Consider the following 57,671-nt stretch of genomic DNA (forward strand, 5'->3'; position numbering starts at 1 on the left):
TTCATCAGGTTAAAGGGGGCACAGGTTTCGCTGATATCGCCGAGCTGCTTGTTAAAGAATTCCCGGGCGGCATCATCTTGCTGTTGCTCCTGGTGTTTGGCAAAAGCGACAAATTCCCGGTATTGTACCGGCTCAGGCAACAGTTCTTGCTGTCCGGTAAAGATAAGCGACAATTCTTGTTGGATGATATCAATGGTGACATGATCTGAGATCACATGGTGATCCAGCAGGCGGATTATATATTCATCACTGTTGCTATTATGGGCAACTGTCAGGCTAAGCAGTGGTCCCTGTTCGATATTAACCGCCAGCGTCTGATCCTTATCATAGGCCTTGAAGCGGCTGAGCAGGTCGTCATTGTCATCGCCCGGCAGGCTGACACGGTTAACCGGCAGCTCGGCGCTGCGGTAAACCACCTGCACCGGCTGTGGCATGTCGCGCCAGAGCACGGCAGTGCGCAGAGTGTCGTGACGGGCAATAACCTGGTTCAGTCCAAAAATAAAGCGGTTAAAACTATCTGTGCCGGTTATTTTCAGGTAGGTGGGCATTACATAAGGATCGTTTTTCGGGTCCATCATATGATGGAATAAGATCCCCTGTTGCAGCGGCGCCAGCGGATAGATATCCTGGATATTGGCAGTACCCCCGGGTACTTTAGCGATGATTTTTTCTATGTCTTCCTGGCTCAGGTCTATCAGCGGCAGCATATCCGGAGTGATCACAGAGGCATTATCCGGAATAATATTATCGGCTGCTTTAAAGGCTGGTACCTTCTCTTGTGCCCTGTTATCCAGTTCATATGCCAGCTCGGCCAGCGAAGGGGCACTGAATAACTGGCGGGCCTCCATTGCTAAGCCAGCTTTTTGCAATTGAGACATCACCTGCATCACCAGCAGGGAATGTCCGCCCAGTTCAAAGAAGTTATCCCGGACACCGACCCGGGGAACGCCCAGGACTTGCTGCCATACCTGGCACAAGAGTTTTTCGGTTGCCGTGCTGGGGGCAAGATACTGCTCCGGCGCCGATGACAGCTCGGGCTCGGGCAAGCCCTTGCGGTCAACTTTTCCGTTAGCAGTCAGCGGCAGCTTGTCCAGCAGCATAAAGGACGATGGCATCATGTAGTCGGGCAAATCCTGGGCAAGGGTTTGGCGCAGGGAGGTAATAAAATGGTGCTCCTCTGTGACGGGGCTGCTACTGACCACATAAGCCACCAGCTGTTTATCGCCGCTGTCGTTGGCTTTTGCGACAACAACCGCATCGTTAATATCAGCACATTTGCCTAATGCCTGTTCTATTTCCCCTAGCTCGACTCGAAAGCCACGGATTTTGAGTTGATCATCGATGCGACCGATAAATTCCAGTTGGTTATCGGTATTGCAACGTACCAGGTCGCCGCTGCGGTAGAGGCGATCTGCCGATAAAGGTGTCTGAATAAAGCGCTCCCTGGTCATTTCCTCCTGATTTAAATAACCGCGGGCAACACTTGCGCCGCCGATATAAAGTTCGCCGCAGCTTCCCGGCGCCACCGGCTGTAACTTGTCGTTTAAAATATAGAGGCGGGTATTGGCATTGGCCATGCCTATGGGTTGTTCGCTGCTATCAGCGTTCTTTGCGTTGATAACATAACCGCAAGCGGTAACAGTGGTTTCCGTCGGACCATAGGTATTGATGAGCTCCGCCTGCTGATAACGGTTAAACCAGCTTTTGACTCGTTCGCTTTGCAGGGCTTCGCCGCCGACGATAATAAGGCGCAGCGATGCGGGCAATTGCTCGATCGGGTAAACAGATAGCTGGTGCCAGAAGGCGGTAGGTAAACTGACTACGGAAATCTCGTGCTGCCCACAGAAACGATAAAAGTGACCGGGATCTGAGATGCAGCGTTCATCCCTGAGTACCAGGGCGGCGCCGAAACAGAGGGCGCCAAAACATTCTTCCACGGAGATATCGAAATTGATGGTGGAAAACTGCATTACCCTGTCTTGTGCCGAAATCCGGTAGCGCTCCCGGACATTGACCAGGAAGTGGCTCAGTTGTCCGTGCTCTACCATGACGCCTTTAGGCTTGCCCGTGGTGCCTGAAGTGTAAATGACATAAGCGAGATCCTGGGGACTGATGTCCAGGGGAAGCGGCGGCAGGTCCCGGTATTGTGCCAGCGTTTGCTCAAAAGCCTGTGTATCCAGGGCAATGCCGCTGTGATGTTCGAACAGGGCATGGCCGCTTAAATGCGCCTGGGTCAGCAGGATGTCAAGTCCGGCATCTTTGGCCATATAGTCCAGTCTGGTGACGGGAAAAGACGGATCCAACGGCACATAGGCGCCGCCGGCTTTAAGGATTGCCAGCATGGCCACCACCATGTCGATAGAGCGGTCGACAAAAAGCCCCACTAAGGTGTCGGCACCGACTTTATGCTCGGCTTTGAGGTAGTGGGCCAGGGCATTGCTGCGGTTGTCGAGCTGGGCATAACTGAGGCGGCCGTGTTCACAGATCACGGCATCGGCATCCGGTTGTTGTGTGGCCAGTTCGGCAAAGCGCTGGCAGGCGTTAAGCTTAGCCGGGATGTCCTTCCCGGCCAGGCATAAGGCGGCCGGTTCAGGTATCACAGCGGCCAGGTTTGCTTGTTTCGGCTGTTCCAGCGCTATGATATTGAGCAGTAAAGACTTGAAGTAAGCCAGCATTTTTTCGACATCGCCGGCAGCGAAATCGGCGGTGGCATAGGTCAGTTCCAGCTGTATCTCTTCTGCCGGTAGTACCGTTACCGTCAGCGGGTAATTGAGGTTGGAGCGGTTTTCGGCGCTTTCCACTTCAAATTCAAGAGCTTCCTGGCTCAGGGATTTGTACATATTGGCATTTTCATAGACAAAAATGCTCTCGAACAGATCCTGGCGCTTAACCTCGCTCCATTGCTGTATCTGGGAGAGAGGTACCTGTTCGTTTTCACGCATCAAGAGGTTGTCCTGCTGCAGTCCCTTAAGCCATTGTCCCAGGTTTTTCTCCGGATCAGGGTGGCAGCGCAGCGGCAGGGTATTGATAAACAGGCCGACGATGGACTCTATGCCCGGCAGCGCCAGTGAGCGTCCTGCGACCGTGACCCCGAAAACGACATCCTGCTGGTTGCTGTAATAAGCCAAGGTTTGTGCCCAGGCCGCCTGCAGTAAGGTATTAAGGGTGATCTCGAATTCACCGGCGATTTGCACCAGGGCGCTGCTTTGCGTTTTGTTCAACCGGGTAATGATATCCCGGCTCAGATCCGCTTGCGGGTCTTTAAACTTGCCTTTCTGGCTGATCCCCAAGGAAGTTGGGGCAGTGAATCCTGCCAGGTTTTTTTGCCAGAAATCTTGCTGCGCCAGCGGATCTTGCTGTTCCAGATAAGCAATATAGTCCTCATAAAGGGCGGGTTGTGTCAGTTCCAGCGTTGTGCCTTTGGTGTAGTGGCGGTAAAAGCTGAGGTAATCGGACATGACGATGCCGAAGCACCAGGCATCCATCAGGATATGGTGGTAGCTGCGGATAAAATGATAGCGATTGTCCGATAATTTGATCAGGCGTATCAGCATCATTGGCGCCCGGTTAAAGGGCAGGCCGCTTTGACGCTCATCGGCGAGCATGCGCTCGATTTTTTCTTTTTGCTCCGTTGCCTCTAAGTGGCCCAAATCCAGGTATTCAAACGGCAGCTTGGCGGATTTAAATACTACCTGCAACGGGCGTTCCTGGGTTTCGTGAACGAAAGCGGTACGCAGCAAAGGATGGCGGTCGACCACCGCTTGCCAGGCTTTTTCAAAGGCGGCAACGTCCAGGTCGTCCATGACCATAGTATGCTGATATTGCTGCAGGTACATACCTGTGCCCGGGTGCATCAGGGTATGGAATAACATGCCTTGCTGAACCGGAGCCAGGGGGTAAATACTTTCGATATTTTTCGATAATTGCTTTAGTTGCTTATCTGACGGCGTTGTCAGTTGTCTAGTCGATGGATTAGTCATGGGAATTCGGTTAACTCATTAGCTCAGATAAAAGATCGATGAACTGGTTGTCATTGATCCCGGCATTGGGGAAGTCGGCAGCCGTTGCCCGGCCAATTGCCGGCGTGGCGCAATGGCGGATAAGGTCGATCACTTGTTGCTTAAAGGCTTGTGCCAGCTGCGGGATGTCGGCAAATGCCGGATCGCTGCCCGGGTAACACCAGTCAAAGTGCAGCATGCCCTGGTTGATCACGGCGTTGATATCCAGCAGGTGCGGGCGCTGGTTTTCTGCGGCGCGCATGCCGGGGCAGAGCATCTGGTTTAAGCTAAAGCCCAGTTTATCTGATGTATTTTGCTGGCCTAAATAGTTGAAGGATACCAGCGATGACTGGCCCCAGCTTTTATCTGTTAACGGCTTGTTTGTCAGGTAACGCAGCAGGCCGTAGCTCAGTCCCTTGTCGGGAATATTGCGCAGCTGTTCTTTCACCTGGATGATGGCCTGCTCCGGCTCGTTTACCGCGGTAAATTTTTGCGGATAACGGCTGGTGAACCAACCGCTGGTGGCGGAAAGATCTAAGTCAGCATCTGCGCCGAGAATATCGCTCTCCCGGCCATGGCCTTCGAGCTCTATGGTGATCTTATCCTGCCCCAGGTAGGAGCTTAGTACCTGCACCAATGCGGTGAGCAGCAACTCCTGGATTTGGCTGTTATAACTGTGACAGGCGGTAGTTAATAAAGCCGAGGTCAGGGATTCGTCCAGGGATAAACTGCAATGGCGGCTGTTGCCATAGGTGTTATCACTGTGCTGCTCCCGCTGATAAGCTTGATCGCTGCTGAGCTGATCTTGCCAATAGCGCACTAAGGTGTCTTGCTGATAAATCTGGACCTGTTTTTCCAGTGCCTGTTGCCATAAAGAAAAATCACCGCTTTTACCCGAAATTTTAGCTGTTTTCCCCGCAATTAGCTGCTGATACAGGCTAAATAACTCTTCCAGTATGATTTGCCAGGAGACGGCATCGACAATCAGGTGATGGGCGCTGAGCAGCAGCTGTTTGCTGGTTGGGAAGTAAACGATACGCAGTAAGGGGGCAGAGTGCAGCTCAAATTCCCCCTGGTAGCGGTTTAATACTTCTGCTGAAGGGGCCTCGGATGCCTGTTTCACTACCTGTTCCGCCCAAGCTGGCTGATAGGCCTGATATTGTTGTTGCCAGCTGTCGCCTTCTTGTTTAAAAGCCAGGCTCAGGCTGGGATGGCGCTGTAATACCTGGGCAGTGGCCCGGCGTAAGGCATCAAGCTCCATGGCTTGTTGGCAGTCGAGCAATAACGCCTGGTTCCAGTGCTGGGGTTTTGCCAGTTGTTGCTCAAAGAACCAATGTTGGATCGGGGTTAAGGCAAAGGCCGTTTGCTGTCTTGCTGAAGCGGATGCCTGGTTGCTGCTTTGTTCCTGCTCCGGCAGCTGGGCGGCCAGGGCGGCAATGGTTTTATGCTTAAAAATATCTTTGGGCAGGATATTGATACCGGCCTTTCTGGCACCGGCTACCACTTGCAGGCTTAAGATTGAATCGCCGCCGCGGGCGAAGAAGTCGTCGTCAACGCTGAAGTCTTCTTTGCCCAGTATCTGCCTGACTATAGTCAGTAAGGCTTGTTCGCTTTGTTTAAGTCCTTGCTGCGCTTTGGCCCTTGGTGCCGTTATTTGTGCCAGTCTGGCAATGGTTTTATGCTGGAAGATTTGCTGCGGCGTCAGGGTAAGCCCCTGCTTGCGGGCTTTGGCTATCACCTGTAATCCCAGGATAGAGTCTCCCCCCAGGCTAAAGAAGTCATCGTTGATGCCTATCTGTTCTTGTCCCAGCAATTCCTGCCAGATGGCCAGCAAGGCTTGTTCTGTCTCGCTTTCTGCAGTACTTGTTTGCTTTTCTGCTTCGGCGTCTGCCTGCTTGTCTGCTGCTTCCGGCTCAGGCAACTGCTGGCGGTTAACCTTGCCGTTGGCCAGGCGCGGCAGCTCGGGCAGCGCCTGCCATAGGGCCGGCATCATATGGGGCGGCAACTCGCTGGCCATCTGTTCGCGCACGGCCGAGATTTGCTCCGGTGTCGCCACCACATAGGCCACTAAACGGTTTTTGCCGTTTGTTTCAGGTTTATTGACCACTACGGCGTTTTGGATATCTTGCTGCAGCCTGTGCTCTATTTCGCCCGGCTCAACCCTGTGGCCGCGGATTTTTACCTGGAAATCTGTCCGTCCCAGGTAATAAATGGCTTGCCCGCGCTGCACCACGGCATCGCCGGTGCGGTACCAGGTTTGTCCCTGTCCTTGATAAAAGCTGGCGGCGGTTTGCTCCGGGCGGTTGAGGTAACCCTGGCTTACCGTGGGACCGGCAATATGCAGCTCTCCCGGCAGGCCTTGGGCAACAAGATGGCCGCAGCTGTCGACCACTTTGGTTTGGACATTGGCCAAAGGCTGACCCAGGGCGATCGGCTGATCATTTTCCCGGCTGATTTTATTGACCAGCACACCGACCGTGGTTTCCGTCGGGCCGTAATGGTTGTATAGCGCCAGCTCGGGTTGCTGCTGGTGAATTTTCTCTACCAGCTGGGAGGGCAAGGCTTCGCCGCCGAAAATCAGCGCCTGGCGCGGCAGCAGGGCGTTATTTTCTGCAGCCAGCAGCAAGCCGTTGAGGTGGGACGGCACGATTTTTAAGCAATCCAGCGGCCGTACCGTCAGTTCCAATACCAGGGCCTGGGTATCCAGTGCCAGGGATTCCCCCAGCAGCCTTAAGGTGCGGCCGGTGAGCAAGGCACCGAACAGGGCGGTGTAACCGAGGTCGGCGCTGTGGGCGGATAGGCTGGCCATGCTGGCATCCGGGCTTAACTCCAGCTGCTGCATCAGGCCATGGACATAATACATCAGGTTTTGCTGGCTTACGGAAACGCCTTTGGGCTGGCCGGTAGAGCCCGAGGTGTAGATGACATAGGCTTCATCGTCTGCTTTAAGCGGGCAGGGTGAAAGGGTCTCATTCACCGGCTCGTTTATTCTGTCCAGATCTAAGGTGGCTGTGGCATCGGCTAAAGCTGTGGTTTGCTGTGCGATCACTAGCTTAAGGCGGGCGTCTGCGACTATGTAGCTTAGGCGTTTTTGTGGCCACTGGGGATCGAGGACGACAAAACTTGCGCCAAGGCGCCAGCAGGCAAACATTAGGCTGACCTGGCTGATGGAGCGCTCTAGGCACAGGCCAACACGGTCACCGGGGCGGATACCTTGCTGTTGCAGTACCTTGGCCTGCTGCTCTATGTCGCCGGCCATCTCATAATAACTTTGGCTGATAGGGCCGGATTGCAGCGCTTTGCCCTGCGGCTTTAAGGTCAGTTGCTGCTCAAAAGCCTGCCAGGCAGTGTCGGCGCCTGGCTGCTGGCTTTTTCCGCTCAGGGCAGAAGCCAGTGCCTGCGGGCTGATGTTGAAGTCTTTTAGTGGCTGATGCTTATGTTCAACCAGCCCGGCGGCAAAGTGTTCAAACATGGCCAGGATAGTTTCAACCGTTTCCCTGCGGTACAGGCTGTTGTTGTAACGCCATTTGCAGTTAAAGTTTGTTTTATCGTCGACCACCACCAGGTTAAGTTCATGGGCGGCACCCCTTTGTTCGGTGAGCAGTTCCTGCTCGATCACTTTCGCTGTTAATTCGTCCTGATGCAGCTGATTCAGGGTAAACATATGCTGGAATACCGGGCTGCGTCCTTCGCTGCGGGCAAAATCCAGTTTGTCTACCAGGTTGGCAAAAGGATAGGCCTGGTGCTTCATCGCCGCCTGCATTTGCGCTTTGACCTGCTCGAGCCATAACGGGAAGCTGGTGTTATTGTCTATCTGGCAGCGCAGTGCCAGCGGGTTGACCAGGTAACCTACCAGTTCGTTATGCTCAGGTTTTAAACGGCCGGCACTCGGGGTGCCGATAATAAAATCGTTCTGTCCCGATAACCGCGCCATAAACCACTGGAAAGAAGCCAGCCACCACAGGTAAGGGGTGACTTTTAATTCGCGGCAGGCCTGGCGGATTTTTCCGGCAAGGTCTTCCCCGATCCGGTGCTGTATTTCTTCACCGGCAGACTGGCGTTCGAGACCATGGGCAAAGTCTGTGGGCAGCTGGAGCTGGGGCACATCCGCCAATGACTCCAGCCAATAGGCTTCGTCCTCCGGCCGGTTTTTTTGTTCGTATAACCAGTCCTGGTAGTCATACTGCTCAAACTGGCGCCTGGCAACATCCTGCTTGTTGAGCAGGCGCAGCAGATCCCGGCGCAAGATCTCAAAGGAAATAAAGTCGGCGGCAATATGGTGTACCACTAAGATCAGGTAGTGATCTGTACCTTGTTGGTGATGGTTACACAGCAGGGCGCTGTGGCAGGTTTTACCCTGGTCCGGCGCCAGCGGTTCATCTGCCTGACGGCTCAGCCAGGCATCAATTTCTTCCTGTTCTCCCTGGTGCATTTCGCTGACGGATAGCGGCTTGATGCCTCCCGGGGTCAACCACTGCAGGGCAATACCGTCTCTCTCGCCATAATGGCAGCCGAGGATTGGGTGTGCCAGGATCAAGCTGTCCAGAGCCTGCTGGATGCCTTCGGCATCAAAACCCGGGCGCAATTTGACCGCATAGGCCATGTTGTAGGCAACACTGTCCGGCTGCATGCGGTACAGGAACCACAGCGAGCGCTCGTTGGCGCTTAGCGGCCTGGCATTGAAGTAATCCGGCGTCTGTTTAAGTTGCTTTATTAATGCGCCTTTGTTTGCTTTGATTTTCGCCATGATTTCTGGCGTCATGGCGCCGGGAGCGGCTTTAAAGCCGAGGTTTTCACCGTTCAAAGATAAGCGGATGCCTTGCTGCCAGCAGAGCTGTAATAACTGCTTTGACATTAGATCACTCCCTCTAACGGCTCTGAGTAGCCGGAGTTTTGGCTGTCATGATCTTTGTTGGCGAGGAAATCGGCCAGGGCTTCGATGCTGGGGTAAGTCCAGGATAAATCAGCGGTTAATGCTTTACCCAGGCGTACCGATAACTCATGGGTCAGGGTCATGGCGTCGATCGAGTCCAGTCCCAGCTGGCTTAATTCCTGTGTTTGCGTCACCTCTTCAGCAGGCAGGCCAAATCTCTGGGCGACCCAGGCACTGATCCAGGCGGCAATCGATTTGGCGCAACCGGCTTCTATTTCGGGTAATTGCTGTGAGCTGTGATTATCTGCTTTTGGCTGTTGCCAGCTGTCGACTATGGTCAGCTGGTTGTTTAAATAGGCCTCGCGGCAGCCGACTCGCTGAATTTTTCCCGAGGTGGTTTTGGGCAATGCCATCGGGCGCAGCAGCACGATATCGGTGAGCTTGACTTCGTGCACCTCAGCCACCTGGGATAAGATGTTTTTGAGCAATTCACTGTGATCTTTCAGGGCCAGGCCTTTACGGGAAAGCTCCTGTACCAGTACCAGGCGGTTTTCGCTCGGATCCTGGCCCGGGATTTCAAAAACGGCGCCGCCGTGGATCATCACCTCGGGACCTACCCGGGTGACGGTTTTTTCCAGATCCTGAGGATAAAAGTTGCGGCCGTTGATAATAAACATTTCTTTGCGCCGTCCGGTGACAAACAGCTGGTTGTTTTTGATAAAGCCGAGATCGCCGCTGCACATATAGCCGGTTTCGCCGTCGATCACCTGGTTGAAGGTTTTTTCGTTTAATTCCGGCTTCTGCCAGTAGCCCCGACAGACGCTGTCGCCGCGGAACATGATTTCACCGATATAGGTATCCGGTAGCGATACCCGGGTGTCCGGGTGAATAATTTTTACCTCGAGTCCCTCAATCATGCTGCCGGAAGCGGCAAGTTCCTGGGTATTTTGTGTTGCGCTGATGGCTTTATCCAGCTGCAGCTGGTCCTTATCCACAGACACGAGGTGATAGCTTTGCTCCTGGCCGGTGCAGGTGACCATAAGGCAGGCTTCTGCCATACCATAGCTAGGTTTGACCGCATTTGCTGCCAGGCCGGCATCGGCAAAGTAGTCGGTAAAAGACTTGATGGTTTGGGCATTGATGGGCTCGGCACCGTTGACAAAGGCCTTTAACGGGCTTAAGTCCAAGCGGGCTTTTTCTTCGGCTGAAATCCGGGCGCTAGCCAGATCGAAAATAAAGTTGGGTCCGGCGGTGATTGTGGCCTTATGTTGTGAAATAGCGGTTAATAATTTTAACGGCTGTTGTGCCACCGAGGCGGATTGCATCAGTAAAATTTCTGCTCCCGCCAGTACCGGTGAAAGTATGCAGCCCACGAGACCCATGTCATGGAACAGCGGCAGCCAGTTAATGAGCTTGTCATCCGCGGTCATGCCGTAGTGGCCGGCGATCAACCGGGTATTGCTGAGCAGGTTGGCATGGCTGAGCATCACTCCTTTCGGGCTGCCGGTAGAGCCTGAGCTGTATTGCAGATAGACCAGGTCGTTTTCGTCAATGTTTCCCTGACGCCATAACGCGGCATTGCGGATATCCTGCTCACCGACGATCATTTTTTTCATGGCGAAATCTGAGTTTTGCAGCCAGTTGTCTACCTGGGTGCTTTGCTGTTGTGAATACAGCACTATCGCGGGCTGGCAGTCGGCGGCAATGGCATTGAGGCGGTACCAGTCGCGCTTTTTCAGGTGCGGCGGATAGGCGGTAACCGCTATTACCCCGGCATAGACGCAGGCAAAAAAGCCCACGATATAATCGACGCTGCTGGGCATTACCAGCAGCACGCGGTCGCCAAAGCTGGTTTGCCGGGAGAGTTCAACGGCCAGGGCTTTGGCCTGCTGTGTCAGTTCCAGATAACTCAGTTGATTGCTTTGCTCCAGCTCTGAGGACAACTCACTGATAGCTTTATGGTTTGCCGCAGTACGGGCCTGATGTTCTAATACTTGAACCCAGTTGGTGGCTGAGGGTAAAACAGATGTATTATTCATGCGAAATTACCTATAGGTTTCGGTAATAGGAAAATAAGGAGGGGTGGCCCTCCTTAGCCTGATGTTTGTTTGCAATATTCGGCGGATTGCCGGGTTTCTTAATTAGCTATGGGGCTCGGCCATGGCGACGATGACTTTGCGCTCTCCCTTAAAGGGACTGCGGGCATGGGCGCTGAGCATGTTATCGAGCATCATGATATCGCCCACTTGCCAGGGAAAGCTGATCTGGCAGCGTTCGAGTACCTGGCGGATATGGTCAAGTTCATGGTCGGCTATGCGCTCGCCGTTGCCGTAATAAACATTTCGCGGCAGATCCTGTTCGCCGACAATGGACAGCAGGGTTTCACGGATGGCAGGGTCGAGGTTAGAGACATGGAACAAGTGCGCCTGGTTAAACCAGACCATCTCTTGGGTGAACGGATGCTGGGCTACCGCCTGGCAGATCTGCCGGGTTTGTAATTCACCGTCTTCTTTCCAGATAAAGTCAATGTTATTGCTGCGGCAGAAGGTTTCGACATCGCCTTTGTTCTCGGTGTTGAAGGCTTTTTGCCAGGGCAGATCCAGGCCGTTGCCGTAATTGCGGACATAGAGCAGGCCGTGCCTGATAAATTTGTCTTTGATAACGCTATCAAGTTCCTGATAGACAAGACGGCTGTCGGCAATCGGCGTTTCCCCGCCTTCTTCTGATGCAATGACGCAGTTAAACCAGATTTTCATCGGCCAGCTGGTGGTATAAGCCTGCTCATTATGTAAGGGAATACTTTGGTGGGCAGGATATTCGGTTGAAGTATATACGCCTTTATTGACCTGGCTGCGTGGAGTGGAGGCATAGTCATAGTTAAGTAAATCATAACCGAAAGACTGGCAAAAATGGGTAAACTCCATTTCTGCGTCCAGCTCAAAGCCGTGAAATAACAGGCCGCCGCTAAGATAAAGCTCCTTGCTTACCAATAGCTGGATGTCACTGAGACAGTGCTTTAAGGAAGCGTTACCGGCAGGGGTAACCAGTAAAGGTAAACGACTGCCTTCAAACAGTGGGCTGATGGCAATGGATGGGTAGAGTACTTCTGGATTTGCTGACACTGTATTCCCTTTTTAGGTTCATGACCGCAGGGATCTGCAGCAATGAACAAACGATAATTGTTAGTATTTATATATGTTAATAGGAATTATTATCATTTGCAATATTAATCACTAAGATAAATGCTTTGTATTTTTGTTTTTTTTCAATTTAAAGCTGAGGTTAGTTAAATTTGCTACGCTCTGGTGCTACAAGGGGACCGGTGAGTGAAGCTATTTATCTTTATTGGCAAAACCGGGCAGTGAAACTGCCCTGTTTCCCGGGCGATGGTTTAAAGGATTGACGGCGGCAGCTTGGTGAATATGAACTAAGCTTATATTAGCCTTAGTCATTGTTAATTTTGGCAATTTAACAGAGCTTGCCATGATTGCCCTTTTAGGGGGATTGTTGTTTTATTGTTGTTAACATTATGAATGGAAAAGCTTTTACCTTACAGCTTAGCTGAAACGCCTACGGAGGGATGCTTTGTCGACCATCAAAGTTAAAAAAGTGCCCAGCTTCAAGGCTTATGAGATCATTAGCCGCCTGAGCCTGTTTAGCGATCTGCTACCCGATGAAATCCGTATTTTGTCGGATAACCAGCAAATTTTTTATCAAATACCCGCCGGTGAGGTTTTTATTCGCCAGGGGGAGGTGGAAAATAATTTTTATCTTTTGCTCAGCGGCAGTGCGAAAGTGGTGCAGGACAGAAAAGAGTTTGATGTGTTATCTGCCGGTGATGTTATCGGGGTGTGCGGTTTGGTCAGGGATGCCCCGCGCACCGCGTCGGTGGTGGCAGAAAGCAATATTTTTGCCATGAGGATGTCGCGTAAGCAGTTTCGGCGGCTGCCGGGGAAAATGCGTGAGTTGATCAAAGATCATATGATGGAAGAGCTGGTCAGGCGTATCGACAGGTTAAACGAGCAGCTGTATTCTTGCCAGCAGCAATAACGGTTTAACAGGGGTATTGAAACACTTGTTGCAGTGCCGAGGTTAATATTTGCAGCTGGCTGCTGTCGGGGGGCCTGTCCGCCTTATCGTAGGGCTTTAATAACTGCTCGGCTTTTGCGGCGCAGGTACCCAGTTCAGGGTAACCGAATGAAGCGGCCGAGCCAGAGATGCGGTGAAGACAAGTACTGAGCGCCGTCAGGTTTTGCCCTGACCAGCGAATGGCTATTTTTTGCCATAAATCCTTTATTTCTGCCAACCTTTCCGGTAATTCCTGCTGATAACCGGCTTTTAACTCTTGCAGTTGCTGTTTCAGTAATTCTTCTTTATTGTCCATAGCGATCCCGAATGGCCATTATCGGATTAACCGTCTTTATATCGGGTGATAAATTCCGCCACCTGATCTTCGAACGTGACTTCAATAGGTTTAGGGATGAAATGATTGCAGCCGATGTTGATGGCTTTATTGGTTTCGTCTGACATTACCGATGCGGTAACCGCAATAATCAGTCCCTGATAACCCTGCTCCCGGAGGACTCTTGTGGCCTCATGGCCGTCCATTACCGGCATATGCATATCCATTAATATAGCATCATATAAACGGCCATTGGCTTTTTCTACTCCCTGCAGTCCGTTTACTGCGGTATCGACTTCGAATCCGTGAAGCTGCAGCCGCATGGTGATCATTTTCCTGATCACTTGGTCATCTTCAACCAGTAGAATTGAGCTCATGGTTTGCTTCCAGTATGTTGTTGATTGAGAAGGTGAATGTAGTACCTACACCTTTTTGGCTGGCGACACTGATTTTGCCGTCGTGCAATTCGATCAGGCGTTTGGTGATAGCCAGTCCTAAACCTGTGCCCCTGACTTTACGCTTGCTGCTGCTGTCGACTTGATAGAATTTGTCAAAAAGCAGGGGTAAGACGCTGTTATCTATGCCGCAGCCGGTATCCTCTACTTCAAAAATAATATTTTTTTCGCTTTGTTCGCCGCGCACGGTAATAGTGCCCTGATCGGTAAACTTGATGGCATTGCTAAGTAAATTGATGAAGATCTGTTTGATCCGGGTGGGATCCGAGAATATTCTTAAGTCAGGCACCTGGTTGATTAATTTAAGGTTTTTATTTTTTGCGCTTTTTTCCAGTGCCTGCAGGCATTCTTCCACCAGGCTATGGCTATTTTGCCATTGACGTTTTATTTCCAATTTGCCGGCTTCTATCTTGGATATATCTAAAATGTCATTGATAAGTACTAATAAATGTTCCCCCGAGTCTTTCATTTCATTGGCTATTTCTGCAATGACCTCGGGAAGCGGTAATTTATTTCTGTCGGTGAGCAGGGGCAGATAGCCGAGGATGACGGTTAAAGGTGTTCTCAGCTCATGGCTCATCATGCTGAGAAATTCACTTTTTGCCCGGGAGTGCATTTCTGCTTTCTCTTTGGCGTCCACTAATATTTTTTCGTTTTCCTTCTGCTGGGATAAATCGATAATAACGCCGACAAAAATAATGGTATCTTCCAGGCTTGCCTTGTCTACCGAGAGGAACATCGGGAAGGTCGACCCGTCTTTTTTCAACCCCGTGACTTCCCGGCCGCCGCCTATGATATGGCCGATATTGCTTGTCAGATAGTTATTCAGATATTTATCATGCTGCTGGGCATAAGGGGAAGGCATTAACATTTTGATATTATTGTTTAACAGTTCGGTCTCCCGGTAGCCGAATAATTTTTGCCCGGCGGGATTGCACGACTGGATAAGGCCAGCGCCATTGATGGTAATGATGGCGTTGAGAGTGGTATCGAGTATTACCTGGCTACGGCGCTGCTCCAGTTGCAATTGTCTGGTTCTGTGTTCGACCAGTAACCGGACTTTCCGTTCCCGGCCAATCAGCAGATAGAGGAATGAAATCACCAGTAAGGTAAAGGCCATGCCGGAAATAAAGACGATTTTCGCCCTGTTGCTTTGAAACTGCCTGATAAATTCCTGGCTTGGGTGCAGGGTCATCCGCCAGGTTCGTCCCAGGCGCTTGGTCGTGATGGTTTGCCGGTAGTGGACGGCTTCCTGATCCGGCTCTTTATTATAGGTTTTAAAAAGTGAGACCGGCGAGCCGGCTTCGCTGATATCTTCCATATGTACCAGGATTTCGCTGTTATATAAGCCGGTTGAATTTAAGGAAGATAAAAAAAGCGGTTGGATACGAAACACCCCTAAGGCAAAGCCCTGGAAGTTTTCCAGCCGGGCCTGGCGCAGTGTTCTGTCGCCGCGGTAAATCGGCTCCATAAACAGGTAGGCGGCTGCTTTTTGCTGATCCTGTACCAGTTGGATCGGCGATGTTGCCAGGGTTTCTCCCGAGTTCATACTGGCTATGATGGTTTTTTTCCGTGCCGGGCTGGAGGAAAGATCATAACCTAAGGCCTTTTCATTGCCTTTAAGAGGTTCGACATAAAAAACCGGATAATAAAAGGCTTTATTGCGCTCTACTACGACCATATTACCCCGGGGGTCGCTTTGGGTGATGTCGAAGTCGGTTAAGCCGTCATCCCGGGCTTTTTTAATATACTGGTCTATTTCGGTTAGCGGTACCCTAGGGATCCATTCGAGGGCTTTGATCGCCGGTATTTTTTCTATGGTTTCAACGGTAAATTGTTGGAATTCTTCCCGGGTAACCAGGTTGGAAGACTGATAGAACTTTCTGACGTCTTTTAATATTTCAATGTTTAATTCCAGCTCCCGGACAAAAGCTGTCTGATAGAGGAGTTTAATGGTATTTAATTCGTGGCTTATTTCCTTGTTTTCCTGATTTAAGGTGAACTGATGGCCGAGATAAGATAACAGCAGACCCAGTACAAAACTGGTGATAACGCTGGGCTTTAAGAGAAAACTGTCTGTTATTATCACGGGGGCTTATCCACAAATAATTGATAATTAGCTTAGTTCATCCCGATAACACACGCAAAAATATAAAATCACTTCCTGGCGGCGGGGAAAATGAAGTGGCTGCTGTTATTTTGCGCTATTTTGGGGGACGGAGCTGATTCAAGCCTGCTCCGGGGAAATTATGCACGGTATCAACTATCTTTTTTCGAAAATCCTTTCTATAACATTCTATAACGGTTTGCTGATTTTATAGTCAGCTAACTGATCTTGCTGATAATCAAAAGAATATCAGCTCATAACTAGCGTAAAGTTAATGTCCTGGGTTATGAAATCCAGTTTCAGCTTTTCATGATTTATTACCATTACTACCAGGGACAGGTGGTGTTATGTCACAAAACAACCAGGCGGTAAATGAAGTGCAGCATACAATTTTACTGGTCGATGATGATCCGCATATCCTCAATCTGTTGGATTTAATCCTGAGCCAGCATTATCAGGTCTTATGTGCCAATAACGGGCAAGAGGCCCTCAATATCGTGACAGAGCATAGCCAGGGACAGGGCATCCATCTGGTGTTAACAGATCAACGCATGCCGCAGATGTCGGGGACGGAGTTTTTGGCAAAAGTTCGCAGCCAGTTGCCTAAAGCAAAACGTATGTTAATGACGGCATATCAGGATATCTCCGTGGTGATGGCGGCGATCAATGAGCTTGATGTCTATCAGGTGATATTAAAGCCGTTCGAACAAAATGAATTACTGCTGAAAGTGCGGCGTGCGCTGGAATGTTTTGTCGCCGAACGTCAGCAGGAAAAACTGATAGACGATCTGTATGCGGCGAACCAGGCGCTGGCCCTGAGTCAGAGTAACCTGCATCAGATGCTGCAGCGCCAGAGCAATACCGATATGCTGGCGTCTTTAGGCACCCTGGTGGCGGATATGTCTTATGAAATCGATACGCCTTTGGGGCTGAGTATCACCACGGCATCGAGCCTGGAAGAAAAAACACAGGAATTGATGTCGCGGGCAAAGGAGATGAACCTATCAAAAGAATTTATGAGCAATTACCAGGCACTTGCTTATGAATCTTGCCGTCTTATTTCCCGAAACCTGGAAAAAGCGGTGGAGCTGCTGCACGCCTTTAAAGAGTTTTCCATTGACTTGACCGGTAATGAACGCCGTCATTTTAATTTGAAGCAATATATTGAGGATATTCTGCTGACGTTAATGCCGAGGTTAAGACACAGCAAACACAGTATCGAGATTCATTGTCCCGATAATATCGTGTTGGAGAGTTACCCGGGCGCGATCACAAAAATTATCACCAGTTTGATCAGCTATGCCCTTAATAACAGTTATGGCGAGAACAAGGTTGGCAACATGGTGCTGAATATTAAGCGCGAAGACCATGCTGTGTGCATGGTGTTTGAAGATAACGGCAAGTTTGTCAATAAAGAAACCTTAGAGTCATTGTTCCAGCCTTTATATGGCGCCGAGCATGATACTTCAGGTAAGTGGCTGGGGTTAAATGCCGTTAACCATATTGTACATGATACCCTCAAAGGTCGTTTGGACTGTGAAAGCAGCGAAGAGCATGGCACCAAGTTTATCATAACTTTACCCGCTCCTAACGCTCATTAAGCTGAGTGTTTGCTCCGGGTATTGTCACCGGCTTTTTGTACGGGGTATGATGTTTTATTGTGAATTGCCTGTGGCTCGCTTGATATTAAAATGAATGAATTGGAACTGCTTAAGCAAGAGATACGTCGCTGTACCTTGTGTGAGCCCGAGCTCCCCCTGGGGGCTAATCCTGTGATCCGGGGTAATAAAAGTGCAAAAATTCTGGTGGCGGGACAAGCGCCCGGCATTAAGGTGCATAAAACCTCGATCCCCTTTAACGATGCCAGCGGTGTTCGCTTGCGGCAATGGCTGGGGATAGATGAAACGGTTTTTTATGATGAAGACCAAATTGCCATAGTGCCTATGGGATTTTGTTATCCCGGCACGGGCAAAAGTGGCGATTTGCCGCCCAGGGCCGAGTGTGCAAAAACCTGGCACCGGCAGCTGTTTGCTTTGTTGCCGGATATTGAATTGATCCTGGTGATAGGCCAGTACGCACAAAAATATCATCTTAAAGATCGGCAAAAGAAGAACCTGACCGAAACCGTCAGGGCCTGGCAGGAATATGCCCCCGCTATCATACCTTTACCACACCCCAGTCCGCGCAATAACATCTGGTTGCGACGCAATCCCTGGTTTGAACAGCAAGTGCTGCCCTATATCAGGGGCAGGGTAAGTGAACTTGTCAGCCGTCCCTGAAGCCGGTGGGATTTGTATCCCGGTACTTGACGAACATATTTAGACGACACTTTTTCGCGGTAGTTTAGCTTATGATGAGGAGATGACCCATGGCGATGCCAATTCCTCAAGGGGTTACTGCCTTACCCCGCATATTATCTTATGCCGCCTGTCGATATGTTTTGGGGTGACAGGCATGCACAGATCCGGGAGCCATCCGGCCATATATGGTCCATTGCGACGCACCAGGAGAGCTGACGGATGATGAAATAACCCGAAGAAGTGAGCAATGGCTGGTGGATATCTTATCAGATAGCGGAAAGCAATAAAGCGGGGCCTGAACCGGTTTTCCCCGCTTAGTGGTTTAGTGGTAATAAAGCTTAGCTGACTTTAAATTTCAGGCTCAGTTGATTCAAGGTGGAGGAAATGGTGCTGATTTCTTCGCTGGCGGCAGAGACCTGGCCGGCACTGGCAACATTTTCATAAGCCACCTGGCTGATGGTGCTGATATTCTGGCTGATTTCGGTGGAGACGGAGGATTGCTGCTCAACGGCGCTGGCAATGGCTTCGGCCATTTCCGTGATGGTGCCCATTTCGTCATTCATTTTATCCACCGAGCGTGCGGCGATATCCGTGTTGCCTATGGTCTGCTCGGCAATGGCGTGACTGGTGGCAATGGCATCGACCGCTTCTGAAGCCGCACTTTGCAGCTTAGAGATCATCGACTCGATATTTTGTGTGGACTCCTGGGTTTTTGAGGCCAGGGTACGCACTTCATCGGCAACCACGGCAAAGCCGCGGCCCTGCTCCCCGGCCCTTGCCGCTTCGATGGCGGCATTAAGTGCCAGTAAATTGGTTTGTTCGGCAATGCCGCGGATCACTTCCAGTACTAAGCCTATTTCCACGGAATTATCCGCCAGTCCCTGAATGACGGTGCTGGTTTGAATGATTTCATTATCCAGGTGGTTTAAATCCCGGATGGCCTGGTTCAATTTTTCCGACGCTTCTCCCGACTGACTCCGGGCACTGGCGGTTGAAGCGGCGACCGATGAGGTATTGCTGGCAACATCATGAATACTCATCGCCATTTGCTCTATGGCGGTGGCGATTTGCTCTATACTGCTTTGCTGTTCCTGCAGGGATTCGGTTGACTGCAGGCTTGAGGCACTGGTTTGCTGCGACAGGCTGGCCAGGTTAATACTGTTATGGACAATTTCACCGACCATATGTTTTAACTCCAGGGTCATTTTTTTCATCGCGCCATAGACACTGGCGTTTTCCCTGTTTTGCTCAAATGCTATCGTTAAATCGCCCCCTGAGATGGTTTCTGCGATCTGCCGCATTTCCTTAGGTTCGGCCGCCAGCGGACGTAAAATGGATTTTGACATTACCAGAGCCAGGGCTATGATGGCGATAATGGCGCTCAGCACGACAAAAAACAGGGTCCAGTAAAGCCGGTAAACCGGGGCAAAGGCTTCGGCAACATCAATTTCTGATAAAATTGCCCAGCGGGCGCCATAAATGTCCAGCGGGCTGTATGCCGACAGTACGGGATTACCGTTATAGTCGGTAATGACTTTATTGCCGGTCTCACCCTTGATGGCCAGTTGTGCTGCCTGGGTGTCTACGCCGTTGTTTTGGATGTCACCGGCGAAAGAGGCGGAGACCGAGTGGCCGTCTGGATCCAGGTAGGAGTCAGAGCGCATCAATAAATCACTGCCCACTAAATAACTTTCCCCGGTTGCTCCCATGCCTTCGCGCTGCTGCATTACCTGGTTGATACTGTCAATGGATAACTGCAGCGCCGCCACCAGTGTTTGTCCCGAGGAAGTGGTAAAGGGTAAGGCGATAAAGCCTGCCGGTGCGTTATTGCTGGGGGCGTAGCGGCTAAAGTCGGCCATAGCAAATTGTTTTGTGCTGCTCACCTGTTTAAACAGGCGCCCGAGCCCTGAGTCTCTATAGGCTCCCGAAACCAGGTTGGTCTGGTAGTCGGCTTCCCGGGTCACGGTATAGAAAATCTCGCCGGTGTGATCGATTAAAAACAGATCATAATAGCCATAAGTGTTGATAAAGCTTTCGAAGTAACCGTGATGGGCATGTGCGGAGTCGATCAGGGTTGCAGGGGATGTGCTGTCCAGCATCTTGTTAATGGCGCCGGGCAGCATCTCAATATTATTTTTACGCTCGGTAAAGTAGCTGGATATTTGTGATTTTTTTATTTCCCGTACCGAAACTAGCTGGGAAAAGGCCTGATCCGTCAGGGCTGAGCTGGCGGTATAGCAACTGATGATGCCCAGGGCTAAGGTTGGAATTAAGGCGATTAATAAAAAGGTGCTGGTTAACTTCTTTTTTAATTTCATTCTCTGATTTTATCCTTGACCCCACAAGGTGCTGATTTATAAGCCAAAGCCGGTTTGTTTGTTATGTTTTTACCGGCAGTCGTTAATCGCCCCAGGACAAGCAGGCTTTTAGTGGCCGGGCTTATCGCTTATCTGGCGTTAACAGTGAGTTTGGCTTGTTACCTTAGGGGAGTGAGTGAGGTTTTATTTTAATTGTTGAACTTTATCTTAAACCTTCCCTGGTAAAGCAGCGCCGAATTCTATGTGCTGGCAGAGAAAAGTCAACTGTTTGTCGTATCCGGAGCATAAGCAAATGAAAAGAAATAATCTGGAACTGAGAAATAAACCGCTCGGGTAAGGGAGGATTTTACAAGATAATCTTATATTTTTCAGAGAGGTGGCTGAATTTTATCTGTTTATGCCTGTTGTTTGGGCTTGTATAAGTTAGAATGTTCCGGTCTAAGTGGTTATTGCTTTTTAGATATTATTTTACAATGACTTAACATGTATTGTGTTTGGCTGGTGTTTAGTTGTGTGACTTTGGCCCGCCATGCATTGGCTAAGTGCAGAAGTAACCGCATTTGTTGCGTATCCGGTGAAGTGTCGGGTTATTTCTGCAGCCTGAATTATTCGCCAACAGGGGATGATGGTTAATCGGCTTTGACGACGCTTAAGCTGTCAAATCTCTGGTGCTTGCCGCAATGATAAATGTCCCGGCCATGGGTTCCCTTATTACGCTCGATATAGGTGACCAGGTATTTTCTTTCCTTATTAATTGTCAGGGAATAGGGACTCATGGTTATCCTTGCATGATAAATATGATCTCCGATATTAATTGCATTCATTTCAGACTCCTTTTATTTTTCTCTGACGCAAATAATTGAAATAATATGATCATCACTAATCAGGCGCCGAGCATAACAGCAAGGTGGTCAACAGAACATTACCGGCGATTACAGCTGCAGGTTTTTTCTCCGGAGTAAGGAGAAAAAATACCCTCAGGGCCAGCGCCAGACCTATAATTAATACCGGGTGATTTACTCGTGAGGCTAAAACGATGAGACTTTTCCCTGTGTTAATCTTAAGCCTGATGTTGGGCTTCCCCCTTGCCGGCAAAGAGTTGCTGATCGGTGTTGAAAATATCAATTATTATCCCATTTCCGCGATGCGTCATGGCCAATATGCGGGGTTTTCCCGGGATGTGCTGGATGCCTTTGCCGAGCGTTATGGCCATAACATTAGCTATAAAGCGTATCCGGTAAAAAGCCTGTTTGGCGCTTATCTGGCAGGCCAGGTGGATTTTAAATTTCCCGATAACAGTGGCTGGGCCCAGGAAATTAAACACAAAAAGAGCATTACCTACAGCCAGGCGGTATTGGAGTCGATTGATGGCGTGATGGTGTATCCCCATGCCCAGGGCCGCGGTTTAGGGGCCCTGAAAAGATTGGGGACTATAGTCGGTTTTACCCGTTTTGCCTACCTGGATGCGATAGCGGCCGGCAAGGTGAAACGGCATGAACATGAAAGTTTGGATGGCTTGATGCAACTGGTGAAGTCTAATTATGTTGACGGGGTTTATAGCAATATTTTCGTGACCCGTTATTTCCTGAGAAACTCATCTTACGGCGGGCAGTATATCGTTTTTGACAATACCCTGCCTTATGAGGTGACCGGCTATGCGCTGTCCAGTTTTAAGCATCCGGAGATCATCAAGCAGTTTGATGAATTTGTAATGAATAATGCCGAGCTGATCGGCGCCCTTAAAGTCAAATATGAACTTGAATAAGGTGCGGGAGCACCTTATTTATTCAGTACCTGGTTGTATTCTATGATTGTCACCGGGATATCAAGCTGGCGTTTCTGGCGGTAGACCTTAAACAGCAAACTGGTATTGGGCTTGGTTTCCGCTACGATATCCAGGGCATGGGTGATACTGTTGATTTGCTGCTCCCCTATCTGGTAGACGATATCCCCCGGCTGTAAGCCTGCCTTATAGGCGGGACTGCCCGGGGTGACCTGGTCTATGATAAAGCCCTTAAATTCATTAATATAGCGATTGGCAACCACCCCTAACCAGCCTCGGGTTACCCGGCCGTGAGAAATAATTTTCTCCATCACTTTTTTGGCCAGCTGATAGGGTACGGCAAAAAAGATCCCCTGGATATTGAGCTGGGGGTTGGAGAACTGGCGGGAATTGATGCCTACCAGGTCGCCGTTGCTGTTGATTAACGCGCCGCCGGAGTTGCCTTCATTGATTGCAGCATCCATCTGTAAAAACTCCAGGTAACTGGTATTGCTCAGGCCGTTACGGCCGGTAGCGCTGATAATGCCCTGGGTTACCGTTTGACCTAAGTTTAAAGGGTTGCCTATGGCCAGGACGACATCGCCGGCAAGGGATTTTAAATCTGATTTTTGCGGGATCACCGGCAGGTTGACCGCTTCCACTTTTAATACCGCCAAATCGGTATAGATATCATACCCGATAAGTTCGGCAGCAAATTGCTGGCCGTTTTGCAGCCAGACGGAGATTAAATTGGCATTTTGTACTACATGGAAGTTGGTCAGGATATAACCCTGGCTGTCCATGATCACCCCGGAGCCCAAACGGACATTACTGGTGGGGTATTCGCCATAATTCGGGGCGCTCTGGATATCCCGGGTGTAAATGTTCACTACCGCCGGACCGGCCAGGCTAACGGCTTTTGCATAGGAAAGTGCCGCCGGCTGGTTGCTTTGCTCGGGGATGATTTTCCATAACGCCAGGGTATTGTTTCTAAGCTCAGGAATCAGCAGCAACAGGACTACGGCAAGCATGACACCATAACTTGCAGAGCGGATGACATATTGTAAAAAAGCGATGATTTGCAAAAGGGTTAGGTTATTTGGCTATTTTTCATTAGCCTACCACAGTTTAGTCTTGTCGATAAAGTTTACCGGGAGATTGCGGCTAATTATTATGCCGGCTGGAATGGGTTGGGGTCGGCTCGATCAGGGTAAAGGTTCTTTTGTTAAACTGTGTTTACTCAATACCTTCTTGATAATGCGGTCAATTTCGCCATTTTTCTTCATGTTCTCCAATATCCGGTTGAACTCCTTGAGGTGTTTTGTCAATCCGGATGTCTTGGATAAAGCGAAATAACCTAAGGTTCCCTCGAAGTAGAAGGGGGATTTTTTGATGTATTGGCTAAGGCTGTTTTGTAACAGGTAGTAGTCTGAATAGACATCGACACTTAGGAAAGCATCGATTCTTTTTTTCATCAGCAGCCCCGACAGCTGGGCGGTATTAACGGCTGCAAATTTTGAAATTTTCGTGTCCTGGTCAAACCTTGGGTTGTTCTTATGACCTAAGGTGACCCCTATGGTGTATTGCTGTAAATCCTGATATTGCTCGATGGTGGAGGGATTTGCCTTTAATGTGTAAAAGACTTTATTGGCGGCATAATAGCTGGGTTCTATGTAGTGCATATACAGTTGCCGGTCCCGGGTTTTTTGTAAAGAGCCGAGCATATCGAGTTCGCCGTTTTCCATCATGCGCAGGCAACGTTTAAAGGGGCAGGGGACGAACTTCAGCTCCAGCGCTAATGTGTCTGCCATCACACGGACCACTTCTATATCGATACCGCTGATGTTGCCTGTTTCCACTATGGTGAAGGGGGGCCAGGAGTCAATGCCGAAATGAATCGTTTTGTTCTCTGCTTTTGAGGCAAATGCACTTATGGCTAATGGCAGGGCAATGAGTAGTATGTTCCAGGGGGGAATGCTGAATATTCGGACAAGTAAAGAATACATCATACGACCTGCTAAAGCTTTTGTTGTTATCTATCGGCGGTGCCAAAGATTTACGGGGTACTGTTGATGGCATTAAAAGAAAGCCGTTTTTGAAAGTATAGACGGTTCAAGGCCGTTGCCTGTTTTGACGGGAGGAGTGAAATAGCGGAGAAGATAAGTTTGACTTTTTCTTGCCGTTAGCGCGCCATTTGTACTTGCTTGTGGACGGTTTTGTTAACGGGTGTTAAAAGAAAGGCCCTTTCGGGCCTTTCGTTGGTAAACAGGAAAGGTGAACTTTAGCGTATCATCAGATACAGCTGGCTGTTGCCGCGAATAACATTCAGCGCCATTACCCCTTTCGGTTTTTTCAGGTAATTGCGCAGTTCGGCAATATTCTTGATGCGCTTACGGTTAATGCCGTTAATGATATCGCCTGATTTTAACCCGATTATCTGGGCCGGGCTGTTGTCGGCGAGATCTTTTACCAGGACACCGTTACCTTCACTGTTGTTTTCCAGCTCGGCACCCTCCAGCATTCTGTGGATGCTGGCGGCTTCAACATTGGCGGTATCCGACTTTTTCAGTGTCACGGTAAAATCTTTTTCATCACCGTCACCGCGGATCACGGTAATTTCTACGTCTTTACCGGCGCCGATAGAGCCTATTTTTCCTTTTAATTCCTGGAAGGTTTTTACCGTCTTGCCGTTAACCTTAGTGATGACGTCACCCGCCCTGATGCCGGCTTCTTCGGCGGCAGAGCCGGCAACGACCTGCTCAACAAAGCCCCCCTGGTTGGTTTCCAGCTCCATCGCCTTGGCAATATCGCCGTTGACGCTGCGACCGGTTACCCCGAGAATGCCGCGGCGCACTTCGCCAAATTCAATGATCTGTTTGGCCAGGTTATTCATCATATTGCTGGGAATAGCGAAGCCGATGCCGACATTACCGCCGTTCGGGCCTATGATAGCGGTATTGATGCCGATCAGTTCACCCCTGAGGTTGACCAGGGCGCCGCCTGAGTTACCGCTGTTGATGGCAGCATCGGTCTGGATAAAGTCCTCGTAATTTTCGATATTCAAACCGCTGCGGCCCAGGGCACTGACGATACCCGAGGTCACGGTTTGTCCTAAGCCAAAGGGGTTACCGATAGCCACGGTAAAATCACCGATGCGCAGATTGTCGGAGTCTGCCAGTTTGATTTCGGTGAGATCTTCGGCCTCAATTTGTAAAATGGCAATATCGCTTGCCTTGTCTGAGCCTAGTTTTTTCGCTTCTATCTGGCGGCCGTCTTTTAGTGTCACGACGATTTCATCGGCTTCGTCCACCACATGGTTGTTGGTGACGACATAACCCTTATCTGAGTCAATAATAACCCCTGAGCCCAAAGCCCTGAACGGGCGTTCTTGCGGCTGGCTGCGGCGCGGATTGCCGAAGAAAAATTTAAAGGCGTCGGGTACTCTTTGCTCGATTTCATGGGTCCCTTTGACTGAAATGCTAACGACCGCGGGGGTTGCCTGCTCCAGCATCGGGGCGAGAGATGGCATGGTTTGACCGCCGACGGCTAAAGGTAAATTGGCATAAGCAGGTGCGCTTGAAAGGGCAAGGGTGCCTGAGAATAATGCTGCGCTGACTAAAATTGACAGTTTTTTCATACTTAAGATCTATCCTTCAAAGAATTTAACATTTTTAACTCATCAAATGAGTGACCCAATTATTGACCGAGCATAAAAGCGTTAGTTCGAAATTCCCTAGTCGGCATTTGTAACACTTTGTTTCTTGTCGTCAAAAAGACCGCTTGGGTTGCCGGAATAATCCAGGGGGGCTTCGGTAATAACTTCTTCGCTTTTCTCTTCCCGTTTTTGATGGCGCAGGTTTGCGGTTTGCGCCAGCTGCTCCTGGGTTTCTTTGGAGAAAAACGGCATAGCTTCTTTTTCCGTCGGGGTCGCCTGCCGCAGCAATTTGGTACTTTCTTCCATTTGCTTCATGGCCGTCTGGCAGGTGGCATGCATTTGTTCCAGCAATTTGCTGGAATTGTCGAGATGTTCGGCGACATCGTTTTTATATTGGGTTAGCGCTTCTTCATTTTGATTTACCTGCTCGGCAAGCTTTTGATTTTCTTTATTGGATTTTGAAAAAGTTTTACCGATAAAAAAACCGCCTAAAGCGCCGACCAAAAGTGAGATCAATCCTGTTATTAGAGTCATGCTGTGTTACCTTCGATTGTATTCGTGGAGAAAATTGGTGAAAATATAAGTTCAATATACCGCTTCTACGTTAGCTATAAAACTGAATATGCTCTTAAATTTTATTTTTTCAAGCCGATGCCGCCAAAGGGTGATGAAATGACCGGCCTTTCACCGTTAGAAAAGTATCAAAGGGATCTGCAGCGGGATGACTTTCAATACGACGCCGCCCAGGAAAATGCCGTCAAACATTTGCAGCGTTTATATGAAGATCTGCAAAACAGGCCCTTGCCGGTAAAAGGCTTTAAAAAGGTGCTTAACCGCTGGAAGAAAATCTACGGTAAACAGGATAATACCCAGATCAAAGGCCTGTATTTCTGGGGGGGCGTCGGCCGGGGGAAAACCTATCTGGTGGATACCTTTTATGACTGTTTGCCGTTTGAAAATAAAATGCGGGTGCATTTTCACCGTTTTATGCACAGGGTACATCAGGAATTAAAGCAGCACACAGGGCAGTCGGATCCGCTGAAAATCATTGCCGACCGCTTTGCCAGTGAGGTGTGCATTATCTGTTTTGATGAATTTTTTGTCTCCGATATTACCGATGCCATGATCCTCGGGGCGTTATTTGAAGAGCTGTTTGCCCGTAAGGTCACCCTGGTGGCGACCTCGAATATTATTCCGGATGAGCTTTATCGCAACGGCTTGCAGCGGGCGCGTTTCTTACCCGCCATTGCCCTGATCAACCAGCATACCGAAGTGGTGAATGTCGACAGCGGGGTGGATTACCGGTTAAGAACCCTGGAGCAGGCGGAAATCTACCATTTCCCGCTTGATGCTCAGGCCGAGGAAAACTTAAACCGCTACTTTGAGCAGCTCTCCTGCGAACCGGGGGAAAAAGGGGCGGCAATAGAAGTGAATAACCGCTTACTTGAGACAGTTCAGGCTTCTGATGGCGTGGTGCACTTTGAATTTTCTCAGTTATGTGAAACTGCCCGCAGTCAGACGGATTACATGGAAATCAGCCGCATGTACCATACCGTGCTGCTGGGCAATGTCACGCAAATGGGACCGGAACATGACGACAGCGCCCGGCGCTTTATTGCCCTGGTGGACGAGTTTTATGAGCGTAATGTTAAACTTATCATGTCGGGGGAAGTGGCGCTGGAAAACTTATATCGCGACGGGCGCCTCAGTTTTGAATTTAAACGCTGCTTAAGCCGTTTGCAGGAAATGCAGTCCCATGATTACCTGGCAAAAGAGCATTTGCCTTAAGGGCAAATAGCTCACCGCAGCGGTGCGATTTTTATCCAAAAATGGCATTTTTTAGTTATTTTATAAAAAATGCCATTTGAATGAAAATTATACGTGATCTTTTACCTCATCTCCTTTATAATCCTGCGCCTCCCTACGTTACAATTACCTGAAAAGGTAACAGACCGAGGCTACTCGAAGGGGTAACACCGGGTCTAACTGAACCGATGATCTATGGATTGTCATTGATGTAACATTTTAATATTGGGTTTTTTTAATGAAAACTTTTGTAGCAAAACCAGAAAGCGTACAACGCGAATGGTTTGTAGTGGACGCCGAAGGTAAAACTTTAGGTCGTATCGCTACTGAAATTGCAAGCCGTTTACGTGGTAAGCATAAGCCAGAATACACTCCTCATGTTGATACCGGCGACTACGTTGTTGTTGTTAATGCTGAGAAAGTAAAAGTAACTGGTAACAAAGCGAAAGGTAAAATTTACTACTCGCACACTGAATTCCCAGGTGGTCTTAAGCAAATCAGCTTTGAAAAGCTGATCGAAAAAGCCCCTGAGCGTGCTCTTGAGTTCGCTGTTAAAGGCATGTTACCTAAAGGTCCTTTAGGCCGTGACATGTACCGTAAACTAAAAGTGTATGCTGGTCCTGAGCACAAGCATGCTGCACAACAACCACAAGTTTGGGAGCTGTAAGCAATGGCTGATAATCAATATTACGGTACTGGTCGTCGCAAGAGCTCAACTGCTCGTGTGTTCATGAAAGCTGGTAACGGTACCATCACAATTAACAAGCGTGACATTTCTGAGTACTTCGGTCGTGAAACGGCTCGTATGGTTGTTCGTCAGCCATTAGAGTTAGTTGAAATGTTAGAGAAATTCAACTTCAACATCACAGTATCTGGTGGTGGTATTTCCGGTCAAGCCGGTGCTATCCGTCACGGTATCACTCGTGCATTGATGGAGTACGACGAGTCTTTCCGCAGTGATCTGCGTAAAGCCGGTTTCGTTACCCGTGATGCTCGTAAAGTTGAACGTAAGAAAGTTGGTTTACACAAAGCACGTAAACGTCCACAATTCTCAAAACGTTAATATTTACGTTATGTATTGCAAAAAGCCGGCTTATGCCGGCTTTTTTTATACATGGAAGTATTTATCCTGCGCCTGTGTGGATGCAGAAGAGCAGGGTTTATACATGGAAGTATTTCAGCTTATTTGTTCCAGACATAAGCTAAGTATCTGCATCCATGCAGGTAATCTTGCGCTCATATGGATATGAAGGAGTAAGGTTTATGCTCAGGAAAAACAGTATGACATAAGCGTATGATTGCAAAACAGTGGCTAAAAAATGTCTTGTTGGCTTATCTTTGTTATGGTGATTTTGCTTTGATCTATAGCAATAAAACAGGCATCTTGTGCAGATTTTTTTAGAAATTCGGCTAAATCCTTAAGCCGCTAAAAACATTAATCCATCGTGTTTTTCTTAATCAATCCCCCCTCAGTAACATTTCTACATAAATTTTCATATTAACGCCTTTCAGAGGCGGAATTACCTTGTAAAAAATGGGTCATTTCTTTATGATCGTAAAAATTTTTTTGTCGCGAGTTTTTCAGGCAATATCAAGGGGTTTCTGCTTAATAACTGAGCAATGATTCCCGGTGCTGTCTGGATATTATTTTAAGTGGAGATTTTGAATGAGCAATGCGCCTGTGAATAACGGCCGTCGACGCTTTTTAACCGCTGCTACTTCGGTAGTCGGTGGTGTCGGCGCTGTCGGTGTGGCTGTGCCTTTCATTGCTTCCTGGAACCCCAGTGCCAAGGCGAAAGCTGCCGGTGCTCCAGTAGAAGTGAATGTTGGTAAGATAGAACCCGGTCAGCTGATCCGTGCTGAGTGGCGTGGTAAGCCGGTTTATGTTGTCCGTCGTACCGAAAAGACTGTCAGCGAACTGAGCAATCACGAAGACCAATTACGTGATCCTTCCTCAGAAGAGCCGCAACAGCCTGCATATGCAACCAATACGCACCGTTCAATCAAGCCGGAATTTCTGGTGGCTTTAGGTGTTTGTACTCACTTAGGTTGTGCTCCAACTTACCACAAAGGCGACTTTGGCGAGCAGGTTGAAGGGGTTAGCGACGGTTTCTTCTGTCCTTGTCACGGTTCTAAATTTGATATGGCCGGCCGGGTTTTCCAGGGCGTTCCTGCACCGCTTAACTTAGTGGTTCCTGAGCACTCGTTTATTGATGACGATACCTTGCTAGTAGGTGTCGGACAAGGAGAAGCCTAATGTTTGCAAATTTCATGGCTTGGATTGACAAGCGTTTGCCTTTGACTGACGCAATGAACAAGCATGCGGCTCAGTATCCGGCGCCGAAAAACTTTAACTTCTGGTATGTATTCGGTATTTTAGCCAGTGTTGTTTTAGTAAACCAGTTGTTAACCGGTATCTGGTTAACCATGAACTACGAGCCGTCCGGCGACGGTGCTTTTGCTTCCATTGAATACATCATGCGTGATGTCGATTACGGCTGGTTGCTGCGTTATATGCACTCCACCGGGGCCTCTGCCTTCTTTGTTGTGGTTTATCTGCATATGTTCCGCGGTATGATGTACGGCTCTTACCAGAAGCCACGCGAATTGCTGTGGATCTTCGGTATGCTGATCTTCCTGGTACTGATGGCCGAAGCTTTCATGGGTTACCTGCTTCCTTGGGGTAACATGTCTTACTGGGGCGCACAGGTTATCATCTCGTTGTTTGGTGCCATTCCGGTGATTGGTGAAGATCTGACTATCTGGATCAAGGGTGACTATGTTATCTCCGGTGCTACCCTGAACCGTTTCTTCGCTTTACACGTTATTGCCTTACCTCTGGTACTGGTAGTACTGGTATTCTTACACATTCTTGCTTTGCATGAAGTGGGCTCTAACAACCCTGAAGGTACCGACATCAAGAAACCTAAAGGCAGCGTTAAGCCGGAAGATCAAAGCAAGTTCAAGTTCCACGAGCAATACACCAAGAAATACGACATCGTCGATGCGATTCCTTTCCACCCTTATTACACGGTGAAAGATTTAGTGGCGGTAGTGGTCTTTTTGATCCTCTTCTGCTGGGTGATGTTCTTTGCTCCGGAAGGCGGCGGTTACTTCATCGAAGCGCCAAACTTCGAACCGGCCAACGGTTTGAAAACGCCTGAGCATATTGCCCCGGTTTGGTACTTTGGTCCTTTCTACACCATCTTACGTGTGGTTCCGGATAAGTTATTCGGTATGATTGCCATGTTTGCCGCCATCTTCATGTTATTCATGTTGCCTTGGTTCGACCGCGGCACGGTGAAATCGATTAAATACCGTTGCACAGCCCACACCCTTAACCTGCTTCAGTTCGCTGTTTGCTTTATCGTACTGGGTATTTTGGGAACCATGCCGGCGTCTGAGACGGCAAACTTAATCGGCCGTATCGCCAGTTTAGGTTATTTTGGCTTCTTTATTGCCTTGTGGTTCTACAGCAATAACGAGAAAACTAAGCCGGTTCCAGAGAGGGTATCAGGATAATGAAAAAGTTTATTTTAGTACTATTGGCAGCTTTGCCTGGTCTGGCGCTAGCGGCAGGCCCGAGCATTCCATTAGACAAAGCCGGTAACGATTTAACCGATAAAGAGTCGCTTAAGCGTGGTTTTGAAACCTATGTTAACTACTGTTTAGGCTGTCACCAGCTGCAATACCAGCGTTATAACCGTACTTTCGCCGATCTGGGTATCGATGAAAAAGAAGGTATCGCCAAGTATATGTATACCGGTGAAAAGGTCGGTGACCATATTACCAATACCATGCCGGCTAAAGATGCCGCCAAATGGTTTGGTAGCGCGCCACCGGATCTGACTTTGGAAGCCCGTTTAAGAAGTCCTGACTGGATTTATACTTATTTACGTTCTTTCTACGCCGATCCGAATCGTCCGTTTGGCGTGAACAACACAGTATTTAAAGATGTCGGTATGCCGCATGTATTGCAGGGCTTACAAGGCGTAAGTACTTTAGATGAAAACGGTAATCTTTCTGAAGCAAGTGGTGGTTCTTTAACCGCTGAAGAATATGATACCTTGGTACGTGATTTGACCAACTTCCTGGAATATGTCGGCGAGCCGAATAAACTGGAACGTAAAAATCTCGGTTATTGGGTCATTGGCTTCTTATTCATTTTACTTATATTCTCTTATTTACTTAAGCGGGAATATTGGAAAGATGTGCACTAATTGTTAGTGTAAAAACAAGAATAACCTAGATCTTATCCTTGGGGGCTTAATGCCCCCATTGTTAGTTTTTAATTATAAAGAAAATTGGAGGCATTATATGGCCATAGCTGCGAACAAACGCTCTGTTATGACGTTATATTCACATGCAGATGATATGTACAGTCATCAATCACGTATTGTATTGGCAGAAAAAGGCGTAGGTGTCGATATTCATCTGGTGGAACCAGGCAACTTACCTGAAGATTTAATCGATTTAAATCCTTACGGTACCGTACCGACCCTAATCGATCGTGAGCTGGCTTTATACGAAGCGAAAATTATTATCGAATACCTGGATGAGCGCTTCCCGCATCCGCCATTAATGCCGGTTTATCCTGTATCTCGCGGCCGCAGCCGTTTAATGATGCACCGTATTGAAAGTGACTGGTACAGCCTGGCGAAAATTATCCTGAATGGTCCTGCCGATAAAGCGGCAAAAGCCCGTCAGGAGTTAAAAGAAAGCCTGTTAAGCATAGCGCCGGTATTAAATGAAACGCCGTATTTCATGAGCGAAGAATTCAGCCTGGTTGACTGTTACCTGGCACCGCTGTTGTGGCGTTTACCGGTATTCGGTATCGAGCTGGCCGGTCAGGGCGCTAAAGAGCTGAAAACCTACATGTTAAGATTATTTGAACGTGAATCGTTCCAGGCGTCGTTAACCGAAGCCGAGCGTGAATTACGTTTTGGTCACCCTGCATAATGCCTGCTTCAATGACTTCGAATAAGCCTTATATCGTTAAGGCTTTTTATGACTGGATTTCTGATAACCAGCTGACGCCCTACATCGTTGTCGATGTCAGTGTTTATGGCGTGCTGGTGCCTATGTCATATGTCAATGACGGCCAGATAGTACTCAATGTTTCCGGTTCGGCGGTTGGCTCTATTGCCCTGGGCAGTGAAGCGATCGAATTCAGTGCCCGCTTTGGCGGTAAACTGGAGCATCTGTGCGTGCCTTACGGCGCCATAGCGGCAATATATGCCAAAGAAAACGGCGCCGGTACCTCATTGCCTATTGAGCACCCTGAGGCGGTAGAAGAAAGCCCTGCAGCGGCAGATAAGCCTGTAGCAAGCCAGGGTAATGATGAACCCGGGCTCAGTGCGGTGAGCTCTGCTGACGAGCACCAGGTAGAGCAGAGTAAGCCTGCCTCTGCTGCCAAAGGCAAGCCCAGCCTGAAAGTTGTGAAGTAATTTCTAATTACCAGACATAAATCCTGCTCTTGTGCATCCTTGCACCCGCAGGATTGCCTGTATGGATATAGGTACTAAGCTTTTGTCTGGAACTAACAAGCTGATATACATCCGTGTACAAAAAAAGCAAGCCCGGCTTGCTTTTTTTATGTCTGGTTTTTAGGCGGCTATTGAGCTTTAAAGTATTCTACAGCCTTTATATCCCGGTCTGAATGACCTTACTGATATTCAAATGCCTTGAGCACCCGGTTAACGCCGCCTATGTTGCGGGCAATCTCTACCGCCATATTAGCCTGGGACTGGCTGACAAGTCCCATTAAGAAGACCTCGGCATTTTCCGTCACTACCTTGATATTACCGGACTTGATTTTTTCATCGGCAAAAAGTGCGGTTTTTACTTTAGAGGTCAGCCAGAGATCATTGGTGCGGGTGGTGATGGAAGTGACATTGCCGATACGGATCTGGTTATGCACTTTGACCACGCCCTCAATATTGTTTAAGGTCTTAATGGCTAAATCCCTGAGGTAGGTATTGGGACTTTGGCCGACGATCAATACCGAGCCGTTGACACTTACCACCTGCAGATTGGTGTTTTCGGTTAATCCTTGCTGCTTTTTAAAGCTGGCATAGGCATCAAGCTCGATCACCTGGTCATCAATCTGGTTGCCGATAGAGCGTTTATCATTGGCGACCTGGGCGGTGCCGGCAACACCGACCACGGCAGCGGCAACACAACCTTGCAGCAGGGCGGCAGCTAAAACAGTGAGGGCTAAACGTTTAAAGGCCATTTATAACTCCTATTGGGGAAATAAGGTGGTATCGATGATTTCACATAAACAGTGGATCACTAATAAGTGCACTTCCTGGATACGTGCGGTACGCGATGAAGGTACCCGGATTTCAACATCGTTTTCCCCCAACAAACCGGCGATATCGCCGCCGTCATTGCCGGTCAAGGCGATAATCGGCATATCCCGTTTTACCGCGGTTTCGATTGCCGTGATGACGTTACGTGAGTTGCCGCTGGTGGAAATGGCCAGCAGTACATCGCCGTTATTACCAAGGGCATTGATTTGCTTGGAAAAGACTTCGTCATAGCTGTAGTCGTTGGCAATAGAGGTTAAGGTGGAGCTGTCCGTGGTCAGGGCAATGGCCGGCAGGCTGGGGCGCTCGGTTTCATAGCGGTTAAGCAACTCTGAAGAAAAATGCTGGGCATCGCCGGCAGAGCCGCCGTTACCGCAGGATAATATTTTATTGCCGTTTAACAGGCACTGCACCATCACCATGCCTGCCTGCTCTATTGAAGCGGAAATGGCTTCACTGGCGGCGATTTTGGTTTGAATACTTTCGGTAAAATTACTTTTGATCCGTTCTAACATAGGAAAACGAGACTCCATTAAAAGGCATTTTTCAGCCAGGTTATTTGTGGTCGCTCTATACTGCCCTGCAAGGTCACCACATCAAATCGACATGGGGTATTATATGCATTTAACCCGGCTTGTTGCAGGTAAAATTCGGCGGTTTGTCTGATTTTTTTCTGTTTGCTTGCCGATACCGCCGCCAGTGCACCGCCAAAAGTGGGGTGTTTGCGGTATTTGACTTCGACAAACACCAGCACCTGTTGTTCCCGCATAAGCAAATCTATCTCGCCGGTTTTCGCCGAGAAGTTTTTCCCGATCAGGGTCAGTCCCTGTTCCAGCAGGTAGTTGGCGGCAAGCGTTTCCGTTTGCCGCCCTGTTTCTCGGGTGGTTGAGCCCCGGGTATTGAAGCCCGGGCTATTTGGCGGCTTAGTCCATGGCAATTTCCTGGACCTTATCTTTGCGGTAACGCCCCCAGATCAGGCTGCGGGTGAGGATATTGTTGGTATTAAGTTTTAGTACTCCGGTCTGGCCAAAATGCCTGACAAAGGGGTTTTCCTGCATCGCCGCGATTTTGGCGGCCAGGGCAAAACTGTCATAGCCCATGGCAAAGATACGTTGCAGGCCGTCGCTGCGCCGTGGCCATAATTGCTGGCTCATTTGCGCCAGCTGTTTATTTTGCTGCTTGGAGTCTAACAGCCAGGGCATTTCCGAGAAGGTCAAGCCGGTTAAATCCCGGGTATCGCTGCGGTCGTTTAACGCGCTGTGGCTGCGGGAGCTGGCATAGACAGGGATCACCTCGGCAAAGGGGCTGATATTGACATCGATATAGGGTTTTAACAGCTTAGTTTGCTTGGGGGAGCCCACCAGGTAAATCATATCGACATCGCGGCGGTTGCGGGTCTCAGTTTTCAGGGTTTGTTTGACCCGGCGTTTTAGATCTTTGATCCTGGCTTTGCTTAAACCGACATCCAGGCTGGCGGTCAGATCCGTCTGCATTTTTTTCCCTTGCTCAAACGGCACGACTTCCGGGCTGGTGCCGGTCATTTTTAGCCATTGATCGGCAAAGGCCTTGGCAATACGGCTGCTGACCTTATCCTGGTGGCTCAATACCACAGGATATTGATAGTTGCGGCGCGCCAGGCTGCTGGCGGCCTGTATCGCTTCGTCTTCCGGACGCATGGATAAGGCCACCTGATGAGGCTTAAGGGCCTGATCATCCGGGACGTTAAGCAGCAGGGTCGGCACCTGTAATTCTTCCTGCGCCAGGTAGGCCTGAACATTAGGTTTTAACAACGGGCCGATGACAAAATCTATCGCCTGTTCGTTAAAGGTTAACACCAGGGCAGACATATCCAGGGCATTGGTATCGATAAAATGCAGGGAAACGGCATCATGGTTTTGATAAGCAGATAACAAGCCTTGCTGGGCGGCATTGCCGGCTGCGGCCTGGTTGCCGGACAGGGGTAATAACACGGCAATATTTTCAATCGTTTTGTTGTCGCGCTCGGCGGTTTTCAGGCTATCGATAATGGCAACGGCGGGATGTTCGGAAAACTTGCGCTGCCACTGGCTTAAATAGCGGTTAAACTGCGCCGGGTTGTCGCCGAACTGGAAAGCGAACTTCAACAATTGTTGCCAGCCCTTGATATAGGGAGGATTGAGTTGAGCTAACTGATCAAGTTGCCATTGCGACAGGGCGCTTAAGCTTTGCCACAGGGCGAAAACATCGTCATTTGAGGCAAAGTCATCGATGACAAAGGCCCTTAGGGCTGCATCGGCAGCATCTACCGCCAGCTCACGGCTGTGTTGCACCTTGGCAAGTTGCTGATAATAAGCCAGCTGGTGGCTGAGCTGATGCTCCTTGCTCAGGGTATCGGCCAGGGTCAATTGCTCCAGCGCCAGTTGATGATATCCCAAAGCCTGTAAATTAGTGGCCTTGCTGACAAACAAGCGATACTGCTCATCAAGCTTGCCGATATTGGTAATGCCGCCCTCTGTGGTGACCAGTAAAGGGGTGATCTGGTTTGCCAGCCACAGTGCTTTGCGGTGCTTTCCTTCGCCGCTTAATAATTCTGCTGCCGTTACCATTAACGGGATGGCCTGTGCGGCATCAAGCCCTTTGGCCAGGTCAAGATAGTCCTGGGCGTTTTGCGGTGTTTTAGTTGTCTGGTTAACCGGAGTGACTGCTTTTGCCGGTTTTTTTGTCGGGCTAACCGTTTTCTGGGTGGCGCAATTACTGAGCAATAGGCTGATAATTACTGCGGCTAAAGCCGATTTACATTGTTGTTGGAATTTATATTGCTTCACCAGTGAGAAATCCGTGCGTTTTAGTATGGGTTTATAATAAACTTCATCTTCTTTTGTAACAACACAAGTAAGCTTTTATGACACAAACCCAAGTTGATGCCTCAACCTTGTATATCGTTGCTACCCCGATAGGTAATTTAGGTGATATCAGCCAGAGGGCTTTAGATATACTGACTCAGGTTGATGTCATTGCCTGCGAAGATACCCGCCATACCCAGAGATTGTTATCGGCATTTTCGATAAAAAATAACACCATGTCGATGCATGATCACAACGAAAGGCAGCGTCAGGAGCAAATAGCGGCGTTATTGCAGGAAGGGAAAAGCATTGCTTTGGTGTCCGATGCCGGTACGCCTTTAATCAGCGATCCCGGATTTCACCTGGTGCGTCACTGCCGTCAGCTGGGATTAAATGTCACCCCGGTGCCCGGCGCCTGTGCCGCCATCACCGCATTATCCTGTGCCGGATTGCCTACCGACCGTTTTACCTTCGAAGGGTTTTTACCGTCCAAGTCAGGCGCCCGGCAGGCAAAGCTGGCAGAGCTGCTTAACGAGCCAAGAACTATGGTGTTTTACGATGCGCCAAGAAGGGCGATTGATACCATAGCTGATGTGGCTTCAGTACTCGGTGGTGATCGTTATGTGGTGATTGCCAGGGAGCTGACCAAAACTTTTGAAACCATACATTCAGATACCGCAGAGCGTCTTTTGAACTGGCTGCAGGAAGATCCTAACCAGCTTAAGGGGGAAATGGTGCTGATTATCGAAGGACATAAGGTGGATCCCGAGGCCATATCCCCGCAAATCATCGAGACTTTAAAATTGCTGCTGGAAGAATTGCCGCCGAAAAAAGCTTGTGCGATAGCGGCAAAAATACACGGGGTGAAAAAAAATGCCCTTTATGATCTGGCTTTATCATTTAAAGCGGATTAACCACAGGGCATAAATCCCGGCAGTCCCTTGGCGAGGTGATTAAAAGCTATACTTGGATCACTTAACTGGGGGGCATTGTTTTGCTGGCTCGCATATATTTTCTATTATTCCCGTCCTCGGTGCTGACTCTCTCCCTGTTCATATGCTTACTTGTTAATGAAAGGGCTCTGGCGAAAAACTTTCCTGCCGGGCAAGAAAATGAGCTTACCAAGACCTTGTCTTTTTCTGCTCCCATGGAAGCCTTTGAGTTTACCGAGACCCTTAACCTGATTATGCAGGCATATAAGCAGGTCGGATACCGGGTGAAAATAGTTCCCATGCCGGCAAAGCGGGCAATGCACGAGGCCGTCCATAGCGACTGGGTAGATGGTGTTCTCGGCAGAGTTGAGTTGGCAGGTAAAGCACTGAGTAACTATACCCGTATATCCGTGCCGATCGGTAAGCTGGAGATTTTTGCCTATTACCGACAAGACTCATCTGCGAAACTGGCGGATATTGGCAGTTGGTCGGCATTATCCCCGCACAAGGTGGCCACTTTGCGCGGTTTTCTTATCGCTTCACATAATTTAACCAAGCATAAGGTTGACTTTCAGCAGGTGACTTACGCCAGGCAGGCGTTTGAAATGCTGATACGCCATCATGTCGACTTGGTTGTTTTGCCCCGGCAAATGGCGGAGCATGTGTTGAAAAGTGGCGAGTTTGGCGAGGTGAGACAATCGCCCACTTATCTGGAGCAGGAATTATTATATCACTACCTGCATCAAAAACATGACGCCCTGGTACCGGTGTTAACCCTTCATTTTTCAAGGTTATTTCCCCAATACGCCCCTTCTGTCAGCCGCTAGCAGCCGGTAAAAACAGATTTACATTTGGCTCGGAAGCGAACTTGAGGTAGAATGCGCCCCGAGTTGGCCAGACAATCGCTGCTTTATCCTCTGCTTTCGGGTAGGGAGATAAAGGGGAGGAAAGTCCGGGCTCCAACGAGCAGGGTGCCAGGTAACGCCTGGGGGGCGCAAGCCCACGACAAGTGCAGCAGAGAGAAGACCGCCGATGGCTGGCAACAGCACAGGTAAGGGTGAAAGGGTGCGGTAAGAGCGCACCGGGCGGCTGGTAACAGTTCGCAGCAGGGTAAACTCCACCCGGAGCAAGACCAAATAGGGTTTCATATGGCGTGGCTCGCGTTGAAACCGGGTAGGTTGCTTGAGCCTTAGAGCGATTTAAGGCCTAGACGAATGATTGTCCACGACAAAACCCGGCTTATCGGCCAACTCAATAGTTTTACAGAAAAGCCGCTACTGACGAGTAGCGGCTTTTTTGTGCCCGGTGAAAACTTATTCTTAATAAAAATCAGAAAGTCCCCTCCGCTCAAACCAGACCTGGCGGCTTATCGGCCAACTCAATAGTTTTACAGAAAAACCGCTACTGACGAGTAGTGGTTTTTTTGTGCCCGGTGAAAACTTATTCTCAATAAAAATCAGAAAGTCCCCTACTGACGAGTAGCGGCTTTTTTGTGACCGTTAGAAAAGAAACTTTTCTCATTTCAAACTTACTTCGGCTGCCTATAGGTCAATTTATACATTTAAGAATGTTTTTATCTTGTTGATATTGCTGCCTATATTATTAGTCACACTTCAGTCACAGTTTGTTCCTCAATATTCATCATAATTCACTTCTTTTTCATTCTTTTGCTCATCTTTTCCATTAAGTTTGAGCCATCAAACACAATAACTGACTTAAATGGAAAATAATCATGAATATAAAATCTATTGCATATCGTTTGATGCAGGTCCTCTATCTTGTGCCCCTTTTGCTGTTATCGGGAGCGGGTAATACTGCGGTTGCTGAGGAGGCTAATTTTGTTATCGGAAAAGGTAAGGGCAAAGTACTTGTTATTGTCTCAAGTGATCGCCATGGCTTTTGGCTGCCTGAGGTGTTGGAGCCTTATCAGTTATTGGCGCAGGCCGGGTATCAGATTGATGTAGCCAGTCCTGAAGGAGGCCAGGGCAAAGCCAGTGGTGAATTTCGGTTGTCGAATAAGCAAAAGCAATGGTTTGAGCAATCGAAATTGAAGTTACAGCTTAAGCATTCAATGCCGTTAGCTGAGATTAATCCGCAGTCTTATGTGGCCGTGTATTTTGCCGGTGGGGCCGGGCCTATGTTTGATTTGCCAGATAATGTACTTGCACAGCAGATCACCCGCGATATTTATGAAGCTGGCGGCATTGTTGCTGCCGATTGCCATGGCCCGGCAGCCTTGATTAACGTTATATTGTCAAATGGGAAGCGTTTGATCTCAGGAAAAAAAATAACAGCCAAGGCCAACATCGAGGAAGGGCGCTGGGCGCGGAATAACTATCCTTTCTTGCTGGAAGATAAAATTAAGGAGCTGGGAGGACACTACCTGGCATCAGGTAAAAATCAGCAGCATGTTGTTGTTGATGGCCGTTTAATTACCGGGCAAAACCCGGCATCAGCAATCCCTATGGCAGAAAGCTTGATTGAGCAATTGTCCAGCCAAGGCTTTTAAGCATTAGGGCATACGGCTGTTCCGTTTTAAAGAGCAACAGCCATTTTAAAGGTCCGGATTTTCCGTGCTAAGCCCGCTTTGCTCACATTAGTCGCTGGTACTTTTTCCTGATCTCCCGGGTTTGCGGGCAATCGGGGAAGTTGCGTAAAAACAGATTAAGCAGCCCGGTTTTATGGCCTTCTTTCACCGCTTCCAGGGTATTAACAAAGAATGCAAAGGTCGATGCCGTCATGCCATAACTGCGGGTATAAATTTCAATGCTGCGGTGGATGTCGCCAATACGCTCACTGATAGAATACTCCAGCATGGCCCGCTTCTGGGGCAGGTCGTTGTCCGAGTAACTGTCCAATATACTTTGCTGATCATGGTGCCAAAGGGTGCAATGCTCTGCCTGAGTATCCAGATAGCTGCGCATTTTCTCTATGGTGAAGGCATGGTAAGGGAAGTTTAAAAATAAAATCTTCATGACCTGGGCGCGGGCATCCGCCGACAGCTTACTGCCGGTGAGCTGCTCAAGAAACGGGAATAAGCCGCCTTTTTCTTTCCATTGGCAGGCAAGTGCTTCCAAAAGCTGCAATTGTACTGCTTGGTCTGTAGTTGCCCGGTAGTTTTTGATATACCAATAGAGGGTTTTATCGTTATGGTCTGTGTAGTTGTTAAGCGTTTGAAATTGTTTGGTACGTTTTAAAAGGTCGATGACGGCTTCATCCCACATCAGGCGCTCGGTCAAAATACGGGTTAAGATGTCGTAGAAAATTTCTTCCCTGCCGCAGGGACGGTCATCAGCATCATAGTCTTTAAAGCAATCGAGCAGCACTTGCATAATGTCGCCATGCACTGCTATCGACTCCAGATCTTCCAGTTGTTTGGCGGCAAAATAGCGGGCATCGATCGAGGGGCTTTTTTGAATGATCTCCAGCAACACCGGCTGGGCTTCGGTGGCAAGCCAGGGAGAAGTCAGCTGCTCAATGGCGAACTTGGAGATGTCGTCTACTTCCCGATAGAGCCAGTCTCTGGATTCCCAGTCATATTCATCAAAGCCGTGTTCTTCCAGTTCTTGATCGCTTACCGAGACTTCATCGCTAAGCGCTTGCCATAACCTGTTTTTAATTAAGGTTTTTATTTCATCTGCCTGTTTCTCTGAGCAAGTATCCAATAGTTGCTGAGCCAGTTTTATGGCACGCTCAATGCTGTCAATATCGGGCATTTCGCCATAGGACGGCATTTCCTCTTCCGAACCGTCGAGCAAATAAGCCTTGTGATTTAACAGTTGGGAAATTTCTTCAAACCTGGTCATAACCGCTCTTTTTATAATGAGAAGGATGTTTCTAACAGGCTATTATCAATAACAAAATTTATGGATCATGAAAAGCCTTTATCCGGCGGCTTCGGGCGGCAGTAGATGAAGGAGGTGTATACTTGCTGCTATACTGCACCATAAAATGAGTTGGCTTATTCGCCAACTCATTGGCTGATATTTGTGCTCTAAGGTGCAGCCGATAGCGCCGGAATGGGATTAAGTACGACTCAGCCAGGCGGCAAGCTCCCGGCCGATTTTATCCGGGTACTCTTCCTGCACAAAGTGCCCCCCGGCTCCCAGCGGGATAACCTCAAGGTTTTTGGCGTTTGTCTTCATGTAATTTACCGTTGTTTCATTTACCAATACCCCCGGCGTGACATAGAGCAGCAGTTTAGGGATCTCTGTGGTGATCAGCCATTGGTTGTTCTTAAGGCCGATGTGATGGACTTTGGCCGGTTCGCCATTGATCGGGATTTCCCTGAGCCATTGCAATACCGGGCGGCGGCTTTCAGCCGTGGGATAATAGCGGTTATATTCTGCCATGACTTGTTCATTTAACGGCGCTTTGGCGCTGCTGGTACGCAAGAACTGATCTATCAGCACATTTTGTTTCATGATCATTTCTTCGCCTATGCCCGGTCTGCGTACGTTTTTCAAAAACTCTGCCGAAGGGCCCATGGCGTCAAGCGACGGGATGGGATAAAACGGCGGCAGGGTTGCTTCCATAAAGGCAATGGCAGATATGCGCTCTGAGCGGGTGCGGGCATAATGAAATCCCAGGGCAGAGCCCCAGTCATGCACCACCAATACCGCATCCTTGAGGTCGAGCTTATCCAAAAAGGCGTGTAAATAATTCGCCTGCTCCTGGTAGCTGTATTTCAGCTTGGGTTTGGCGCTGTCTCCCATGCCGATCAGATCGGGGGCGATAGCCCGGTAGTCTTTGGCAACATACGGGATAATGTTACGCCACAGGTAAGAAGATGTCGGATTGCCGTGTAAAAAAACCACGGGGCGTCCTTTGCCTTCATCAATATAGGCCATTTCCTGACCCATAACTCGGGTGTATTTTTTCTCAAAAGTTTTTGTCGCTGCCGGGGCGGCATTTGCTGACAGGGTGAACAGGGCGGCAGCCGCCAGTAAACCCGTTAATAGTGCTTTAACGTTCAAGGTGTATTTCCTTTTGCTTGGGTGGTTGTTTGTCGGGAATGCCTGTCGAAGTTATTGCCGCTCAGCACAAAGGCGCAGCAGCAATTTTCCCCTGACATGTCCGGTTTCAAGTTTTTGATGTGCCTGGGCGACTTTATCCAGCGGGAAGACTTCGGCCGTGGGCGTTGTGATCTTGCCTGTATCGACAAGTTCAAGCAGCTGTGCCATTTCCTTGCCCAGGTTGGCGTCACTGACAAATGCGAGTATTTTGCTTACCCCGTGCTGTTGTGCCCTGGCCATGTCCGCTTCCACATCGCCGTCATCCGTTAAGGTGGCAATGCTGACCAGCTTGCCACCCGGCTTAAGCAGGAGGAAAGGGTCCTCGAGCGAACCTGCGCTGACGGCATCAAGGATCAAATCAACTCCCTGCGGCGCCCAGCGGCTTAATTCATAGGCAATATCCTGGGTTTTGTAGTCAATTAAGCAGTCTGCTCCCAAAGATTTGACGTAATCCAGGTTGGCGCTGCTGCAGCTGGTGGCTACTTCTGCACCGGCCCATTTGGCCAGCTGCACGGCAAAACTGCCTACGCCGCCGGAAGCGCCGTTGATGAATATCTTCACCTTTTGTCCCGGCTGAAGATTGCCCTTGTCGCTTGCGAACAAGGCCTGTTTGGCAGTAATGGCGGCAATCGGCATGGTCGCAGCCGCTTTTAAGCTGACAGTGCCGGGGAGGTGAGCGACTTTGTTTTTGCTGACCACCAGGTATTCGGCATAAGTGCCGGGAGCACCGGTGCTAAAGAGGTTGCTGGCGCAGACAACCCGGTCACCTTCAGCAAACTCGCTGACTTGCGCTCCGCTGGCTACCACGATCCCGGAAGCATCCAGGCCAAGCACTAACGGCGCGTCTGTGGCAGGCAATTGCGACTTGAGATGGCCTGCGCGCATTTTCCAGTCGGCAGGGTTGATCCCGGCATAGGCGACCTTGATTAATACTTCATCGGCTGCCGGCGCCGGTACCGGCAGTTGGCTCAGCTGGAAAACCCCGGCATCTCCCCATTGTGTAATGGCGGCTGCCTTCATTGATTTATGCATATTTACTCCAATAGATAATTTTTCGCATATTGCGGCAAGTGGATATCGGCCTTTTACAGCACTGATATAGCCAGTGTTCGCAATTGGTTTTTGGCGATATGTTTTGACTGGGCGGCTACTTCTTCTCCCAGCCCGATCCCCTGCACCGGGATCACCGAAATATCCTCGATACCGATAAAATTCAGCACATGCTTTAAGTAAGGGGTTTGAAAGTCTTTATGTTTTTCCGCTGGCAGCTGGAAATTACCGCCGGCGCTGCTGATGATCACCGCCTGTTTTCCTGTTACCAAGCCTTCCGGGCCGTGCTCATGGTATTGAAAGGTCAGTCCCATGCGGCAGATCTGATCGACATAAGCCTTCAATAAAGTGGTGATGCCGAAGTTATGCATGGGGGAAGCAAAAACGATGATATCTGCCCCCTTGAGCTCTTCGATGTAGGCTAAGGAGGGACTGACGATAATCTTTTGCTGTTCGCTTAATTGCTCGGCCGGGGTATAAAATGCCTGAAGCGTTTGCGTGTCGTAAACCGGGGCAGGATTTTTTGCCAGATCGCGGATGTTGATGTCATAGCTTTCGTCCTTCGCCTGCAACTGTGCTACTAAAAAGTCGGCTATTTCATTGGAAACCGAATGTTCGGCGGCGGGACTGGACTTGATGATCAATACTTTTTTACTTTGTGTATTCATGTTGTTACCTTGTTGGTGGCTATTGCTGACGGGCCGGGGCTGAAGCAGCCCGGTGCCAGGTTATATTTGCTTGCCCGGTGAAGCATCAGCGCTTGAATCTATTATCAGGCAAAGTTACATTAGTGATAATACGCAAAAAGAGAACTTCACTGTTTCCCAGGAGAAACGATGGACATACAGCTGATCCACTATTTTGTTAAGATTGTGCAGTGCGGAAGCTTCACCAAGGCGGGTGAATCCCTTAAGATCCCAAAATCAACCCTGAGCAAGGCAGTGGCCAAACTGGAGCGGGAAACCGGCACTAAGCTGTTGATACGTTCCACCCGAAAACAAACCCTGACATCTGCCGGGCGGGAGTTTTACCAGGCCTGTATGGGGCCGATGCAAACCATAGAAGATGCCCAGAAATCCCTGTATGGCCAGGATGACTTGATTTCCGGCACCATTAAAATCACTGTGCCGGAAGACTTTGAGATCTTTTTACTCTCTTCCTGCATCCAACAGCTTGGCGAGCAATACCCGGAGCTGAAGTTTATTATCAAAAGCACCAATGACGTGGTGGACCTGGTGGGGGAGGGTTTTGATTTTGCCGTGCGCATCGGGCCGCTGGAGGAAAGCAATTTAAAGGTCAGGACCATAGGTTATATCAAACTGGCCACTGTGGTTGCCAAAGACTATCTGGAGCAAATCACCCTGGAATGTCCGGGGGATCTGGCCCAAGTACGTACCGTCGGCCTGACCTCGGCCAAACCCTATCAGCTGTGGCATTTAACTAAGGATAACCACAACGAAGTGATTAAAACGCCGCTGACGATAGAGACCAATCAGATCACCAGCGTCTATAAGCTGACCCTGGCAGGGGCCGGTGTGTCTATTTTGCCGACTTTTTTATGCCAAAAGGATATCGACAGCGGTGAGTTGGTGCAGGTACTTGCAGACTGGCACTATATGGAGGTACCGGTATCCCTGATTTCGCCGTTATCCACGATCAACTCAGTGCGTCTGAAAGTGGTCAGTGATGAAATTATCAAGGCATTGAGGCAGTCATTGAGTTAAGGGCGGCTTCTGCTTTTGCTTTCCCCGAAAAGAGCACCCGGGACAGGAGATAACCCTGCTCCCGGGTCAAGTGTTAGTTCACCTCATATGCCAGGTCGGCCGCTTCATGTATCGCCTTGCGGATACGCACATAAGTGCCGCAGCGGCAGATGTTGGTCATGGCGTTATTGATATCTTCATCTGTGGGGTTGGGGTTTTGCTTGAGCAGGGCGGACGCCGCCATGATTTGTCCGCTCTGGCAGTAGCCACACTGGGGCACGTCGACATTTTTCCAGGCGTTTTGCACCGCCTGCTCTACTTTGTCCGACAAGCCTTCTATGGTTTTGATGCTCTTGCCGTCGAGCAGGTTTAAGGTGATAGAGCAGGAGCGTATCGCATGCCCGTCCAGGTGTACGGTGCAGGCGCCGCACTGCCCTATGCCGCAGCCGAACTTGGTGCCTTTAAGCTTGATATAGTCACGCAGATACCATAACAGGGGCATATCCAGCTGCTTGCTGACTTTGTGGGTTTCGCCGTTGACGGTAAAGGAAATAGCCATAATTAAGCCTCCATGGAAATCGGTAATTTACGTTGTCTTTTGCCGGTGGCGGCAAAAATGGCATTGGCCAGGGCCGCCGCTGCGGGGGCTGTCGGCGGCTCGCCTACACCCGTGGGCGGATAGTCGTTTTCGATAATGGCCACTTCCAGCAGCGCCGGGGTATCTGCCATGCGGATCCAGGGCTGCTGATCAAAGTTGCTGTTGACCACCCGGCCGCCGCTGACCTTGGCGTCGTTGTATATCGAGGCATTTAAGCCGTCGATAAAGCCGCCTTCCATCTGGTTGCGGATATGGTTGGGGTTGAGCGGCAGGCCGCAGTCGATGGCGCCCCAGATACCGGTGATCTTCATTCCTGCTTTTTCCCTGCTGTCCACTTCCACCACAAAAGCGGCGTAACTACCGAAGGTGAAATGGCTGGCGATACCCAGGCCGACGCCTTCGGGGCGCTTTTGCTGCCAGTTGGCTAAGTCGGCGGCTGCCTGGTAGCATTTTGCCATGCGGCCGCTGTCGATTTCACTCGCGCCGTAGCCGCGGTAGGGATAGGCTTTAGCTTTACCCATCAGGGCCAGACGGTAGGCCAGGGGATCCTGACTTAGGGCGTGGGCCACTTCGTCTATCATGCTCTCGGTGGCAAAGGCGAATTGGAAATGGCCGGGGCCGCGCCAGGCGCCTGTGGGGGTACCGGCTTTTTGCTGGTAACTGTCTACGCGAAAGTTGTCGATTAGCTGATAAGGGAAACACTGCTCGCGCATGCTGCCCTCTATTTGCCCCTGGCGGTGGTGCCAGGCGATCAGCTTGCCCTGCTTATCCACCCCGGCTTTGAGGCGGGAAAAGGTCGACTGGCCGAAATAATCCTGGGTCATTTCATCTTCCCGGGTCCATACCAGTTTTACCGGGCGGGGTGTTTCTTTGGCCAGCAGGGCGGCCTCGATCACAAAGTCGTTATAATAACGGCGGCCGAAACCGCCGCCCATGCGGGTAGGGATCACTTCGACATCTAAGGGGTCTATACCTGTGTATTGGGCCGCCGAGCTGGCGACCCGGGTCGGAAACTGGTGGCCGGTGATGATTTTTGCCTGTTTGCCGCCGCCCTTTTTGTCTGTGATATGGGCGATGGCATTAAAGGGCTCCATACAGGCGTGGGCCAGTAACGGCACCTGGTAGCACTGGTCAAAGACTTGTACCGAGTCGTTAAAGCCCTGTGTGAGGTCGCCGGTCTTGAGCAGGGTTTCACCGCCTTCCTCCGCCATGCAGAATTTTTCGAAATCCGCCATCAGGGACTCCGAGCTTTCCTCGCTCCAGGGACCTTGCTGCCACTGTATTTCCAGCGCTTTTCTGCCCTGGGTGGCGGCCCAGTAATTTTCCGCCAATACCGCGATGCCGGCGGCAATTTCCTTGATACCGTCTTCGCCTATGACCTTGTCGACTTTTACGGTTTTGATCACCCCGGGTACTGCCAGGGCTTTTTTGTCGTTATAAGATTTGATGTCGCCGTGAAAATACGGGCAGCGCTCGATCACTGCATAGACCATATCCGGCATTTCCATGTCCAGGCCAAATAACGGTTGGCCGGTAACGATTTCATCAATATCCACCGTGGTAATATTCTGTCCGAAAATGGTGTATTCGGACCTGTCTTTAAATTTCAGTGCTTTATTCGGCAGCTCCAGGGTGCCGGCTGTGGCCGCCAGTTTGCCGTAGGGGAGTTTCTGCCCGGTGCTTTTGCGGTAGACAAAACTCTTGCCTGTGGTCAGCTCTGACTCGGAGCAACGCCATTTTTTGGCTGCCGCCGAGATCAGCAGCTGCCTGGCACTGGCTCCCGCTTCCCTTAATACCTGCCAGTTGCGGCGTACTGCATGGCTGCCGCCGGTATTCATATCGGCATATCGGTAGCCTATGCCGTTTTCGGTTTTTTTCAGGTAGGTTTTGGCGGCTATACAGGACACCAGCGACCAGTCGGCATCGAGCTCTTCGGCGATCATCATGGCGCCTGTAGTTTTCATGTGCTGGCCCTGCTCCTGCACCGGGGATTCGATCACTATGGAGTTGTCCGGATTGATGTGCAGATAAACCGACCAGTTATTTTGCCCCTGGTCGGCATCTTTTTTAACTCTTCGGCCAAGCGACGGCATACTGATGGTCATCAGCATGGCACCGGCACTGGCCGAGAGGCTTAAAAATTGACGACGAGAAATTTCCATAGGTAACCCCCTTTGTTTTTTATTAGTCTAAGGGGGCGGGAGGCAAATAGCTTGACGCTTCATCGCGTTAAAAATGGCACTCGTCGAAAAAATAACCGAGTGTTGGTAAACCAGACCTTAGCAGCCAATATTGGCTGAAGTGCTGTTATCTCTTGTTTTATTTATTGCTTATCAGTTGGTTATGCATTACATCACAGAAATGGTTAACATATCGGTATTACCTTGCTGATCCTGCACCAAAATTTGCTGCTCACCCGGGGCGGATAACACATGTTCAATGCTTTGCCCCGGTTTTGTCTGATAGCCGGGCTTGCCATTGATATACCAATGTTTTAGCCCGGCCCCGCCCAGGCTTTTCAGCCAGATGCTCGGCGCTTTGCCGCTTGCTCCCGCTTTGCGGTAAACGCTGTTTGGCGTAATGCCGGTGATTTTTAAACTGGCCCCGGCAGGCGGGGAAGCGTTTTGGCAAGTAGGATCTAGGGGGGGAATAAGCGCATCCCGGCGGCGATTTTGCTGGAGCCAGGGTTCAAGCATTTTCGGCCACAGCGCCACTTGCTTGCTTTGTTTGTTTTCTGCCCGGCAACCCATGGCAAGGCGCAGGTTATTTTCCGGGTTGAACCAGTAGCTAAACAGGCTGGCCTGCCAGGTATCGCTGTCGGCGATATGCCAGGTGGGGGGCACGAGATCATCAAGGATCCAGGCCCGGTGTTTTTGCTGGCAGAATTGCGCTGCCTGTTCGTTTTCCCGGGTGCCCAGCGGCCAGCAGATGTTTTCCCGGGTCAGTTTGTCCGGTTGCTTGATGGCTTGCTTTGATAAGGCGGGTTTTAATACCTGGTCGGCAACCGAGAATAACAGCGGGCCTGCGGTTATCCGGCCATAATGTCCCGGCATGGCGGTGCCGTCGGGGCGTCCGAGCCAGACGCCGAAAGTATAATCCCGGGTAACGGCTATGGCCCAGGAGTCGCGAAAGCCGTAGCTAGTGCCGGTTTTCCAGGCGATTTTACTCTCGTTTACTCGGGAGATGGTTTTTGCCAGGCTGCCGGGGCGGCTGATGCCGGATAAAATATCCTGTACCACCCAGGCGCTTTGTGGCGATAGCAGGCGACGCTCGGTTTTCGGCTGGGATAACTGAGCTTGTAAGAACTTAAGCTGCGAGGTTTTGCCTTGATTGGCAAAGGCGCTGTAGGCTTGTACCAGTTGTTCCAGCGAAGTGCCAGCGCCCCCTAAGATCACTGCTAAATTGGGGCTGTCGCCGGGAATCGTTAAGGATAAACCGGCATTTTCCAGCCGGGCGCTAAAGCGTTTGACCCCGAAACGTTCAAACAAATCCACCGCCGGCATATTCAGCGAGCGCTGCAGCGCCTGTGTGGCAGAGACCGGCCCGTGAAACGCGCCGCTAAAGTTTTCCGGGCGGTAGTTGCCCCAGTTCCTGGGCACATCTGCCAGCAGCGAATGGGAATGGATCAGGCCTTCGTCCATGGCCAGGCCGTAAAGGAAAGGTTTTAAGGTGGACCCCGGTGAGCGCACCGCCTGCACCATATCCACATAACCATAGCGGCTGGTATTGGCAAAATCTGCGCTGCCGATATAGGCCTTAACCGCCGAGGTGTGGTTGTCTACCACTAAAATGGCCCCTGAGCTTTTCTTCGGTAATTTTTCTATGTAGGCGCCCAGGGTATCCTGCAGGCTTTGTTGCAGATCCCGGTTGATAGTGCTTTTGACCACTCCCTGGCCGTTGGAATGGCTGAGCAGTCTGCGCGAGAGCAGCGGCGCCAGTTGTTCCGGGCGAAAATTAAAACTGTAAACCTGCTCAAGTTTGGCATCCTCTACCAGGGTTTGCGGCCAGACGCCGAAATCTGCCAGGCGTTGCAATACCTTGTCCCGCGCTTTTTGTGCCGCCTGGTGATGCAGATCGGGACGGTAACGGGTAGGGGCCTGGGGCAAGACTGCCAGCAGGGCGGCTTCGCCATGGCTGAGGTCTTTCGCCGGTTTGTTCAGATAGGTGTAGCTGGCGGCGGCAACGCCTTCTATGGTGCCGCCGAACGGGGCGGTATTGAGGTACAGCTCCAGGATTGCTTTTTTGTCTAAATGCCACTCCAATTGCAGGGTGCGCAGCACTTGTTTTATTTTTCCCCAGAGGTTTCTGCCATGGGGATGTAAGATGCGCGCCACCTGCATCGACAGGGTTGAGCCGCCGGAGATCACACGGTTTTCACTGATGTTCTGCCCGGCGGCCCTGAGCAGAGACAAGGGGTTGATGCCCGGGTGGTGCCAGAACCAGCGGTCTTCGTAGTTTATCAGGGCGTCGATATAAAGCGGTGATACTTCTTCCAGCGTCACCGGATAACGCCAGATGCCGTTCTCATCGGCAAAGGTGCGCAGCGGACGGTTATTTTCATCCACCACCACGCGGGCGAACAGCTTGTTGTTTTGCGGCAGGTTTAGCGGGTATAAGCTGTCGAGTAAAGCAAGTGCCGCCACTACCATGGCAAATAAAAGCACGACGGGATGTGCTTTTATTTTGCCTGGCAGTTTAGCACTTAGCTTCTCGGTGAGCCTGGCCTGCTTTTTTTTCAGGGGCGTATTAGCGCTGGACAACGGCGATCTCTTTAATGGTGCGGCCGACGGCGCGAATTTGTGGGCGGTACATGTCTTCTGCCAGCGGCGGCGGTACCTGATATGTACCAGGCGTTACCGCGCGGGCCAGATAAAACAGGTGCACCGGCCTGGATTTATGCAGCTCCACTGCAGCCACATACCTGTCGTCCCTGAACTCCTGGTGTTTGACCGGGTTACGCTGTTGCCATTGGGCTATGGTTTTACCGTCGACTTTAATTTCATCCAGCTTCAGGGCGTGTTCCAGGTTTTGGTTTTCCAGCTCAAAACCGGCGGGTAACAAGTCGACCACCAGCACGTCCGGGCTGCGCTGCAAGGCGCCAAGTTGCAGGTGCATTAACATTAAGTCACCGACTTTAACTTTTTCTGGAGAAACTTCCTGCCCCTGAATATTGAGCCATTGCCTTTGTACCCTTAAGCCGTTGCTGCTGGCTTTTGGCGCCTGTTTGCCATAACCGCTGATATTGATATTGGCCAGTAACGGCTGCTGATGGGTTGAACCGACCACAACCCCTTGTTCAAGCTCGGCAACGGTTAACGGACTTTGGTAAACCGCTGTTTGTGATAACTTGGTTTTGGCCTGGCCGATAAGCACCTCTGCCGACCAGCTGTCGCCGTCGACGGCTTTTAATGCCATGCCCGCCAGGAACAGGGCATTGCGTTCCTGGGTGCTTAAGTACTGGCGCTGGTTAACCTGCTCTGCCAGGGTAAAGCTCAGGGCGATGGCCTGTGCCTGGTCAATATCATGTTTTAGCAGCAGGTGGATCATCAGTGCCAGATCCCTGAGCTGGCTGCCGTAGTCTGCCAGGTACTTGCGCCTTGGTTTCGGCAGGTTATTCAGCGCTTTGCTCACCAGGGCTTTGCTGGTTTTACGGTCGCCCATTTGCTTCATGGCGATGGCCAGCTGCAATTGGGGCAAACCGCTTTTGGCATTTTTGCTGTGGTTTTTTGCCAGGGTGCGCAAGGTGCCAAGCGGCGCCTGGTTGACCCGGGAGAGCACGTAGGCGGCATAGGCCTTGTAGGCAAGGTAGTAATGTCCGCTATCGTCACTCCAGGGTTCATCATAGAAATGACTGGTGCGTGCCAGGTAACGCTGCAGCCTTTTTAAGGTGCGGCTGAGCATTTCTTCCGGCACGCTAAAGCCCATGTCCCGGGCATTAAGCAGGAAGTCGCCGACATAGGCGGTGAGCCAATACTCTTCATTGGCATTGTTGTTCCACAAGCCGTAACCGCCATTGCTAAGTTGCAGGCTTGCCAGGCGCTCTAAGCCTTTGTTGACCATGGTCAGGCGCTTGTCTTCGCTAATGTTTTTGAGGCCAAAAGCCGTTTGCTGCGCGGGCGTGGCAAAGATCAGCGGATAAACGCGGCTGCTGGTTTGCTCCAAACAGCCGTAGGGATATTGCAGCAGCTGATCGAGCTGGTTTTGCAGGTTGATATCGGCTTTTGGTGAAATCGACAACGAAGCCTGTACCGTATTGCCGAGCAGATCTAAGATGGCCGACTTTTCTTGGCTCAGCATCTGCCCCTGGTGCAGTACTTTTTGCAAGCGCTTGATGGTGGCCGGGTAGGGAGGGCGCAAGCCCAGGGACCATTGCCGGGAGATATCTTCTTCCAGCGCCATGCCGGAAAGCTGTAAAGCAAACCTGGCCTGGCCGCGAATGTCGGTTGCCAGCACCTGATAGCTGAGGGTGGTTTTCTCGCCGTCTTTTAACAGGATTGCCTGGATTTGGCGTTTTTCTGCTGCTGTGTTGTCTGTTATAGCTTTACCTGTGAAGGTCACAGGGCCGGTTGCCGTTAAAGCCGCCGACAACTCCTGCAGCTCGCCGCTGAGGTTGGTGATATCCAGCGCGAGTGTGGTTTTATCGCCTTTGGCGAGAAAACGCGGCATGGCAAACTGGGTGATAACCGGGGCCGCAATTGTCACTTCCTGCTCGGCATGGCCGAATTGATCATTGGAGAACGCCAGCGCCATTAAGCGCAGGCGGCCGTTAAAGTCGGGGATATTCAGGGAAATATCTGCTTCGCCGTTATCGTTAAAGGGCACCAGGCCGCTGAATAAAGACACGATTTGCACATCAGACGGCGGCTGCTGGCCGCCACGGGTAAGATCGCTGTCACCGCCAAAGCGTAAGCGGGCTTTATCTGCCTGGCTCAGTTCGATGATCTTGTTGTAAACATCACGTGAGTCCACCGAATAACGGCGCTGGCCGAAAAAGGCATCGAAGGGATCCGGGGTGTCAAAATCACTGATGCTTAATACCCCGACATCGACGGCGGCCAGGGTGACAAAGATCTGGTTGCCTTTCGGCGTTGGGCTATCTTTTGCCCCGGCGCTATTGCCGCTTTGCTTATCAAGTTTCACGGTAACCGCCAGCGGTTTGTTGGGCAGGGCCTTGTCGGCAACCTCAAAGGTTAGCGGCAGTTTCCTCTGTTCACGCTGCAGCGGCAGGTGTACTAAACCGAAGCTGCGTTTTGGTGTCAGCGATTTTTCCATATTGCCCGGTTGTAGCACCAGGGCGCTGATATAAAGGTTATGCTGCTGCCAGTTTTTTGATACCGGGATCTCTACCGTGCTACCTTCTGCCGGGATAGCCAAGCGTTTTAACCACAAGGGGCTGTCGCCCTCTACCATGATAATGGCTTCACCGGCTTCGGGGGGAATGATATTGACCTTTACCGTATCTCCGCCCTGGTAGGCGGCTTTGTCTAACGCCATAGTCACTTTGTCGGGACGGGCGGCGCCGCTGCCGCTCTGGCTTTCCTGCCAGTCTTGATACCAGTTCCAGCCGGCGTAAAATTGCGTGCTGGTAATCAGCTTAGCCGAGGGATCCCTGACCTCCACCCGGTAGTTGCCCCAGGCCACGGGAAAACTTACCTGGCCGCTGTTGCCTGCCTTTATATTTAACGACTTGCTTAGTTCGACATACTCGTTGTCGTTCCACTCGTAATGCCAGCCTTCGTGCTCGGAATAGACCCAGAAATAACGGCGGTCTTCGCGGATAAGTTTAATGTCGAGATTGTTGGCGGCATGTTTGCTGCCGTCTAAGGAAGCTTTGACAATATCAAAGCTGACAGTGGAATTGGCTTCAGGATTTTTATCGCCAAAGCTGGAGCGAATACCAAGCAGCTGCTCACTCGGCCATACCAAACCGGAATAGCTACGCGATACTGGCCTGCCGCCGGACTCGAACAAACTGCTGATAAATTTCACCCTTAACGGGCTGTTCAGGGCAGGCCAGTTGACCGGGTAAGTCAGTTGGCCCAGGCCGTTATCGTCTAACTGAATATCTTTTAATTTGGATCTGGTATTGAACTGGCTCTGGCGGATATCGCCAAATTCGAACCCCGGCAGGCTTACCACCGGGTTACGCCACAAAGAGGTGCTGATTTCGCTAGACAGGCGGTTGCCGGAGGCCGGGGCGCCGAATAAATACTCCCCCTGAAGCGGCAGGGTAAATTTCCCTTGTTTGCTGACGACAATTCTTTCGTTGGCGGCCTTGGGATTGAAGGTGAGTTTTAAGCGCTCGGGTAAAAACTCTTCCACCTTAAAGTCGAAAGTGAAGGCTTCACTGGCGATATTTTTTACTTCAAGTTGCCACAACCCCAGCTGTGCATTGGCAGGGATTTGCCAGGGATAATGGTAGTAATTCTCTTTATTGCCCTGCCATTTAAAGGTTTTTATTTTGTTGCCGTCGGGGGAAATGATGGCGGCAGACAAGACACTGTTTGGCGTTAATCGGCCGTCTTGATCCCGCAATAGGGCATTAAAGTTTATCTGCTCGCCGGGACGATAGAGATCTCTCGGCGCATAGATAAATAACTCCTGGGGTTTGGCCGGGCGCTGGCCAAGGTCGAAGTCGGATAAGTCCAGCGCCGGTTTGTTCACTTCGATCAGAGAAAAATGCTGCTGGTTCTGCGCCAGGATCAGCGAGGCTTTTTTGAGGTTGCTGGCAAAGGAAGCTTGACCGTCGGGGGAGGTGAGGTTTTGTTGTAATATCTCCCCTTTGCGGTTGACCAAACTGACTTCAACCTTGGGCAGGGCTTTACCGGTTTTTAAAGAGGACGCATAAACGTCTAACTGATTATCGTAAAAGCGGGCATGCAAGCCGATATCGGTCACGGAAAACCACATCACCTGGTGTTTTTCATAGCCGCCGGCTTTGGCCATCACCGCCAGATACATGCCCGGCGCTGCCAGCTCGTCGATGCCTTCGATATCTATGCTGCGTTTTACCCGGGTATTCTTTGGTACGTCTAACTGGTATCTGCCGCTATACACCAGATCGCCCAAGCGGCTCAAGCGCTCGACCCCCCAGTAATAGTTGTGCTCGGCTATTTCCCGTAAAAATCTCTGCCGCTCTTTATCCTGAACCCGGAAGAAATTAATGTCTACCTGATTAACATTCACACTCACCACCGGCAGGCCGTTACCCAACCCCTGGGTAAGAAAAGCGCCTGTGGTATCAAAATTAATGCTCGGCTCCAAGCGGCTGGTTTTGACGCTGATATTTTTGCTGTTGCCCAGCGCTTGACCGTTGGCGGCGGTTAACCCCTGGTAAATGGTGATATCATAAGTTGTTTGCGGTTCAACATAAGGAAACCAAACTGTTTTGCCCGAGGCCGACACCACCCAGGCACCATCGCTGGCGCCGTGTTTTTTAGTGCTGATATTAAAATAGTCCTGATGATCTTCGGCGGGATCTAAGGGCACGGACAAGGTAACGGCAATGGCATTCTTACCGTCTTTATTGCGCTCAGAAACATCTAATACTTTAAGCTCTGTATGTTGATAATCCCGGAGAACCTGTTCGCTGTTAAAGGCTGGCTCGTTTGCTTTTTTTGCCGTTAAACCTTTGCTTATTATCGTATCCGGCGTTTTCTCCTGCCCGGTATCTGATACTTTTTCTTCACTACAGCCGCTAAGGCCGTAGCCAACAAACACCAATGCCCAGGCCAGCATCAGAGTTACTAATTTGTTTTTCATCAGGTTTTCCTATGGTTTAAATACCGCGTTAACTTGCCAATTATATTTATCAAGACTGCATTTTTACAGGCTTTGTTTGAAGTGACATTGTTTTAACCGGCATTAAAGAGGATAAAGGGGAATTGTGGCTAAATTCATTGGGAATTGTGATGAATTCTGGCAATTGAAAAAGAAGGTTTTGTTTTTTAACTTGTACTGCGAAAGCTTTATTTATTTGTTTTTTATCTAAAAAATAAATGAATAGGTTGATATAAAAGGGGGTGTCGTGATCTTATATTTGATTAAGTTAAATAAAGCCGACAAAATACTGAGCTAAATAAAGATTTTTGTTGGCCTCCTAATTACCAGAGTGATTCTGTTTCACTAAATATTTTGGGCATCTATAAAAATCTTGGAATTTATTGTAAATGGCTGATTTGATTAAGGGACTTGTTGTATATGGATAATGATCTAATAAATATTTGTTATGAAGGTTCATCCGGTGAATCAGATATACGAACATTGTATATCGAGAATATATTGTATTTTTCTCTAACAGATGTTTTTGTCGTTCTTAATAAAGAAAATAAGAGTATGGGAGAAAGCAACCCTACTAGATATATACCTAATTTGATAAAAAGTCAGATTAAAGATTTAGATTGTGATGAATATAAGCAATTACCTCATCCAGAACCTACACCTGGTTATACACATGAAATTTTTGTCACTCAGCCAGGCCTGAATAGAGTTATGGGTACTGATGACTCTCCAGCGGGGAGAAAATTTCAACGTTGGTTATATCATGATGTTGTTCCATCTTTAACTAAGCATGGAGTTTATCCGCCCCCATTAACACCTCAAGGTTCTGCATTATCGCAAATGGCAGAAATCATAGCCCAAAACTCTCGTGCTTTAGCTGATTCTATCGTTCGACAAGATAAATTAGAAAAAGAAGTAAATTCAGTTAAAGGTGAAATTTATAATGTTCAAGAGCGCGTAGGTAAGCTAGAGAACAATAACAGAGAAAATGAGTTTATTCTTACTGTTCGGAAGTGGTTTGATAAAGCTAACCTTGCCTTACCTACTTCAAAAGAGCTAGAAATCGTTAATTGGTGTGAGAATTTAAGTCTTCGACGGAATAAACCCAGAACGGCTTGCCCATCAGGTGAACGATTGAATGCCAAATTTTTCGAAGAAATAATACTTGAAGCCAAGTCATTAGTTGAAAGAGCTAGAAGTTAACAAGTTACTATAGTCATCAATTTGCTCACCTTACGCTGAACTACGAGCAGTAATTTATGGAAATGTTAGAACTCAAGGAGGCATATGAGTAATCTTCTTATTGGTAATGGATTATCGATATCTATTTCAAATAATTTTTCCTATTCATCTTTAAGAGGAAAAGTTGCAGGAGATTTATCTCCTGCGGTACAAAGATTATTTAACAAATTAGAAACTGATGACTTTGAGCATCTTTTAACAAAAATAAAAGATGCTCGAGAAATCATTGAGGCCATTACAGATGGGCAAGTATTAATAAGTCAATCTATTAGTGATGAAATTAAAGCAAAGTTAATTGAAGCTATCCAAACGATGAACCCTAGGGGTCCATCTGATCATGGACTTGATGTTAAATTGTTAAATGATGCTTTATGCCAATATAAGAATATATTCACAACTAATTATGATATTTATTTATATTGGGGTAGGCGTGATTCTAATAATAATTTCAATATTATTGATTACTTTTTCTCTAAGAATAAATTTGACCGTAACAATGTTGATAAAAGAGAGCGAAAAGCAATTCACTTTCTTCATGGGGC

At 49.6% G+C, this 57,671-nt stretch carries 43 protein-coding genes and 1 other RNA gene (1 of these 44 running past the window's edge); 19 read left to right on the top strand and 25 right to left on the bottom strand.

What is annotated here, in order from left to right; genetic code table 11:
* The 4 genes from QL234_RS00005 to QL234_RS00020 all read right to left on the bottom strand — a co-directional run.
* The coding region (locus tag QL234_RS00005) for an amino acid adenylation domain-containing protein (protein WP_281555830.1) at positions 1–3,980 on the bottom strand (3,980 nt) is incomplete at its 3' end.
* Positions 3,981–3,990: 10 nt separating this feature from the next.
* A complete protein-coding gene (locus QL234_RS00010; protein WP_281555831.1) occupies positions 3,991–8,853 on the bottom strand; it encodes a non-ribosomal peptide synthetase in 4,863 nt (1,620 codons plus the stop codon).
* Positions 8,853–10,910 carry an AMP-binding protein gene (locus QL234_RS00015; protein WP_281555832.1) on the bottom strand — a complete coding sequence of 686 codons (2,058 nt, stop codon included), beginning with the start codon at positions 10,908–10,910 and terminating at the stop codon, positions 8,853–8,855. Before QL234_RS00015 ends, QL234_RS00010 begins: the two co-directional genes overlap by 1 nt.
* A 102-nt stretch (positions 10,911–11,012) precedes the next feature.
* The gene (locus QL234_RS00020; RefSeq protein ID WP_281555833.1) at positions 11,013–11,993 is read right to left on the bottom strand and encodes a TauD/TfdA family dioxygenase; all 981 of its coding nucleotides are present in this window, start codon (positions 11,991–11,993) and stop codon (positions 11,013–11,015) included.
* Positions 11,994–12,456: 463 nt separating this feature from the next.
* Between QL234_RS00020 and QL234_RS00025 the strand changes: the two genes are divergently transcribed.
* Positions 12,457–12,921 (top strand): cyclic nucleotide-binding domain-containing protein, encoded by a 465-nt coding sequence (locus QL234_RS00025; RefSeq protein ID WP_281555834.1) that lies wholly within the window; start codon positions 12,457–12,459, stop codon positions 12,919–12,921.
* Between the two features lie 4 nt (positions 12,922–12,925).
* On the opposite strand, the gene QL234_RS00030 is transcribed toward QL234_RS00025, so the two are convergent.
* Genes QL234_RS00030 through QL234_RS00040 form a run of 3 tightly spaced genes read right to left on the bottom strand, consistent with a single transcriptional unit; the run spans position 12,926 to position 15,817 of the window.
* The gene (locus QL234_RS00030) at positions 12,926–13,255 is read right to left on the bottom strand and encodes an Hpt domain-containing protein (RefSeq protein ID WP_281555835.1); all 330 of its coding nucleotides are present in this window, start codon (positions 13,253–13,255) and stop codon (positions 12,926–12,928) included.
* 26 nt (positions 13,256–13,281) lie between these two features.
* Positions 13,282–13,650, bottom strand: a complete 369-nt coding sequence (locus QL234_RS00035; RefSeq protein ID WP_281555836.1) for a response regulator — start codon at positions 13,648–13,650, stop codon at positions 13,282–13,284.
* Positions 13,628–15,817, bottom strand: coding sequence for a CHASE domain-containing protein (locus QL234_RS00040; RefSeq protein ID WP_281555837.1), 2,190 nt, complete (start codon positions 15,815–15,817; stop codon positions 13,628–13,630). Before QL234_RS00040 ends, QL234_RS00035 begins: the two co-directional genes overlap by 23 nt.
* Before the next feature lie 365 nt (positions 15,818–16,182).
* Between QL234_RS00040 and QL234_RS00045 the strand changes: the two genes are divergently transcribed.
* Together QL234_RS00045 and QL234_RS00050 are read left to right on the top strand one after the other, a co-directional pair.
* Positions 16,183–17,436: a hybrid sensor histidine kinase/response regulator gene (locus QL234_RS00045; RefSeq protein ID WP_281555838.1), complete on the top strand. Its 1,254-nt coding sequence runs from the start codon at positions 16,183–16,185 to the stop codon at positions 17,434–17,436.
* 90 nt (positions 17,437–17,526) lie between these two features.
* Positions 17,527–18,114: a uracil-DNA glycosylase family protein gene (locus tag QL234_RS00050; RefSeq protein WP_281555839.1), complete on the top strand. Its 588-nt coding sequence runs from the start codon at positions 17,527–17,529 to the stop codon at positions 18,112–18,114.
* 359 nt (positions 18,115–18,473) lie between these two features.
* Here the strand turns inward: QL234_RS00050 and QL234_RS00055 are convergent, their stop codons facing one another.
* Together QL234_RS00055 and QL234_RS00060 are read right to left on the bottom strand one after the other, a co-directional pair.
* Positions 18,474–20,453, bottom strand: a complete 1,980-nt coding sequence (locus QL234_RS00055; protein WP_281555840.1) for a methyl-accepting chemotaxis protein — start codon at positions 20,451–20,453, stop codon at positions 18,474–18,476.
* Between the two features lie 629 nt (positions 20,454–21,082).
* Positions 21,083–21,277, bottom strand: coding sequence for a hypothetical protein (locus tag QL234_RS00060; protein ID WP_281555841.1), 195 nt, complete (start codon positions 21,275–21,277; stop codon positions 21,083–21,085).
* Positions 21,278–21,489: 212 nt separating this feature from the next.
* Here QL234_RS00060 and QL234_RS00065 point away from each other — a divergent pair, with 212 nt between their 5' ends.
* The gene (locus tag QL234_RS00065) at positions 21,490–22,218 is read left to right on the top strand and encodes a transporter substrate-binding domain-containing protein (protein ID WP_281555842.1); all 729 of its coding nucleotides are present in this window, start codon (positions 21,490–21,492) and stop codon (positions 22,216–22,218) included.
* 14 nt (positions 22,219–22,232) lie between these two features.
* Here the strand turns inward: QL234_RS00065 and QL234_RS00070 are convergent, their stop codons facing one another.
* The 4 genes from QL234_RS00070 to QL234_RS00085 all read right to left on the bottom strand — a co-directional run bounded on the left by QL234_RS00070 (position 22,233) and on the right by QL234_RS00085 (position 26,404).
* On the bottom strand, positions 22,233–23,246 hold the full coding sequence (locus tag QL234_RS00070) for a trypsin-like peptidase domain-containing protein (RefSeq protein WP_281555843.1): 1,014 nt from the start codon (positions 23,244–23,246) through the stop codon (positions 22,233–22,235).
* 174 nt (positions 23,247–23,420) lie between these two features.
* Positions 23,421–24,224 carry a transporter substrate-binding domain-containing protein gene (locus tag QL234_RS00075; protein ID WP_281555844.1) on the bottom strand — a complete coding sequence of 268 codons (804 nt, stop codon included), beginning with the start codon at positions 24,222–24,224 and terminating at the stop codon, positions 23,421–23,423.
* A gap of 272 nt (positions 24,225–24,496) precedes the next feature.
* Entirely contained in the window at positions 24,497–25,852 is a 1,356-nt protein-coding gene (locus tag QL234_RS00080) for a Do family serine endopeptidase (RefSeq protein ID WP_281555845.1), read from the bottom strand.
* A gap of 96 nt (positions 25,853–25,948) precedes the next feature.
* A complete protein-coding gene (locus tag QL234_RS00085; RefSeq protein ID WP_281555846.1) occupies positions 25,949–26,404 on the bottom strand; it encodes a DUF1043 family protein in 456 nt (151 codons plus the stop codon).
* Between the two features lie 138 nt (positions 26,405–26,542).
* On the opposite strand from QL234_RS00085, the gene zapE reads away from it, so the two are divergent.
* The 8 genes from zapE to QL234_RS00125 all read left to right on the top strand — a co-directional run bounded on the left by zapE (position 26,543) and on the right by QL234_RS00125 (position 33,123).
* Positions 26,543–27,658, top strand: coding sequence for a cell division protein ZapE (gene zapE, locus QL234_RS00090; protein WP_281555847.1), 1,116 nt, complete (start codon positions 26,543–26,545; stop codon positions 27,656–27,658).
* Positions 27,659–27,914: 256 nt separating this feature from the next.
* On the top strand, positions 27,915–28,343 hold the full coding sequence (gene rplM, locus QL234_RS00095; RefSeq protein WP_044836058.1) for a 50S ribosomal protein L13: 429 nt from the start codon (positions 27,915–27,917) through the stop codon (positions 28,341–28,343).
* A gap of 3 nt (positions 28,344–28,346) precedes the next feature.
* A complete protein-coding gene (rpsI, locus tag QL234_RS00100) occupies positions 28,347–28,739 on the top strand; it encodes a 30S ribosomal protein S9 (protein WP_044836057.1) in 393 nt (130 codons plus the stop codon).
* 603 nt (positions 28,740–29,342) lie between these two features.
* Positions 29,343–29,933 carry a ubiquinol-cytochrome c reductase iron-sulfur subunit gene (gene petA, locus QL234_RS00105; protein ID WP_044836380.1) on the top strand — a complete coding sequence of 197 codons (591 nt, stop codon included), beginning with the start codon at positions 29,343–29,345 and terminating at the stop codon, positions 29,931–29,933.
* A complete protein-coding gene (locus QL234_RS00110; protein ID WP_044836381.1) occupies positions 29,933–31,198 on the top strand; it encodes a cytochrome bc complex cytochrome b subunit in 1,266 nt (421 codons plus the stop codon). The genes petA and QL234_RS00110 overlap by 1 nt, the downstream gene beginning before the upstream one ends.
* Positions 31,198–31,896 carry a cytochrome c1 gene (locus QL234_RS00115; RefSeq protein WP_281555848.1) on the top strand — a complete coding sequence of 233 codons (699 nt, stop codon included), beginning with the start codon at positions 31,198–31,200 and terminating at the stop codon, positions 31,894–31,896. The genes QL234_RS00110 and QL234_RS00115 overlap by 1 nt, the downstream gene beginning before the upstream one ends.
* Positions 31,897–31,993: 97 nt before the next feature.
* Complete coding sequence (sspA, locus tag QL234_RS00120) at positions 31,994–32,635, top strand: stringent starvation protein SspA (protein ID WP_281555849.1); 642 nt, start codon at positions 31,994–31,996, stop codon at positions 32,633–32,635.
* 11 nt (positions 32,636–32,646) lie between these two features.
* Complete coding sequence (locus QL234_RS00125) at positions 32,647–33,123, top strand: ClpXP protease specificity-enhancing factor (protein ID WP_281555850.1); 477 nt, start codon at positions 32,647–32,649, stop codon at positions 33,121–33,123.
* Between the two features lie 218 nt (positions 33,124–33,341).
* Here the strand turns inward: QL234_RS00125 and dolP are convergent, their stop codons facing one another.
* Genes dolP through QL234_RS00145 form a run of 4 tightly spaced genes read right to left on the bottom strand, consistent with a single transcriptional unit; the run spans position 33,342 to position 36,791 of the window.
* The gene (gene dolP, locus QL234_RS00130; protein WP_281555851.1) at positions 33,342–33,911 is read right to left on the bottom strand and encodes a division/outer membrane stress-associated lipid-binding lipoprotein; all 570 of its coding nucleotides are present in this window, start codon (positions 33,909–33,911) and stop codon (positions 33,342–33,344) included.
* 9 nt (positions 33,912–33,920) lie between these two features.
* Positions 33,921–34,502 (bottom strand): phosphoheptose isomerase, encoded by a 582-nt coding sequence (locus QL234_RS00135; protein WP_044835975.1) that lies wholly within the window; start codon positions 34,500–34,502, stop codon positions 33,921–33,923.
* 17 nt (positions 34,503–34,519) lie between these two features.
* On the bottom strand, positions 34,520–34,924 hold the full coding sequence (locus tag QL234_RS00140) for a YraN family protein (RefSeq protein ID WP_281555852.1): 405 nt from the start codon (positions 34,922–34,924) through the stop codon (positions 34,520–34,522).
* The gene (locus tag QL234_RS00145; RefSeq protein ID WP_281555853.1) at positions 34,911–36,791 is read right to left on the bottom strand and encodes a penicillin-binding protein activator; all 1,881 of its coding nucleotides are present in this window, start codon (positions 36,789–36,791) and stop codon (positions 34,911–34,913) included. Before QL234_RS00145 ends, QL234_RS00140 begins: the two co-directional genes overlap by 14 nt.
* 77 nt (positions 36,792–36,868) lie before the next feature.
* On the opposite strand from QL234_RS00145, the gene rsmI reads away from it, so the two are divergent.
* The 4 genes from rsmI (at position 36,869) to QL234_RS00165 (ending at position 40,250) form a co-directional block, all read left to right on the top strand.
* Entirely contained in the window at positions 36,869–37,723 is an 855-nt protein-coding gene (gene rsmI / locus QL234_RS00150; RefSeq protein WP_281555854.1) for a 16S rRNA (cytidine(1402)-2'-O)-methyltransferase, read from the top strand.
* Between the two features lie 215 nt (positions 37,724–37,938).
* Complete coding sequence (locus QL234_RS00155; protein ID WP_281555855.1) at positions 37,939–38,568, top strand: hypothetical protein; 630 nt, start codon at positions 37,939–37,941, stop codon at positions 38,566–38,568.
* A gap of 59 nt (positions 38,569–38,627) precedes the next feature.
* Positions 38,628–38,999, top strand: an RNA gene (rnpB, locus tag QL234_RS00160) — RNase P RNA component class A.
* 474 nt (positions 39,000–39,473) lie between these two features.
* On the top strand, positions 39,474–40,250 hold the full coding sequence (locus tag QL234_RS00165) for a type 1 glutamine amidotransferase domain-containing protein (protein WP_281555856.1): 777 nt from the start codon (positions 39,474–39,476) through the stop codon (positions 40,248–40,250).
* A gap of 82 nt (positions 40,251–40,332) precedes the next feature.
* On the opposite strand, the gene QL234_RS00170 is transcribed toward QL234_RS00165, so the two are convergent.
* The 4 genes from QL234_RS00170 to QL234_RS00185 form a co-directional block, all read right to left on the bottom strand.
* Positions 40,333–41,547 (bottom strand): hypothetical protein, encoded by a 1,215-nt coding sequence (locus tag QL234_RS00170; protein ID WP_281555857.1) that lies wholly within the window; start codon positions 41,545–41,547, stop codon positions 40,333–40,335.
* Positions 41,548–41,766: 219 nt separating this feature from the next.
* Positions 41,767–42,717, bottom strand: a complete 951-nt coding sequence (locus tag QL234_RS00175; RefSeq protein WP_281555858.1) for a haloalkane dehalogenase — start codon at positions 42,715–42,717, stop codon at positions 41,767–41,769.
* Between the two features lie 51 nt (positions 42,718–42,768).
* Complete coding sequence (locus QL234_RS00180) at positions 42,769–43,788, bottom strand: NADP-dependent oxidoreductase (RefSeq protein ID WP_281555859.1); 1,020 nt, start codon at positions 43,786–43,788, stop codon at positions 42,769–42,771.
* Positions 43,789–43,841: 53 nt separating this feature from the next.
* Complete coding sequence (locus QL234_RS00185) at positions 43,842–44,474, bottom strand: NAD(P)H-dependent oxidoreductase (RefSeq protein ID WP_281555860.1); 633 nt, start codon at positions 44,472–44,474, stop codon at positions 43,842–43,844.
* 168 nt (positions 44,475–44,642) lie between these two features.
* Here QL234_RS00185 and QL234_RS00190 point away from each other — a divergent pair, with 168 nt between their 5' ends.
* Positions 44,643–45,530, top strand: coding sequence for a LysR family transcriptional regulator (locus tag QL234_RS00190; RefSeq protein WP_281555861.1), 888 nt, complete (start codon positions 44,643–44,645; stop codon positions 45,528–45,530).
* A 73-nt stretch (positions 45,531–45,603) separates the two neighbouring features.
* On the opposite strand, the gene QL234_RS00195 is transcribed toward QL234_RS00190, so the two are convergent.
* The 4 genes from QL234_RS00195 to QL234_RS00210 form a co-directional block, all read right to left on the bottom strand.
* The gene (locus QL234_RS00195) at positions 45,604–46,068 is read right to left on the bottom strand and encodes a (2Fe-2S)-binding protein (protein WP_281555862.1); all 465 of its coding nucleotides are present in this window, start codon (positions 46,066–46,068) and stop codon (positions 45,604–45,606) included.
* Between the two features lie 2 nt (positions 46,069–46,070).
* A complete protein-coding gene (locus QL234_RS00200) occupies positions 46,071–48,269 on the bottom strand; it encodes a molybdopterin cofactor-binding domain-containing protein (RefSeq protein ID WP_281555863.1) in 2,199 nt (732 codons plus the stop codon).
* A 186-nt stretch (positions 48,270–48,455) separates the two neighbouring features.
* Entirely contained in the window at positions 48,456–50,867 is a 2,412-nt protein-coding gene (pbpC, locus tag QL234_RS00205; protein ID WP_281555864.1) for a penicillin-binding protein 1C, read from the bottom strand.
* Entirely contained in the window at positions 50,854–55,869 is a 5,016-nt protein-coding gene (locus tag QL234_RS00210) for an alpha-2-macroglobulin (RefSeq protein ID WP_281555865.1), read from the bottom strand. Before QL234_RS00210 ends, pbpC begins: the two co-directional genes overlap by 14 nt.
* 438 nt (positions 55,870–56,307) lie before the next feature.
* On the opposite strand from QL234_RS00210, the gene QL234_RS00215 reads away from it, so the two are divergent.
* Both QL234_RS00215 and QL234_RS00220 read left to right on the top strand, forming a co-directional pair.
* Positions 56,308–57,090 carry a BRO family protein gene (locus QL234_RS00215; protein WP_281555866.1) on the top strand — a complete coding sequence of 261 codons (783 nt, stop codon included), beginning with the start codon at positions 56,308–56,310 and terminating at the stop codon, positions 57,088–57,090.
* Between the two features lie 84 nt (positions 57,091–57,174).
* A protein-coding gene (locus QL234_RS00220; RefSeq protein WP_281555867.1) for a DUF4917 family protein crosses the window boundary here: on the top strand, positions 57,175–57,671 show its 5' portion. 445 nt of this gene lie beyond the right edge of the window; the window shows 497 of its 942 coding nt (coding positions 1–497); it begins with the start codon at positions 57,175–57,177; its stop codon lies off the right edge, out of view.

It is taken from the genome of Thalassomonas sp. RHCl1 (assembly GCF_947387555.1).
Lineage (GTDB): Bacteria > Pseudomonadota > Gammaproteobacteria > Enterobacterales > Alteromonadaceae > Thalassomonas.

Bases quoted from the DNA above. Each gene is read 5' to 3' on its own strand.
- QL234_RS00195 (WP_281555862.1), bottom strand. From the start codon at position 46,068: ATGGCTATTTCCTTTACCGTCAACGGCGAAACCCACAAAGTCAGCAAG.
- QL234_RS00180 (WP_281555859.1), bottom strand. From the start codon at position 43,788: ATGCATAAATCAATGAAGGCAGCCGCCATTACACAATGGGGAGATGCC.
- dolP (WP_281555851.1), bottom strand. From the start codon at position 33,911: ATGGCCTTTAAACGTTTAGCCCTCACTGTTTTAGCTGCCGCCCTGCTG.
- QL234_RS00050 (WP_281555839.1), top strand. From the start codon at position 17,527: ATGAATGAATTGGAACTGCTTAAGCAAGAGATACGTCGCTGTACCTTG.
- QL234_RS00210 (WP_281555865.1), bottom strand. From the start codon at position 55,869: ATGAAAAACAAATTAGTAACTCTGATGCTGGCCTGGGCATTGGTGTTT.
- QL234_RS00135 (WP_044835975.1), bottom strand. From the start codon at position 34,502: ATGTTAGAACGGATCAAAAGTAATTTTACCGAAAGTATTCAAACCAAA.
- rsmI (WP_281555854.1), top strand. From the start codon at position 36,869: ATGACACAAACCCAAGTTGATGCCTCAACCTTGTATATCGTTGCTACC.
- rplM (WP_044836058.1), top strand. From the start codon at position 27,915: ATGAAAACTTTTGTAGCAAAACCAGAAAGCGTACAACGCGAATGGTTT.
- QL234_RS00190 (WP_281555861.1), top strand. From the start codon at position 44,643: ATGGACATACAGCTGATCCACTATTTTGTTAAGATTGTGCAGTGCGGA.
- QL234_RS00070 (WP_281555843.1), bottom strand. From the start codon at position 23,246: ATGCTTGCCGTAGTCCTGTTGCTGCTGATTCCTGAGCTTAGAAACAAT.
- petA (WP_044836380.1), top strand. From the start codon at position 29,343: ATGAGCAATGCGCCTGTGAATAACGGCCGTCGACGCTTTTTAACCGCT.
- QL234_RS00060 (WP_281555841.1), bottom strand. From the start codon at position 21,277: ATGAATGCAATTAATATCGGAGATCATATTTATCATGCAAGGATAACC.
- QL234_RS00215 (WP_281555866.1), top strand. From the start codon at position 56,308: ATGGATAATGATCTAATAAATATTTGTTATGAAGGTTCATCCGGTGAA.
- QL234_RS00015 (WP_281555832.1), bottom strand. From the start codon at position 10,910: ATGAATAATACATCTGTTTTACCCTCAGCCACCAACTGGGTTCAAGTA.
- QL234_RS00010 (WP_281555831.1), bottom strand. From the start codon at position 8,853: ATGTCAAAGCAGTTATTACAGCTCTGCTGGCAGCAAGGCATCCGCTTA.
- QL234_RS00125 (WP_281555850.1), top strand. From the start codon at position 32,647: ATGACTTCGAATAAGCCTTATATCGTTAAGGCTTTTTATGACTGGATT.
- QL234_RS00035 (WP_281555836.1), bottom strand. From the start codon at position 13,650: ATGAGCTCAATTCTACTGGTTGAAGATGACCAAGTGATCAGGAAAATG.
- sspA (WP_281555849.1), top strand. From the start codon at position 31,994: ATGGCCATAGCTGCGAACAAACGCTCTGTTATGACGTTATATTCACAT.
- QL234_RS00185 (WP_281555860.1), bottom strand. From the start codon at position 44,474: ATGAATACACAAAGTAAAAAAGTATTGATCATCAAGTCCAGTCCCGCC.
- QL234_RS00080 (WP_281555845.1), bottom strand. From the start codon at position 25,852: ATGAAAAAACTGTCAATTTTAGTCAGCGCAGCATTATTCTCAGGCACC.
- QL234_RS00115 (WP_281555848.1), top strand. From the start codon at position 31,198: ATGAAAAAGTTTATTTTAGTACTATTGGCAGCTTTGCCTGGTCTGGCG.
- rpsI (WP_044836057.1), top strand. From the start codon at position 28,347: ATGGCTGATAATCAATATTACGGTACTGGTCGTCGCAAGAGCTCAACT.
- QL234_RS00085 (WP_281555846.1), bottom strand. From the start codon at position 26,404: ATGACTCTAATAACAGGATTGATCTCACTTTTGGTCGGCGCTTTAGGC.
- QL234_RS00065 (WP_281555842.1), top strand. From the start codon at position 21,490: ATGAGACTTTTCCCTGTGTTAATCTTAAGCCTGATGTTGGGCTTCCCC.
- QL234_RS00030 (WP_281555835.1), bottom strand. From the start codon at position 13,255: ATGGACAATAAAGAAGAATTACTGAAACAGCAACTGCAAGAGTTAAAA.
- QL234_RS00200 (WP_281555863.1), bottom strand. From the start codon at position 48,269: ATGGAAATTTCTCGTCGTCAATTTTTAAGCCTCTCGGCCAGTGCCGGT.
- QL234_RS00165 (WP_281555856.1), top strand. From the start codon at position 39,474: ATGAATATAAAATCTATTGCATATCGTTTGATGCAGGTCCTCTATCTT.
- QL234_RS00055 (WP_281555840.1), bottom strand. From the start codon at position 20,453: ATGAAATTAAAAAAGAAGTTAACCAGCACCTTTTTATTAATCGCCTTA.
- QL234_RS00110 (WP_044836381.1), top strand. From the start codon at position 29,933: ATGTTTGCAAATTTCATGGCTTGGATTGACAAGCGTTTGCCTTTGACT.
- QL234_RS00045 (WP_281555838.1), top strand. From the start codon at position 16,183: ATGTCACAAAACAACCAGGCGGTAAATGAAGTGCAGCATACAATTTTA.
- QL234_RS00170 (WP_281555857.1), bottom strand. From the start codon at position 41,547: ATGACCAGGTTTGAAGAAATTTCCCAACTGTTAAATCACAAGGCTTAT.
- QL234_RS00075 (WP_281555844.1), bottom strand. From the start codon at position 24,224: ATGATGTATTCTTTACTTGTCCGAATATTCAGCATTCCCCCCTGGAAC.
- zapE (WP_281555847.1), top strand. From the start codon at position 26,543: ATGACCGGCCTTTCACCGTTAGAAAAGTATCAAAGGGATCTGCAGCGG.